This is a genomic window from Methylibium sp. T29 (assembly GCF_000576205.1).
Lineage (GTDB): Bacteria > Pseudomonadota > Gammaproteobacteria > Burkholderiales > Burkholderiaceae_C > Methylibium > Methylibium petroleiphilum.
Window position 1 is genome coordinate 1 of the sequence record NZ_AZND01000005.1, and the last position, 55,415, is coordinate 55,415.

Sequence of the window (55,415 nt, forward strand, 5' to 3'; positions counted from 1 at the left end):
GGCGTCGGGACAGCGGTGCGTCGCGCCAGGCCTGGAGCGGATAGGCGAGCAGCAGCAGGGCCAGCGGCAGCAGCCACGCCCAGCCGGGCAAGCCGCTCGCGGCGCCGCTGGCCAGCAGCGACACCGGGAAGCCGGCTGCGACGATCAGGCTGCGCATGCGGGTGCCGCTCAGGCTGCCGAGAGCCAGGCCGGTGGCCGAAGCGCAGGCGATCGCCAGCCAGAGCGGTGCGGGTGTCGAGCGCAACAGCAGGAAGAGCGCCCAGGCGGCGGCCCAGCCCAGCAACGCGGGCAGGGGCCAGAGGCGTTGCAATGCCGGCCCGCGGCGGATGCCGCTCGGGGCAACCGGGTCGGGCCGCGCAGCGGTGACCGGTGGGACGGGCAGGGCGGATGACATCGAGGGCGTCCCGGAGGGGGCCGCGAACGGAGGGGCCGGTACCGAGGGCGGCTGCCGGCGGGAGGAGATCAGTGCAGTTGGAGGGCGCCCGCCGCCTTGCCCTTGCCGGCGCGCGCTGGCGGGTTGCACAGGCCGCAGGTGAAGTGCTTGCCGATCTCGTGCGGGTGCGTGACGAAATGCCCACCGCACTTGGAGCATTCGGTCATGGTCAGCATGCCGTTGTCCACGAACTTCACCAGGCGCCAGGCACGCGTGACGGACAGCAGCGCTTCCAGGCCCTGGGCTTCGGTCTGCTCGAGATAGAGACGGTAGGCCTTGATCACGGTGTCGATCTCGTCGAGCGCCGCAACCTTGTTCAGGTATTCGTGGATGTTCAGGAACAGGCTGGCATGGATGTTCGGCTGCCAGGTCATGAACCAGTCCGTGGAGAAGGGCAGCTGGCCCTTGCTCGGCGACTTGCCCGCCACTTCCTTGTACAGGCGCAGCAGGCGCTCGTAGGACAGGTCGGTCTCCGACTCCAGCACCTGCAGGCGGGCACCGAGCTGGATCAGCGTGACGGCACGTTCGATCTGCTTGGCTTCGGTGAGGATGCTCTTGTTGCGCATGATGTCGGTCTCGCAGGGGTCGTCGGTCAGGCGGCTTCCTGATGGCGGCCAGCCATCAGGATGTTGGCGTGCAGGCGGCTGACGCTGTCGTTGGCGGCGCCCTTGCCGTGGTTGGTCAGCAGGCTCCACACCATCTCGTCGTCCACGCGCATGCGGCACAGCAGCGTGTTGCCGGAGGCGATCTTCATCATCTGCGCCGGGCTCAGCAGGCCGATCAGGTCGGCCGTCTCTTCCGAGATGCCGAGGCGGAACAGGGCCTGGTCGCGGTCGGCGCGGATCAGGCTCTGCGCCAGCATCAGGTAGGACAGATTGGCTTCGCGAATCTCGATCAGGATCTGTTCGGTGTTCATCAGGGTGCTCCTCGTGCGGTTGCCGGTCGTCTTTCGCTGGTGCAGCGGGTGTTCGTTTCAGCGTGAAATGGATTGTGAAGATCGGAGATGCACAGGAACATCAGCCCAGTTCTGTGGTTCGGGTCTCGCTTATTCGACCGCCCGTGTCAGGCAACTTCCTACACGCCCCAGTAGGCAGCGCGTCGACGCGGCGGCTCAAGTGGCGGCGCGAGATGCCGATGACGGCCGTGGTGAGGAGGAAAGTGCTCTTCCCGGCCAGGCTGACAGGAAACCCGCAGCCCTCAAGTTGCCAGGACGGGCTCCGATAACCCCCACAACGGGACCAAGCGATCGGTTCCGGGGTCCGGAGTAGGCGACCGATGTTTCGTAGAGGGCACAACCATTCCGCCCCTCCCACGAGATCTGAGGATGACGTACGCCGGGCGCAGCAGGCCCTCGAAACCCGCTGTTGGAGATCGAGGGTTAGTTCACGGTGATGAGGCCCCAGGGCCGAGCCACCGAGGCAATGCCGGCGCTGCCGGAGAGTCATTTCAACCGTTCAGGAGATTCAGATCATGGCAATGTCAGTCAACACCAACATCGTTTCGCTCAATGCGCAACGCAACCTCGGCACCTCTCAGTCGTCGCTGGCAACGTCCATGCAGCGCCTGTCTTCCGGCCTGCGTGTCAACAGCGCGAAGGACGACGCCGCCGGTCTGGCGATCGCCGAGCGCATGAACGCGTCGGTCCGTGGCCTCAATGTCGCGGCGCGCAACGCCAACGACGGCATCTCGCTGGCGCAGACCGCCGAAGGCGCGCTGGGCAAGGTCGGCGACATGCTGCAACGCATGCGTGAACTGGCCGTCCAGTCGGGCAACGCCACCAACAGCGCCGACGACCGCAAGGCCCTGCAGGCCGAAGTCACGCAACTGCGCGACGAAATCGACCGTGTGGCGAAGCAGACGACCTTCAACGGCCGCAAGCTGCTCGACGGCTCCTTCACCGCGGCGGCCTTCCAGGTCGGCGCCGGCGCCGGCGACAACATCACGGTCGGCAGCCTGACGAACGCATCGGCCAGCAACCTGTCGAAGATCACCTACGCCGAAATCTCCAGCGGTGACCTGGCGAAGGACGACACCGACATCACGACGCTGGACGCGATCGCCGACGGCGACCTGCAGATCACGATCGACGACGGCGGCGACAACGAACTGGTGGTCGAGGTGGGTGCGATCGCCCAAGCGAGCTCGGGCTTGGAGCGTCTGGGTCAGGTGGCCGAGGCGATCAACCGCAAGACCAGCGACACCGGCGTGTCGGCCTACCTGGTGGCCAATGACGACGGCACCTACAAGCTCGACATCAAGGCCTCGCGCCTGGATGCCGACGGTGCCCCGCTGTCGGTGGAGTTCACCGGCTTCGATACCACGACCACGGGTCTGGACGAAGGCGACGTGCCCGCCGCGGTGACGGATGCCATTGGCATCGACGCGCTGAGCATCGAGACCGAATCGGATGTGTGGGTGTCGATCAAGAAGATCGACAGCGCACTGGACCAGGTGAACAGTGCCCGCGGTACCCTGGGCGCGATCCAGAGCCGCTTCGAGAATGCGGTGTCGAACATCCAGATCCAGGCGGAGAACACCGCGGCCTCGCGTGGCCGGATCATGGATGCCGACTTCGCGTCGGAAACGGCCAACCTGTCGCGCTCGCAGATCCTGCAGCAGGCCGGTACCGCCATGGTGGCCCAGGCCAATCAGCTGCCGCAGCAAGTGCTGTCGCTGCTGCGCTGATCGGCCTCCCGCGGCGGCCTCCGGGCCGCCGGCCCCGGGATCCTCGGGCCCCGTCCGTCAGGACGGGGCCTTTTGCTTTCCGGGGCCGAAATGCGCCGGAAGTCGGCCTCTTTTCGATCCATCGTCACCCCCGCAGGTCACCAAGAATGGCTACACCGAACAGGTAAGCCGGCTTCGGGCCGGAGATCCTCGATTCTTCAAGGAGCATTTCCATGGCCCAGACCATCAACACGAACGTCATCTCGCTGAATGCCCAGCGGAACCTGAACACCAGTCAGTCCTCGCTGGCCACCTCGATGCAGCGGCTGTCGTCGGGTCTGCGCGTCAACAGCGCGAAGGACGATGCCGCCGGCCTGGCGATCGCCGAGCGCATGAACACCCAGGTGCGCGGCTTGAACGTCGCGGCGCGCAACGCCAACGACGGCATCTCGCTGGCCCAGACCGCCGAAGGCGCGCTGGGCAAGCTGGGCGACATGCTGCAGCGGATGCGCGAACTGGCGGTGCAATCGGCCAACGCCACCAACAGCGCCGACGACCGCAAGGCGCTGCAGGCCGAAGTGAACCAGCTGCGCGACGAGATCGACCGTGTGGCCAAGCAGACCAGCTTCAACGGCAAGAAGCTGCTCGACGGCTCCTTCACGGCGGCGACCTTCCAGGTCGGGGCCAACTCCGGTGATGCGATCACCGTCGGCAGCCTGACCAACGCCACCGCGGCGGTGCTCTCGAAGATCACCTACGCCGAGGGCGCGAGCGCCGACCTGACGCTCGACGGCACGACCATCACGGACCTGGCCGCGATCGCCGACGGCGACCTGCAGATCACGATCGACGGCGGTGGCGCGAACGAGCAGATCGTCGAGGTCGGCCCGATCGCCGAGGCCAGCACCGAAACCGAACGCCTGGGCCAGATCGCCGAGGCGATCAACCGCAAGACCACGGACACCGGCGTCTCCGCCTACTTGGTGAAGAACGACGACGGGACCTTCAAGCTCGACATCAAGGCATCCAAGCTGGATGCTACTGGCGCCGCGCTGGCGGTGGAGTTCACCGGCTTCACCACCGCGACGACGGGTCTGGACGAAGGCGACGCGATCGCCGAGGTCGCCGACGACATCGGCCTGAGCGACTTGAACATCGAGACCGATTCCGCCACCTGGGTGTCGATCAAGAAGATCGACAGTGCGCTCGACCAGATCAACGGCGCACGCGGCACGCTCGGCGCGCTGCAGAGCCGCTTCGAGAACGCGGTGTCGAACATCCAGATCCAGGCCGAGAACCTGTCGGCCGCGCGTGGCCGCATCATGGACGCCGACTTCGCGATGGAAACGGCGAACCTGTCCCGCGCCCAGATCCTGCAGCAGGCCGGCACTGCGATGGTGGCGCAGGCCAACCAGCTGCCTCAGCAGGTGCTGTCGCTGCTCAAGTAAGACGCCTTCCGGCGACCTGCTTCGGAGAGCCGCGGCTGTCCGGTGCCTGACGGCGCCGGGCCCGCGGCTTCAGTTTTCTGCGCGAGCGCCGATAGCCCCTCATCAATCCGTCCGGACTCAGCATGGCCATCTCTTCACCCGGTCTCGGCAGCGGCCTCGACGTCAGCAGCATCGTCTCGCAGCTCGTGGCGCTGGAGCGCAAGCCGCTGGAGAAGATGCAGACCGCGGCGACGTTCATGCAGACCCAGGTCTCGGCCTACGGTCAGTTGCAGAGCCTGGTGTCCGCCGTCGGCGACGCTGCGAAGGCGCTCGCCAAGCCCACCCTGTGGCAGGCGGCGTCGGCAGGCACCAGCGACGCCACCTCGGTCGCCGCCACCGCCAGCGCGGGCGCCGCCATCGGCAGCTATTCGGTCAGCGTCTCCCAGATCGCACGCGCGCAGAGCCTGGCCTCGGCGGTGTTCACCGCGCCGACCGACGTGGTCGGTGCCGGCAAGATGACGATCGAACTCGGCGGCTACAACGTCGCGAACGATCCGGCGTTCACCCCGAAGACCGGATCGACGACGCTCGAACTCGAGTTCGCGGAGGGCACGACGCTCGAGCAGGTGAAGACGCAGATCAATGCGGCGAACGCCGGGGTCTCGGCGGCGATCGTGCGCGACGCGAACGGTGCCCGCCTCACGCTGACCAGCACCACGACCGGACTGGACAGTACCCTGCGCGTCGCCGTCAGCGACGCCACCGGGGCGCTGACAGGCCTGGCCTACGACCCGGCCAGCGGTGCCAACCCGATGACGCAGACGCAGGCCGCGGTCAACGCCCTCGCATCGATCAACGGCCTGGCGATCGAGTCGCCCACGAACCGCCTGACGGGCACGCTGGACGGCGTGACGCTCGATCTCGTGAAGGTCACCACCGCACCGGTCACCGTGAACGTCACGACGAACACCGGGACGATGCGCGACGCGATCAAGAAGTTCTCCGACGCCTACAACGCGCTCAACACCTACCTGGTCACGCAGACCAAGTACGACGAGGAGAACAAGATCGGCGGCACCTTGCAGGGCGACAGCGCCGCCGTGGGGCTGCGCAATCAGTTCCGCGCCATGCTGCGCCAGGACAGCGCGGCCTCGGCCGAGCTGACCCGCCTGTCGGACATCGGCTTCAACGTGCAGCGCGATGGTTCCATCGTGCTCGACAACGCCAAGCTCGACGCGGCGCTCGCGAAGCCGGCCGAGCTGTCGAAGCTCTTCACGACCAATGACACGGCGAACCCCGCGTCGACGGGCCTGGGTGTGCGTTTCCAGAAGCTGGCCGACATGTCGACCGGTACCGACGGCGTGATCGCCAGCCGCAATGCGGGGATCAAGGCCCGCCTGGAGCGTAACAAGGACGACCAGGAGAAGGTCAACGACCGTGCCGACCGCATGCAGGTCCGGCTGACCCAGCAGTACACGGCGCTGGACACCCAGATGGCCAAGCTGACCGCCCTGTCGACCTACATGACGCAGCAGCTGACCGGCCTGTCCAACCTCTACAACAAGAAAGACTGAGGTCGTTCCCGATCCGCGCATTCGCGGGGTCGGTTGAAACGCAGGGCGATTTTCGAGTGTGTGGCGCTCAAGACCGGGCGCGCAGCGGCCGATAAACACTCAGCCCCACTCGAATGCCGGACCTTCAGTCATGTTTGCCCAGAGCAGCCCCTACTCGCCGTCGCGCCACCACGCCTCCAGCCAGGCCTACAACCTGGTCGGCGTCGAGACCGGCATCGGCGGCGCCTCGCCCCACCAGCTGGTCGCGATGCTGTTCACCGGATTGCTCGATGCCGTGGCGCGTGCGCGCGGCGCACTGCGCGACGGCCAGATCGAGCGCAAGGCGCACGAACTGAGCCGGGCGGTCCGCATCGTCGAGGAAGGACTCAAGGGCGGGCTGAGCCCGGCCGGCGGCGCCCTGACCGAGCAGCTGTCATCGCTCTACAGCTATGTCAGCACGCGCCTGATGCAGGCCAACCTGCGCAACGACGATGCCGCGCTGGCCGAATGCGTCAGCCTGATCGAGCCGCTGCGCGATGCCTGGTCGACGATCCGCGCCCAAAGCGACATGCCGGCGGTTCGCTGAGCGTCCCGACGACGATCCATCGACAAGGAAGTTTTTCGATGAGTACGCCATTGCTGAACTACTACGAGGCCATCGAACGCGCCAGCGAGCAGATGCTCGAGGCCGCGCGCGGCGGCAACTGGGACCAGGTCGTGAAGCTCGAAGGGGCCTGCGCGGTGCTGATCAATCAGCTCAAGCAGGCTGCGGCGACCCGTGAACTCGGCGCGGACGAACGCCAGCTCAAGACCCGCATCATGAAGCGCATCCTCGTCAACGACGCCGAGGTCCGTACCCTGGCCGAGCCCTGGCTCGAGGACCTCGATCAGCTCCTGGCCGGCCGGCCGAAGATGCTGCACTGATCGAAACCGAACCCGACTCCCATCAGACTGCTGCCGAGAGAATCCGAGCGATGGAAACGCTGCCGATGCCGCTGGAGGCCATGAGCGGTTCTCCACATGGCCTGGGTGAATTCAGGGTGAGCGCGCCGGCCGAGGTGTTCAGCCTGCTCAAGCAATGCGCCGACGGCAACGTGCTGTTGAGCCTCAGCTCCCCGGAGGGCGCCGCCTACACGACCACTGTGTGGGCACTGGACCCGGCGCGGGGGCTGCTGTGCCTGAGTGCCGACGGCGGCGACATCAAGCTCCAGCGCCTGCTGGAGAGCGAGGAGGTGGTCGCGGTGGGCTACCTCGACAGCGTCAAGCTCCAGTTCGACCTGCACGACCTGGTGCTGGTGCACAGCGGACGCGCCAGCGCGCTCAATGCGCGCTTCCCGCGCGAGCTCTACCGTTTCCAGCGACGCGGCAGCTACCGCGTGCGGCCGCTGCTCAACACCAGCCCGACCGCCACGCTGCGTCATCCGGCGCTGCCCGACATGCAGCTGAGCCTGCGGGTGCTCGACGTGAGCATCGGCGGCATTGCGCTGTTCCTGCCCGACGATGTGCCGCCGATCGAGCCGGGCGTGCAGATCGCGCAGGTGCAGGTCGATTTGGACGGTGACACCCGCCTGCAAAGCGGCCTGATCGTCCACCACGTGACACTGCTGCACCACGAGTCGCGCGGCGCGCGGCTGGGCTGCGAGATGCTGAACCTCGGCGGCGAAGGCGAGCGCGCGCTGCAACGCTACATCGACCAGACGCAGAAGCGGCGGCGCCTGCTCTCCTTGTGACGGTCCTGCAGGCCGCTCGGCCCGGAGGCGGGGCGGGCACCCGCCCGTGTTTTCCACAGTCGGGACAGCCTGTCCGACAGCCTCCTTGACCTTACACTCCGTGACAGTTGTCCAGGCCTCCTGCCTGGCCGAGCAGTTGCTGTCCGAGCCCGTGCCTTTGGTCACTCCCGCTGCCCTTCCTGCCCAGCCGCCACCGGTGAGCGCTGCCGACGCCGTGGTTCTGTGGCACGGCTTTCTCGACACACTGAACGATCCCCTGCTGATGCTCGACGCGCAGGCGCGCGTGCGTTTCGCCAACACGGCCGCCCTGAGGCTGTTCCCGTTCGAGCCGGGCATGCCGCTGGAAGATCTGCTGCCGGTGATCGACGGCGGTCTGGTGTCCTGGGTCCTGGATGTGCTGGAGGGCCGGGCAGACGAGCTGCTGAGCAGCTTTCCCGATGCCGCGCTCAGCCAGCTCAGCGCCCAGCGCTGGGCCCTGCGCCTGCCGCCAGCGCGGCGCGAGCGCGTGGCGGCCGCGGTGCAGACCGCGGCGGAACCGCTCGCGAGGTGCGCCGGCTGTACTGGCACTCGCCGTTTCCTGCCATCCTGGAAGACGGCCACTTCCGCATCGTCGACGTCAACCAGGCCTTCGTCGACTACACCGGCTGGTCGCGCAACCGCCTCGTCGGCATGGACACGCTGACGCTGGTGCCGATCGAGGACCACCTGCTGTGGGAATCCACCCGCGACCCGCCGGCAGGCGCTGAACTGCCGGCGCTGATGGAGCGCCGTCTGGTCGACGCGCAGGGGCGTGACCGCTGGTTCCGCGGGGCGCGGCGTCAGGTCACGGACACCGAGGGCCGTGCACTGTGCCTGACGGTGATGCAGGACTGCACCGCCGAGAGGGCGGCCCGAGAGCGGGCGGAGCGTTCACTCAGCGAGCTCGATCAGTGGTTCGAGCTCAGCCCGGTCGGCATGCTGGCCTTCGACGGCGCCGGCCTCGTGCTGCGCAGCAACGCCGTTTTCGAGGCCCTGGTCGGTCGGGTGCCGGTGCTGTTGAGCGAGGCTCCCCCGGGACTGAACGACCTGCTGGGCTGGCATGGGCCACGCAGCCTCGGTGCGCTGCAGCCGGGTGGCGAGGCCGCCGAGCGGCGCGGCTGGGTCGCGGCCTTGCCAGGGGCGCGCTCCCGCTCTCCCCGCCATCTGCGGGCGAGGGTGCGCTGCACCGATGCCGTGGCCGGTAGCGAGCCGCGCTACATCGCGGTGATCGAGGATCTCAGCGCGGAGCAGGCGCTCGATCTGGCGCAGGCCCAACTCGGGGCGCTGGTCGACGCGGCCGGCGTCGGCGTGGCGCTGCAGAGCGTCAGCCGCGATCTGGTGCTGTCCGATTCACTGCCCGAGTTCGAGCGGCTGCAGCGGGCGCTGCGCGCCGGCGAGGCGGCTCAGGCGCGCTACGCGATCCGCCATCCCGAACTGGGCATGCGCTGGCTGCTCACGCGCGTGTCGCCACGGCCGGACGGGGACGGCGACCCCTCGGTGGTCACGCTCGACGTCACGGAGCAGGAACATAGCCGCGCTCGCAGCGAGGAGCTGCTGCGGGAGCTGAGCAGCATCCTCGAGAGCTCGAGTGCCGGCATCGCCTTCCTGCGCGGCAACACGTTGGTGCGCTGCAATCGCAGCTTCGAACGCATGCTCGGCACCACCTCGGGCGCCGTGGCCGGGTGCAGCGTGCGCGAGCTGTTTGCCGGCCAGCCGCAGGCGCGGCTCGCGGTGGAAGACGCCGAGCTGGCGTTGCTCGAGTCCGGCGTCTACGAGACGGAGATCGAGATCCTGCTGCCGCAGCACGAACCGCACTGGGTGTCGCTGGCGGCGCGCCGAATCGGCCCCCCCGGCCCTGACGCCGAGGTGGTGGCGGTGCTGTCCGACATCACGCGCCTGAAGCGCCAGCAGGCGCAGTTGGAGCGTCTCGCCGACGAGCGCGAGCGCACGGAATCGGCCATGGCACAGCAGGCCGAACTCACCCGGGCCATCCTCGACTCGGTGTTCGTCGGCATCGTCACCGTGGGGCAGGGGGGCATCGAATGGATGAACCGTTCGGCGCGCCGCATGTTCGGCGGTGATCTGGCCGATTTTCAGCACTTCCCCTTGTGCTGCGTGGCGACCAGCGATCCTCAACACCCGTTCCGCCAGGTCGAAGCGCGGCTGGCGTCGCCCGACCTGCGCACCGAAGCCGCGGCCGGCAGCTTCGAGTGCCGCGTGCAGGCGCGCGACGGCCGAGCCTTCTGGGTGGTCGGTAACGTGGTTCCGACCGGCGATGCCGAGCAACCGCAGCTCACGTATGCGCTGCTCGACATCGACCGCCGCCGCCGCGCCGAGGCGCGCAGCGCGCAGGCGCAGGCCTCGCTGCAGCGGGTCATCGACCTGGCGCCGTTGGCGATTGCCCTGTTCGATGCGGCCAGCGGCGAGTTGCGGCAGGCCAATCCGCAGGTTGCCGCTGCAGCCGGCCTGCCGGGCGAGATGCTGGTCGGCCGCCGGCCGGAGGAACTGCCGTTGCCGATCGGTGGTGACGTGATCCGCGCCGACCTGCAGGCGGCGCTCGACGCCGGCCAGGGCGGTGATGTCACGCTGCGCGAGTACCGCTTCGAGCATGAAGGGCGCCCGCTGGTCTGGGAGGCACGCTACCTGCCGCTCGGGCAGCCCGGCGAGGTCCCGGACGAGGTGCTGCTGGTGGCGGTCGATGTGACGGAGCAGCGTGCCGCCCAGGCGGCACGCCTGGAGGCTGCGATCGCGCAGCGCGAGATGCTGGTGAAGGAGGTCCATCACCGCATCAAGAACAACCTGCAAGGCGTGGCCGGCCTGCTGACGCAGATCGCCCAGCGGCGCCCCGAGGTGGCGCCGGCCATCCACGAGGCCGTGGCACAGGTGCAGGCGATCGCCCAGGTCTACGGCCTGCAGGTGGGCTCGCAGGGGCCGGTGCAACTGGCCGGCCTGGTCGGCGCGATCTCGACCAACCTGCAGCGCGGCAGCGACCGGACCATCACCGTGGAATTGCCGGACGGCGAGGCGCCGCGCTGGGCCCTGCCCGAGGCCGAGGCGATCCCGATCGCGCTGACGCTCAACGAGCTGCTGGGCAATGCGCTGAAGCACGGCAACGGCGCGGTCGAATGCCGGCTCGTCAGTGCGGCCGAGGAAGCGCGCATCGAGATCCGGAACGAGGGGCAGTTGCCCGAGGGCTTCAGCCTCGACCGGGTGGCTGCGGGGGTCTACGGACTGGGACTGGTGCGGGCGCTGCTGCCGCGGCGTACCGCCACCTTCGGCCTGGCGCCGGATGCCGGCGGCGTGCTGGCTTGCGTGAGCCTGCGTCCGCCGGGCCTGGTATCGCTGGAGCCGCGGTCGACGAACATCGGTGTACTTTCATGAGCAAGACCGGCACTCGTGCGGATCAGGCGCGGTCACGGCCATCAAGGGGAATCATTCTTGAGCAGCAAGGGCAAGATCCTCGTCGTCGATGACGACAGGCTGGTGCTGGCGACGCTGACGCACGGCTTGTCCGCGGCCGGCTATGCCGTGGTCGACGCCGACAACGGCGACGACGCCATCCTCGAGGCGCGCACGCGCCGGCCGGACCTGGCCCTGCTCGACATCCGCATGGAGGGCAAGAGCGGATTCGACGTGGCCGCCTACCTGCGAGAGCACGGCAGCGTGCCCTTCATGTTCCTGTCGGCCTTCTCCGACGCGGCCACGGTGGCGCAGGTGCGGGCCCTGGGCGCACTGGATCACCTGATCAAGCCGGTCGACATGCGGCAGATCCTGCCGGCGGTCGAGGCGGCGTTCAAGCGCATCCGCGGCGGGGTCGAACCGGTCGCCGAAGTCGGCGCGCCGCGTCCGCGCGATCCGCTGTCCGATCCGGTGGCCATCGCGGTCGGCGTGGTGATGCACCGGCACTCGCTGCCGCGTGCCGTGGCGCTGGAGCGGCTGCGCCGGCTGGCGACGCATCACGGGCGGTCGCTGGAGGCCGAGTGCGAGCAGCTCCTGGCCGCGGTCGAGCTGTTGTCGGCGCCTGCGGCGCCGTGAACCGAGTGGCCGTCTTGGCGTCGATCGTTTCAGGTGGACAGGGTGAAGTAGAAGCGGGCTCCGCGGTCGACCTCGGCTTCCGCCCAGATCTCGCCGCCATGGCGTTGCACGATGCGCCGCACCGACGCCAGGCCGACCCCGGTGCCGGCGAAATCGCTGCTGCTGTGCAGTCGCTGGAACACGCCGAACAGCCGATCGATGAAGCGCATGTCGAAACCGGCGCCGTTGTCGGCCACGCAAAACGCACTGTGCTCGCCTTCGACCACGCGGCCCAGTTCGATCCGGGCAACGTGGCGATGGGCGCTGTATTTCCAGGCGTTGCCCAGCAGATTTTCGAGCACCACGCGCAACAGGGTCGGATCGCCGGTGACCAGCAGGCCGGGCGCGATGCGGACATCGACGCGGCGTTCGGGCGCCTGGCGCTGCAGATCGTCGATCACGTAGCTCGCGAGTTGCGACAGGTCGACCGTCTGGCGCGCCAGAGGCAGCGCGCCGAGTCTCGACAGCGCCAGCAGCGCGTCGATCATGCCGTTCATGCGGGCTGCGGCCCCGAGTACGCGGTCAAGGTGGTCGTTGCCGACGCGATCGAGCAGGCGACCGTAGTCCTCCTTGACGATCTTCGTGAAGCCCTCGACCACCCGGATCGGTGCGCGCAGATCGTGCGACACCAGCGTGCCGAACGACGCCGCATCCTCGTCCGCACCCGCCGGCGACGGGCGTGGGGGCGTCAGGAGCGTCGCGCTCCCCTCGTGGCCAGCGAAGCGGCCCGAGGCGTCGAGGCACACGCATGCCTTCAATCGCCAGCGTTGCAGCGGCCCGCCGCCAGGCGCCGCGAGCCCGACCTCGATGGCCTGGAAATCGGCTTCCGACTCGAGAGCCTGGCGCAGGCCGGGCATCGACGTCTCGTCGAACAGCTGCCAGAACGCCTGACTGTCGCGGCCGGCGTGCAGCGCATGGTCGGCAGGCAGCGCCGTCGCGCGCAGCGCGGTCAGGCGGTGCTGTGCGTCGGTGCGCCACAGCGGGCCCTCGATCAGGCCGAGCAGGCGTCGCACGCGGGCGCGCTCGTCGCGCAGTGCAGCGGCGTCTCGCCGCTGGCGCTGTTGCCACGCCAGGAGACCGAGCAGGACGCCCAGTGCCAGCAGCGCGCCGACCAGCAACAGCCCGAAGGCATGCCAGGGCAGACCCTCGGCAGCGTCGAAGGCAGCTCGCGCGTCGACCGGCAGCAGCAACGCGCCGAGTCCGATGCCCGAGGCTTCCGCGATCCGGGACGGTGCACGCCTGAGGTCGTTGTCAATCGAAATCATGTGATCGATTGTAGAAGTCGCATCCGTGAACGATTGCCGCAGCGGGGCCTCGGCGTCGCGACGGCTCGCCAGCACCCGACAGGAGGGACGGCGGCGGCTTTGCGCGCGGCACCGGGCCACGCCACACTTGCCGACATGCGCACCTGCTCGATCCGCGCCGTCGGCCAACCCGGACGCGAGACGTCCACATCGACACGGCGGGTTCCCGGGTCGGGGGTGGCTCGATGAGCAACGAGCACGTCGACTCGCAGTTCGAGCGTGCCGCGGCCGAGGCGCGCGCCGCGGTCGATCGCCGGGTGCTGCGGCCGCTGCGCGATCTGGCGGTGGCGCGCAAGCTCGCGTTGATCGTGTTCCTGCTGGTCGGCGTGGTCGTCGGCCTCGTCTACCTCAGCAAGCTCAGCTCCGACATCCTGTCCGGCGTGCGCGCTACGTGGCCGGGGACGGGCTGTGGGCCAAAGGCAACCGCGACGCGGTGTTCTACCTGGTGCGCTATGCACAGACCCACGAGGAAGCTGATTACCGCCAGTACGCGGCGGCGTTGTCCGTGACGCTGGGGGACCGGCAGGCCCGACTGGAACTGGAGAAGCCCGATTTCGACTACGACGTGGCGTATGCGGGCTTCCTGGCAGGGCGCAACCACCCCGACGACATCGACAGCCTGATCTGGTTGTTCCGGACCTTCCGCAATCTGAGCTACATGGACCGGGTGATCCAGCTCTGGACCCGCGGCGACGAGGAAATGGCGCTGCTGCGCAGCTACGGCGACACCATCCGCACGCAAGTGCTGAACGGCAGCCTGAGCCCGGCGCACGCTGCCCTCCTGGTCGGCGAGATCGAGGTGCTCAATCGCCGCCTCGTGCCGATCGAGGACGCCTTCTCCACCGTGCTGGGGGAGGCCAGCCGCTGGATCGCCCAGCTGTTGTTCGCTCTGATGCTGGTGACGGCCTGCGGTTTGCTCACGTTCGGGCTGGTGGTCGCCGGCTATCTGACGCGCCGCATCAACCGTCAGATCGACGGGCTGCGCGACGGGGCGTTGCGCATGGCGGACGACGACTTCGAGCAACCGGTGGAGATCGTCTCCGACGACGAACTGGGCCGGCTCGCCGCCACTTTCAACAGCATGCAGGCCCGGCTGCGGGAGCATCGCAGTGCCATCGAAGCCAGCGCCGCCGAGTTGCAGCAGGCCACGGCTGCGGCCCAGGCGCTGGCGCTGCAGGCCGAGACGGCGAGCCAGGCGAAGAGCCAGTTCATGGCGACGATGAGCCACGAGATCCGCACGCCGATGAACGGCGTGCTCGGCATGACCGAACTCCTGCTGGGCACCGCGCTCGATTCGCGGCAGCGACGCTTTGCCCAGGCGGTGTACCGCTCCGGCGAAAGCCTGCTCGAGATCATCAACGACATCCTCGATTTCTCGAAGATCGAGCCGGCAAGCTGGAACTGGCGCCGGCCGACTTCACGCCGCGAGCCCTGGTCGAGGACGTGTTGGAACTGTTGGCGCCTCGGGCGCAGGAGCGCGGGCTGGAGTTGAGCTTCCGGGAGGAGCCCGGCCTGCCGCCGGCACTGCATGGCGATGCGCTGCGGCTGCGCCAGGTGCTCACGAACCTGGTCGCCAACGCGATCAAGTTCACCGAGCATGGCGAGGTGGTCGTCGAGATGCGCCGGGTCGAGCCGACCGCGGCAGAGACGGCCCTGGCCACCGGGGACCGGCTGTGGGTCGAGCTGTGCGTGCGGGATACCGGGATCGGCATTCCCCCCGAGGCCTTGTCACGGCTCTTCATTGCCTTCAGCCAGGCCAGCAGCGGCATGGCGCGACGCTACGGCGGCACCGGTCTGGGGCTGGCGATCTCGCGCCAGCTGGTCGAACTGATGTCCGGATCGATCACGGTCCGCAGCCAGCCGGGGGTGGGCTCGCGGTTCTGCGTTCGGCTGCCCTGATGCCGGCCTCCAGCGACGTCGATGTCGACATGCTCGAACTTCATGACATGCCTGCCCTGCGCGTGCTCGTCGTCGATGACAACGAGACCAACCGGACGGTGCTCGAAAACTTGCTCGGGGCCTGGGGCATGGAGGTCGTGGTGGCGAACGACGGCGTGCATGCGCTGGAGCGGCTGCATGCGGAGCGCGATGCCGCACGCAGCTTCGACATTGCGCTGATCGACATGCAGATGCCGCGGCTCGATGGCCTGCAACTGGCCGACCGGATCTCGGCCGAGCCGGACTTCGCGGACGTGAAGCTGATCATGCTGTCGTCCGTGAGCTCGCCCGACGACGCCAAGCGGGCGCAGGCCGTGGGCTTCAAGCGCTTCGTCAACAAGCCGGTGCGGAAGGCCGAACTGCGCCAGGCGATCCTCGGCGTGTCGGGTGTTGCCGGTGCCGGCGGCGGTTCGTCGCGCAAGATCGGCGCCCATATCCTGGTGGTCGAGGACAATCCCGTGAACCAGGAAGTGATCGGCAGATGCTGCGCCACTTCGGTTGCCGCGTGCAGCTCGCCTCGTCGGCGCTCGAAGGGCTGCGTGCTTTGTGTGCCGAGCGCTTCGACCTGATCATGATGGACATCCAGATGCCGGGCATGGACGGTGTCGAGGCGCTCGGCTGGTTCCGCCGAGGGCCTGGCGAGCGCTTCGCCTTCCGCACTCCACCCACCACGCCGGTGGTCGCGGTGACCGCCAACGCATTGGGGGGTGACCGCGAGCGATTCCTCGGCCTCGGATTCGATGAATACCTTTCCAAACCCTTCCGGCAAAGCCAGTTGCACACCATGCTGTCACAACGCCTGAACATTCCCGACACCGGGGCGGGAGAGCTGACGCCGGCTCCGGCCGAGCCAGCGTTGGCTGGAGCTCCGGCGAGCCCCCCTGCGGCGACGGCCGGAGCTCTGGATGCCCAGGCTCTGCAGCGGCTGCGCGACCTCGATCCCACCGGGGCGAACCGGCTGCTGGAGCGCGTCGTGCAGGCGTTCGAGACGTCCACGGGGCGTTTGCTGCCGCAGCTCGACGAAGCGCATGCAGCGGGCGACCTCGACGGCGTGAAGCATGTCGCCCATACGCTGAAATCCTCGTCGGCCAGCATCGGGGCGCTCAAGTTGTCGGCCCTGTGTGCCGACATCGAGGGCATGATTCGCAACAACGAGGTGCAGGCCCTGGGGTCGCGCGTCGCGGCGCTGCGCGCCGAGATCGCGTCGGTTCGTGGCAGCCTGCACGCTCTGCTGCTGCCTGCCGCCTGACCTGGATCCACGACCCACGCGCTGTCGATCAAGAATTCACCCATGGACCTGCGCGCCGATCCCTCTGTCGACGATCCTCTGGAGAGCCCTCGTGTTCTCCTGGTCGACGACGACGAGGTCAACCTGCTGCTGACATCGATCGCGTTGCGCGAGCGAGGCTTCGCCGTCACCGAAGCCACCAGCGGCGAGCGCGCGGTGCAGTTGCTGACCGACTGGTCGCCCGATGTCATCGTGCTCGATGCGCTGATGCCCGGCATGGACGGCTTCACCACCTGCCGGGAGCTGCGCGCCTTGCCCGGCTTCGAGTCGATGCCGGTGCTGATGCTGACCGGATTGGATGACGATGCGTCGATCACTCGTGCCTACGAGGCCGGCGCCACCGACTTTTTCGTCAAATCGACGCAGTGGAGCCTGCTGGCCGGACGGCTGCGTTATCTGCTGCGCTCGTCCCGCACCCGACTGGAGCTCGAGCGCAGCAAATCGAAGCTGGCACGCGCGCAGGATCTCGCACGCATGGGAAGCTTCGACTGGCGGCGCGATCGCTCGGGGCTGCTGTTCTCGGTCGAGGGTTTGCGCGTCTTCGGTCTGGGCCCGGGGGATCACCTCGGCATGAGATCGCTCATCCGCATGGTCCCCGCCGAGCATCGGCAGGGCTGTCTGTCGCTGTTGCGGGATACGCTGGCCCGCAGCACCGTGCTGGCCACCGATTTCCCGGTACAACTGATCGACGGGCGCCAGCGCGTGGTCCACGTCGAGGCCGAACCCGAGTTCAACGAACACGGCAACCTGACCGGCTACACCGGCATCGTTCAGGACGTGACCGACCGACGGGTGGCCGAGGACAAGATCCGTCACCTGGCGAACTTCGACGCACTGACGGGCCTGCCGAACCGGCGCCAGTTGATCTGGCGCGCCGAACGTGCGATGGAACAGGCCAAGCGGCTGAACCATCAGGTGGGGCTGCTGCTGATCGACCTGGATCGCTTCAAGGTCATTAATGACACGCTCGGGCACGGGGCGGGGGACGAACTGCTGATGGAGGTGTCGCGGCGACTGCGGTCCTGCGTGCGGCACTCCGACCAGGTGGTCGAGACGGGGATCGACTCGGTGGGTCTGCGCGCGCATCGCTCGCTGGAGGCGGTCGGTCGTCTCGGCGGTGACGAGTTCGTGGCGTTGCTGCCCGAGGTCGATGCCGACCAGGATGCCGAGCGCGTTGCGCTGCGCATCCTCGAAGTGATGCGCGAGCCCATCTTCGTGGGCGGCCAGGAATGCTTCGTGACGGCGAGCGTCGGCATCGCGCTGTTCCCTCGGGACGGCGCTTCGGTGGCCGACGTGCTGCGCAACGCCGATGTGGCGATGTACTCCGCCAAGGCAGCCGGACGCAACGCGGCATCGCTCTACCGGCCGCATCTGGCCGGCAAGGGCCGCGAGAAGCTCGAGCTCGAGAGTGCGCTGCACAAGGCCATCGAGCGCGAGGAACTGGTGCTGCACTACCAGCCGAAGATCGACGTGCGCACCGCGCGCATGGTCGGTGCCGAGGCGCTGATGCGCTGGAAGCGCAATGGCGTGTTGGTGCCGCCCGGCGATTTCATCCCGCTGGCCGAGGAGACCGGCCTCATCGTGCCGATGAGCGAGTGGGCCATCCGCGAGGCCACCCGGCAGGCGCGCCTGTGGCAGCAGCACCATGGCATCGAAACCTCGATCGCGGTGAACCTGCCGAGCCGGCTGTTCGAGCGCACCGACCTGGTGACCCACATCCAGCAGGCCGCGGCGGCGCACGGCGTCACGCATTCCTGCATCGAGCTCGAGATCACTGAAACCGGCCTGATGAAGGATCTGCAGAACGTGATCCCGGCCTTGCATCGACTCAACGAGATCGGCGTCGAGATCTCCATCGACGACTTCGGCACCGGCTATTCCTCGCTCGCGTACCTGACGACGCTGCCGATCAGCGAGCTGAAAATCGACCGCAGCTTCGTGCGTGACCTCGGCGTTACCTTGCAGAGTTCGGCCGTGGTGACGGCGATCATTGCGCTGGCGCGCTCGCTCGGCATCCGCGTGATTGCGGAGGGCGTGGAGAACCTGCGCCAGATGGAGGTGCTGCACCGCCTGGGCTGCAGCACGATGCAGGGCTTCCTGTTCAGCAAGGCCTTGCCGCCTGAAGAACTGGAACAATGGCTGGCGCAGACCGTATTGCCTCGCAAGGCCCCGTGGATCGGGCAGGTGGAAGACAGCGATGCCACGGCGGAGGCGGTGCCGCGGGCCGATGTGCGCGCCCTGCCGGGCAGTCTGCCTCCGGGCGCCTGAGCACGCGCGATGGGCGTGGCCTCGAACCCGGAAGCGTCCGCTGCACGTGCCGCGGAACCCGCGGCTGCGGAGTTGGCCAAGGCGGCGCTGCGCCGCCTTGCGCTGGAGCGCAAGCAACCGACGCCCGAGAACTTTGCGTGGGCCTACCGGACGGAGCGCGGTGACGCTCCGGGGCCCGCGGCGGGGGTCGCTGCTGCCGTGCCGGACAGCGCCGAAGGCGACGGCGAAGCGTGGGCCGCTCTGTTCCAGAGCGCTGCGGGGCGTGGAGCGTGGCGGCCGCAACTGGACCGCCGCGCGACGCAAGGACAGTCTGCAGCGGGTGCTCGGGGGCAGCCGCAGCGACGCCAAGCGGCTGCAGCAAAGGCTCAAGCAGCTCATCGCCAGCTGGGACAGTGATGCGCTCGACGAGGCACCGAGCGATCTGGCACCTTTCGACGCGGCAGCACCCGTGGGCGACGTCGCGCCGATGGTCGTTGCAGAGGCTTCGCCGGCGCCCGTCTCGATGGCCTGGTCGCGCGTTGCCGCCGAACTCGGTGCGACCGTTCAGGCGGCGTTGCCGTCGAGTGAGGCGCGCAGCCGCGAGGTGGCCGAGCGGCTTGCGCAGTTGCAGGCGCGCATTGCTGCCGACGGCCCCGATGGTGTTGTCGAAGACGTGGCGCAGGCTTGCACCGAGGCGCAACGGGTGTTGCAGCATCGCCAGCACCTGACGAACCAACTGGGAGGGCTGTGCCAGGAACTCACCGAAGGTTTGGCCGACCTGTCCGAGGACGATTCCTGGGTCAAAGGGCAGTGCGAGGTGATGCGCAGTCAGCTGTTCGAGAGCGACGGTGGCCTGACGGCACGGGGCGTGCGATCGGTCAGCCAACTGCTGCTCGGTACGCGCGAGCGCCAGCAGGAACTGCGCGCAGCCCGCAAGGCGGCCCGTGATGCCTTGAAGGACTCGATCCACGAGATGCTCGACGAGATTGCCTCGCTGGGGGCACAGACCGGGCGCTTCTCGTCTCAATTGGACGGGTACGCCGACGAGATCGACCGTGCCGAGTCTCTTGAGAGCCTGGCCGGGACGGTGCGACAGATGGTGGCTGAAAGCCGGGCAGTGCACGAAGGGGTCAGCCAGGCGCAGGCCAGACTGGCTCTGGAGCACAGCCGATCGGCCGAGATGCAGGCGCGGGTGGTCGAATTGGAGGACGAGATCCGTCGGCTGTCGGACGAAGTGTCCACGGACCCCTTGACGCAGATCGCCAACCGCCGCGGCCTGCAGCAGGCCTTCGAGACGGAGCAGGCCAAGAACCAGCGGGCTGCACAGGGTGAGGGCGCGACGCTCGCCGTGGCGCTGATCGACATCGACAATTTCAAGAAGCTCAACGATCGGCTGGGCCATGCGAGCGGCGATGCGGCGCTGCAGTTCCTGACGCACCGCGTCGCGCAGGCGCTGCGCCCCGGCGACACACTGGCGCGCTACGGTGGCGAGGAGTTCGTGGTGCTGCTGCCGGGCACGCCGCTCGACGAGGCGCAGCGCGTGCTCACCCGCGTGCAGCGTACGCTCAGCGCGGAGCTGTTCATGAGCGATGAGCAGGGGCAGGTGTTCGTGACCTTCTCGGCCGGCGTCAGCCTCTACCGGCCCGGCGAACGGCTCGAGCAATCGCTGGAGCGCGCCGACGAGGCGCTGTACGAGGCCAAGCACAGCGGCAAGAACCGCACCTGCGCCGCCTGATCTACTGCCCGCGGCGCTCGTTGCGCGGCCGAGCGGGGCCCGCGAAGGACCCCCTAGTTCGTTCGGACGCCCTGTCCTGCCGAGGCGGACAATCCAGCGCTGTGGTCGTGCCGATCGTGGCCCCGGCGCGGCCCAGCCTTCGTCGAGACTCTCCTGGCGTGCCGACCCTGCAGACGTTCCGTGATCCGAGAATGAGTGGCTTCGAACAACGCGCGCACGAGTTGCTGACCACGCTCCTGGCGGGGCGGCACTTGCCTCCGGACATGCGTCTGGCGATCGAGCAGGCCATCGTGATGCAGATGCGCGATGGGTTCACGCCGGCTATGGAGTCTGAATTGCGCCACTTCATCGACCGTTGTGCTGAACCGGTGCCTCCTGGGTCAGGCGACCTGCCCGTTGGGCCTCGGTTCGAAGAAGATGATCGATCGACGAGCGTCGATGTCCATTGGACGACGCTCCGATAGCTCTCCAGGAGCGGCATCGTTGCGGCCGGCGAAGATGGCCTATAACCTTTAACTAAAAATGGGAATTACCACGCCCCCAGCATAGATGTAACCTTATGTACGCGATTTCGCAGGACGGGGTTCGCCATGGCAACTTTCGATTTCGGAGCCAAGTCTCGGCATTTCACTCTGCATCCACCCAAAACCCGGACAGATCGGAGCGCTGTTGAACTCCGCGCTGTTCAGCAGGACGACACCCAGACCGACGATCACTGGTTGCATTCGTCGTTTGATCTGCGTCGCGGGCTGGACGTGAGCGAGGAAGAAATCGATACCCTGCCCGGAGAACTGCAGGACGCGTTCACTAGGCGCTGAGAGGTGCATTGGCGGAAGCGGTGGGATTCGAACCCACGGAAGGGTCACCCCTTCGGCAGTTTTCAAGACTGCTGCCTTCAACCGCTCGGCCACGCTTCCAACGGACTGAATTCTAAGTTCGGCGGCGGCTCGGTCGTCGCGTCTGATCAGCCAGGCCGCTGCGCCGTTTCGCAGTCGATCTGGGTCATCTCCCGCCGCCCTCCGTCGATACGCACCGCGGTGAGCGCGCCGCCCCAGACGCAGCCGGTGTCGATGGCCAGCAGGTCAGGGCGATTCAAGAGGCCGAGCGTCGACCAATGGCCGAAGGCGATTGGTTGTCCCTGCGTCTGGCGGTCGGGTGCCTCGAACCAGGGGTAGAGCCCGTCCGGCGCTTTGTCCGCGGCCTCCTTCACCTTGAAGTCCAGCGTGCCACGAGCATCGACGAAGCGCACGCGCGTGAGCACGTTGATCGCGAAGCGCCATCGGTCGGCGCCGTCGAGACCGGTCTTCCATCGAGACGGCTCGTTGCCGTACATCACCTGCAGGAAGTCCCCCATCGCGGACCGCCGAGTTCCGCCTCCACTTCGGCGGCCAGTTGCAGCGTCAGCGCCCGGTCCCACTGCGGCGCCACGCCGGCATGCACCATCAGCCAGCCCTCCGCGTGCACCGCGAGCGGTCGACTGCGGACCCAATCGATCAGCGCGTCGCGGTCCGCGGACTCGAGGATCGGCGTCAGCGTGTCGCTGCGGTGGGGGCGGCGCACGCCTCGGGCCACGGCCAGCAGGTGCAGGTCGTGGTTGCCGAGCAGGCAGGTGGCCGAGTCGCCCAGTGCGATCAGTCGCCGCAGCACGTCGAGCGACCGCGGCCCGCGGTTCACCAGATCGCCGAGCGCGTACAGCCGATCGCGCGAGGGCGAGAAGCCGATCTTGGCGAGCAGTTGGTCGAGGGCGTCGCAACAGCCCTGGAGGTCGCCGACGAGATAGATCATGGGTCGATTCTGCTACGCTCGTATTTCACCGACTCGTGACGTCGCCCGGCGCGGCGCACTGAATGGACGTCTTTCTCCTGGTTTGCCTGATCCTTCTCAACGGCCTGTTCGCGATGTCGGAGATGTCGCTGGCCGCGAGCCGCAAGGCGCGTCTGCAGGTGATGGTGGAAACCGGAGACGCCGGCGCCAAGGCGGCGATGGAGTTGCATGACAACCCGACGAGCTTCCTGTCGACGGTGCAGATCGGCATCACCTCGATCGGCATCCTGAACGGCATCGTGGGCGAGGCCGCCTTCTCGCAGCCGTTGGCCGCGTGGCTCAAGGAAGGCTTCGACATTGCGCCGCGGGCTGCCGATATCGGCTCGCTCGCCCTGGTGGTGGTGATCATCACCTTCCTGACGATCATCTTCGGCGAACTGGTGCCCAAGCGGGTCGGCCAGCTCTATCCCGAAGCCGTCGCGCGCCTGGTCTCTCGGCCGATGCGCGGCCTGTCCTTCGTCGCCAGGCCCTTCGTCAAGCTGCTGGCCGGCAGCACGGGCGCGATCCTCGGCCTGCTCGGCATCCGCGACACGCAGAGCCGGGGCGTGACGGAGGAGGAGATTGCGGCCAGCCTCGAGGAGGGCTTCGACGCCGGAGTCATCGAGGCCCAGGAACACCAGATGGTGCGCAATGTCTTCCGGCTCGACGAGCGGCAGATCGGCTCGATGATGATCCCGCGCGGCGAGATCGCCTGGCTCGACAGCACGACGCCCATCGCCGACGCGCTGGCGGTGATCGCGGCTCACGAACACTCCCGCTACCCGGTGTGCCGGGGCGGACTGGACGAGGTGCTCGGCGTCGTCGGGACGCAGCACCTGCTGCAGCAGGTCACCAGCGGCAAGCCGCTATCGTTGACCGAAGGCCTGCAGCCGCCGGTGTTCGTGCCCGAGACGCTCACCGGCATGGAACTGCTCGAGCAGTTCCGCGGATCGACCACGCAGATGGTGTTCGTCGTCGACGAGTACGGCGAAGTCCAAGGCGTGATCACGCTGCGCGACGTGCTGGAGGCCATCACCGGTGAGTTCACCACGCCCACCGCCGACGACGCCTGGGCGGTGCAGCGCGACGATGGCTCGTGGTTGATCGACGGCTTGATCCCGGTCCCCGAACTCAAGGACCGGCTCGGCCTGAAGGAACTGCCCGACGAGGACCGTGGCCGCTACAACACCCTCGCCGGCATGACGATGCTGCTGCTCGGGCGCCTGCCGCAGACCGCCGACGTGGTCGAGTGGGCCGGTTGGCGCTTCGAGGTGGTCGATCTCGACGGCAAGCGGGTCGACAAGGTGCTGGTCAATCGACTGGGCGGCGCCGATGCCGCGTCGCTGACCGGCTCCGAATCCTGACCTCGGCGCCGAGGTTGGCGCGACGAAGACCTTGACATCGAGCAGGTCGGCGCGTTCCTGCAAGACTGCGCGCATTCGCTCACCGAGCGTCACTCTTCAGGAAAGCTCAACGTGGATCTTCAACTGACAGGTAAGCAGGCTCTCGTGTCCGGCAGCACGGCCGGCATCGGCTATTCGATCGCCGAGGCGCTGGCGCGCGAGGGTGCGCGCGTGATCGTCAACGGCCGTACCGAGGTGGCCGTCGAACGTGCCGTCGCGCAACTGTGCGCGGCATCGGGGCCGAACGCCGCCGAAGGCTTTGCCGGCGACCTCAGCACCGCGGTGGCGGCCGAGGCGCTCGTGCGCCGCTTCCCGGATGTCGATATTCTCGTCAACAACCTCGGCATCTTCGAGCCCAAGCCCTTCGAGGAGATCCCCGACGCGGACTGGCAGCGCTTCTTCGACGTCAACGTACTCAGCGGCGTGCGTCTGGCGCGGCTCTACCTGCCGGCGATGCGGCAACGCAATTGGGGGCGGGTGATCTTCATCTCGAGCGAGAGCGCGCTGCAGATCCCGTCAGAGATGATCCACTACGGCATGACCAAGACCGCGCAACTGGCGGTGTCGCGAGGCCTTGCGGAGGCCGTGGCCGGGACGGGCATCACGGTCAATAGCGTACTGCCCGGGCCCACGCGTTCGCGCGGTGTCGTCGACTTCGTCGATGCGCTGGCCCAGGCCGAAGGCAAGTCGGCCGAGGTCGTCGAGCAGGAGTTCTTCCTCAAGATGCGGCCCACTTCCCTGATTCGCCGCTTCGCCACGACCGAGGAGGTGGCCTCGCTGGTGGCCTATGTCGCCAGCCCCCTCGCGTCAGCCACCACCGGTGCGGCGCTGCGGGTGGACGGCGGCGTGCTCCGCTCGGCCGTCTGAGCCTGCGGATCAGGCTGCCGCCGCGCGCCACAATGAAGGCATGAGCAAGGCCTTCACGAAGGAAAGCGACGCGCCTGACGAGGACGACGAGCTCGAGCTGCCCGCCTTGCCGGCCGGCAGCAAGAACTACATCACGCCGGCGGGCTTCGCCCGCTTGCGGGCCGAGTTGATGCAACTGCTCGACGACGAACGTCCCAAGGTGGTCGAGACCGTGTCCTGGGCCGCGAAGAACGGCGACCGCTCCGAGAACGGCGACTACCTCTACGGGAAGAAGCGGCTGCGCGAGATCGACCGCCGCATCCGCTTCCTGACGAAGCGACTCGAGATCGCCGAGGTGGCCGACCCCAGCGTGCATCGAGGCAGCGACCAGGTGTTCTTCGGCGCGACCGTCACCTACGCGGCCCCCGACGGCGTCGAGCGCACGATCACGATCAAGGGCATCGACGAGGCCGACAACCTGCAGGCCGAGGTGAGCTGGATCTCGCCGGTGGCGCGGGCACTGTTGAAGGCGCGTGTGGGCGACGAGGTCACGCTGCTCACGCCGCAGGGGCCGCAGACGATCGAGGTGATCGAGGTGCGCTACCCACCCCGACCGGCTTGACCGCCGGCGTCAGCCCACGATCTTGCGCGCGCGGAGCGCGGCGATCGCCACGTCGTCGTGACCCAGTTCGTGCAGCACGGCATCGCTGTGCTCGCCGAGCCGGGGCGCGCGGCGGCGCACCGCACCCGGCGTAGCGACAGCGCGGCACGATGCCGGGCACCGCGATCGTGCCTCCCGCCAGTGCGGGGATGCGCTCGATGTTGCCGCGCGCTTGGTAGTGCGCGTCGGTCGCCAGGTCGGCGATCGTGTAGAGGCGACTCGCCGGCACGTCGGCGGCCGCCATGGCGGCCAGCACGTCGTCGAGTGTTCGCTGCGCGGTCCACGCGCCGATCGCGGCGTCCAGTTCAGCGGCTCGCGCGGCGCGGCCATCGTTGCGCGCCAGCGCCGGGTCGTCGGCCAGATCGGGCCGGTCGATCGCGGCCATCAGCCGGCGGAAGATGCTGTCGCCGTTGCCGGCCACCAGCACGAAGCGACCGTCGCCGCAGGGGTAGGCATTCGACGGTGCGATACCGGGCAGCGCGCCGCCGGCCGGCTGCCGCACCTCGCCGAACGCGTCGTACTCGGGCAGCAGGCTCTCGGTCAGGTTGAACATGGCCTCGTAGAGCGCCAGGTCGATCATCTGTCCGGTGCCGCCGAGCGCATCGCGACCGTACAGCGCCAGCAGCACGCCCATCGCGCCGTGCAGCCCGGCCACGGTGTCGCCGAGCGACACGCCGGCCCGCACCGGTGCACGGCCCGGTTCGGCATTCAGGTGGCGCAGGCCGGCAAAAGCCTCGCCCACCGCCGCGAAGCCTGGCTCGCCCGCCCGGGGCCCGGTCTGGCCGAAGCCAGACAGGCGCAGCATGATCAGCCGCGGATTCAGCGCATGCAGTGCTTCCCAGCCCAGGCCCCAGGCCTCGAGCGTGCCCGGTCGGAAGTTCTCGATCAGCACGTCCGCGTCGGCCAGCAGCTCGCGCACCAGTGCCTGGCCTTCGGGCTGGCGCAGGTCGATCGCCACCGACTCCTTGTTGCGAGACTGCGCATCCCACCACACCGAGTTGCCCTCGCGCAGCTTGCGCCACTTGCGCAGCGGATCGCCGCCGCCCGGCGGCTCGATCTTGACGACCCGTGCGCCGAAATCGGCCAGCGTCTTGGCCGCGAAGGGGCCGGCGATCAGTTGGCCGAGTTCGACCACCTTGATGCCTTCGAGGATCTGCATCGTTTGCTCCCGTTCGTGCGACGCGCGCATTCTGCCCACCCGCGCGGGCGCTGGCCGCGTTCTCAGGCTTGACGCGCGCCACGCGCAATACCGACGGCGAACGCTTCAACGCCCGCAGGGTGTCGGCCAGGTGCAGCCGGTCACGTACCGCAAGCAGCAGGCGCAGTTCGGTCGTCTCGGTGGCGCGCTCATCGCCCATGTCGATGTGCACGATGTCGGCCTCGGCGCCGCTCACCGCCGTGGCGATCTGCGCCAGCACACCCTTGCCGTTGTGGACCAGCACCGTCACCGCTGTCTCGAAGCTGCGTTGCGGAGCCTCGGACCACTCCACCGTGATCCACGGTTCGCTGTCCCGCCCGAACAGCCGCTTGGCAGTGCTGCACTCGCCGGTGTGCACCATCAGGCCCTCGCCACGCCCCAGGTAGCCGACGATCGAGTCACCGGGTACCGGCCGACAGCATTCGGCCAACTGCACGGTCGCACCTTCGCTGCCATCGATGACCACGGTGCCTTGAGAGGGTGCTCCATCATCGGCACCGTAGCGGCCCATCGTCAGGGTCAGCGCATCGGGCCGCGCGCCACGCTCGGCCAGCAGCGCGGCCATGCGCTTGGCGACGATGGTCGGGATCTTCTTGCCCAGGCCGATCTCGGTCAGCAGCTCGTCGCGTTTCTTGGTGCCGCTCCAGCGCAGCAGGGCCTGCCACAGCGCACCGTCGGCGCCGGCCGAGGTCTCGTCGCCGGCAGGCAGGGACAGGCCTTCGGCTCGGATCGCCTGCGCCAGCAGCTTCTGCCCGAGTTGCAGGGACTCCTCTGCCTCCATGTTCTTCAGGTAGTGCCGGATGCGCGAGCGCGCGCGGCCAGTGCGCACGAAGTTCAACCAGGCCGGGTTGGGGCGGGCGCCCGGTGCGGTGACGATCTCGATCGCGTCGCCGCTGCGCAGCGCGGTGCGCAGCGGCGCGGGCTCGCCGTTGATCTTGGCGGCGATGCAGTGGTCACCGACATCGCTGTGGATCGCATAGGCGAAGTCCACCGGGGTGGCGCCCTTCGGCAGCGCGAGGATCTTGCTCTTCGGGGTGAAGACGTAGACCGAGTCGGGGAACAGGTCGATCTTGACATGCTCCAGGAACTCGGCCGAGTCGCGTGTCTCGTCCTGGATGTCGAGCAGCGACTGCAGCCACATCGCGCCGATGTTCTGGGCGTCGGCGCTGCCTCGGGTCTTGTACATCCAGTGCGCCGCGATGCCCTTCTCGGCCACCATGTGCATCGGCGCCGTGCGGATCTGGAACTCGACTGAAGTACCGAGCGGGCTGACCAGCGTGGTGTGCAGCGATTGGTAACCGTTGGCCTTGGGGATCGCGATGTAGTCCTTGAAGCGGCCCGGCACCGGCTTGTAGAGCTGGTGCAGCACACCCAGCGCCAGGTAGCACTCGGGCAGCGTGTTGACGACGATGCGAAATCCGAAGATGTCGCTGACCTGGGCGAAGCTCAGGCGCTTCTCGTCCATCTTGTTGTAGATGGAGAAGATGGTTTTCTCGCGGCCCGACACCTGCACCGCGAGCTTGGCCTCCTTGAAGGCCTTCACCACATCGCGCTGAACGCGCTCGACGATGTCGCGCCGGTTGCCCCGGGCGCGCAGCACCGCCTTGCTGAGCGCGGCATGGCGCCACGGGCGCAGCTGCTGGAACGAGAGTTCCTGCAGCTGCCGATAGGTCTCGTTCAGGCCCAGCCGATGGGCGATCGGTGCGTAGATCTCGATCGTCTCGCGCGCGATGCGTTCGCGCTTGACCGGCAGCATCGCATCGATCGTGCGCATGTTGTGCAGCCGGTCGGCCAGCTTCACCAGGATCACGCGCACATCGCGCGCCATCGCCAGCAGCATCTTGCGGAAGCTCTCCGCCTGCGACTCTTCTCGGGTGCTGAACTGCAGCTTGTCGAGCTTGGTGAGGCCGTCGACCAGATCGGCCGTCGGCGCGCCGAAGCGCTCGATCAGCTCAGCCTTGCCGATGCCGCAGTCTTCCATCGCGTCGTGCATCAGCGCGGCCATGATGGCCTGTGCGTCGAGCTTCCAATCGGCACACAGGCCGGCGACCGCGATCGGGTGCGTGATGTAGGGTTCGCCGCTGGCGCGGAACTGGCCGAGGTGGGCCTCGTCGGCAAACTTGTAGGCCTCGCGCACGCGCTTGATGTCGGCCGCGTCGAGGTAGGACAGCTTGTGCGTCAGCGCGGCAAAAGATGCTGCCTCGGCATCGCTGGTGGCCGCGTCCTGCTCGGCCACGGCACTGCCGCCGAGCATGAACGACGGCAACGCCTGACTCAGCTTTTTGCGGACGGCAAGTACGGCACGAGAGGGCATGGGCTCATGGTAGCGCGCTCGCCGAGCCGGACTGCAGCGAACGCGGAACGACCCTGCCGAACGACGGGCGCCGGCCGGGTCAGCGCGGGTTCGGTTCGCGTGCGTGCTTCGTCGCCAGCACGTTGAGCGGGATCTTCAGATAACTGACACCATCGCTTTCCGCTGGCGGGAGCTGCCCGGCGCGTACGTTGACCTGCAGCGAGGGCAGGATCAGCGCGGGCACCTCGAGTTGCGCGTCGCGTGCGGTGCGCATGGCCACGAACTCGGTCTCGCCAATGCCATCGTGGACGTGGATGTTGCGGGCTCGTTGATCGGCGACCGTCGTCTCCCAGCGCGGCGGGCGGTTCGGCGGCGGATAGTCGTGGCAGACGTACATCACGGTGTCTGGCGGCAGATCGAGCAGGCGGCGCATGGAGCGGTAGAGCTGGTGTGCGTCACCCCCGGGAAAGTCGGCTCGGGCGCTGCCCACGTCGGGCATGAACAGCGTGTCGCCCACGAACACCTGGCCATCGACGAGGTAGGCCATGTCGGCCGGGGTATGGCCCGGAACGAGCAAGGCAGTGGCTTCCACCTCACCGATCCGGAACGTCTCGCCGTCGCGGAACAGGTGGTCGAACTGGCTGCCGTCGGGCAGGAAGCTGCGCTCGAGGTTGTAGATCTTCTTGAAGACAGCCTGCACTGCTCGGATGTTCTCGCCGATGGCGATGCGCCCGCCGACGCGCCCCTGCAGATAGCGGGCCGCGGACAGGTGGTCCGCGTGGGCATGGGTCTCGAGGATCCAGTCCACCTGCAACTGCTGTTCAGCCAGGCAGGCCAGCACCACATCGGCCGAGCCGGTGCTGGTGCGGCCTGCCTTGAACTCGAAATCCAGCAGGGGGTCGATCACCGCGGCGCGTCGCGTCGCCGTGTCCCACACGACGTAGGTGACCGTGCCGGTCAGGGGATCGTAGAAGGCGCGGGTCGCGGTTCGCTTGCTCATGGGCGGGCCTTGTTTCAGGGGTTCAGATGCTCTGTTGATTTATAGTATATTTATTTATATATTGATATCAAGTCCAATTCTGGAGCGCTTCGTGAAGTCCACCTCCACTGCCATCGACCCCGGCGCGCTGCGCGGTGCCGCTGCGCGCGCCGTCGGGGCTCTCAAGCTGCTGGCGAACGAGGATCGGCTGCTGCTGTTGTGCCAGCTGTCGCAGGGCGAGCGCTGCGTCAGCGAGTTGGAGGAGCAACTCGCCATCCGCCAGCCGACGCTGTCGCAACAGCTCGGCGTCCTGCGCGCCGAGGGCGTGGTCAGCACGCGGCGACAAGGCAAGCACATCTTCTACAGCGTCGCGGATCCCGCGATGCTCGAGATCCTGGCGGTGCTCTACCGCCTCTACTGTCCCGAGGAATGAGCCGTGAACATCGACTGGAATGCCTACACCCCGTGGTCCGCGCTCGCCGGCGGCCTGCTGATCGGACTGGCCGCGGCGGCCTTCGTGCTGCTGAACGGCAGGATCGCCGGCATCAGCGGCATCGTCGGGGGCCTGCTGCGACCCGTCTGGGGCGATGCGGCTTGGCGCGTCGCCTTCGTGGCCGGCCTGATCGGCGCACCGTTCGTCTACCTGCTGTTCGCCGCGCTGCCAAAGGCGCAGATCGACGCGGGTTTCGGCACGCTCGTCGTGGCCGGCGTGCTGGTCGGGGCCGGCAGCCGCTACGGCTCGGGATGCACGAGCGGCCACGGCATCTGCGGTCTGTCGCGGCTGTCGCCGCGCTCGCTCGTCGCCACGGCGACGTTCATGGCCGCGGGTTTTGCCACCGTGTTCGCGGTCCGCCACGTGTTCGGTTTCTGAGGAGCGTCGCCATGCTGATCTTCACGTCCCTGCTGGCCGGCCTGCTGTTCGGCCTGGGCCTCATCGTCGCCGGCATGACCAATCCGGCCAAGGTGATCGGTTTCCTGAACCTCGCCGGCCCGTGGGATCCGTCGCTGGCCTTCGTGATGGCCGGAGCGATCGCCGTGGGAACGGTGGCGTTCCTCGTCGCGCGCCGCCGCACCGTGTCCCTGCTGGGGGCTGCGATGCAATTGCCCGCGGCCCGCGACATCGATCGCCGGCTGGTGCTGGGCAGCCTGGTGTTCGGCGTGGGCTGGGGCCTGGCCGGGTTCTGCCCCGGTCCCGGACTGGTCGCCTTGGGCATGGGCGAGTTCAAGGCGCTGGTGTTCGTGGCGGCGATGCTCGTCGGCATGGGCGCGTTCGAGCTGTTGGAGCGGCGCCGGCGCATCACCGCAACCGGCGTCGCCTGAGGCGGGGCCGCCAAAATGACGACGGCCCGCCGAGGCGGGCCGTTCGCGAGCGGGCGTGAGGCTTTAGACCGGCACCTTGCGCAGCATCTCCAGGCCCACATGGCCTTCGGCGATCTCGCGCAGCGCGGTCACGCCGGGCTTGTTCTTGCTCTCGACCTTGGGCGCATGGCCCTGGCTTAGCATGCGAGCCCGGTAGGTGGCTGCCAGCACGAGCTGGAAGCGGTTCGGGATCTTGGTCAGGCAGTCTTCGACGGTGATGCGGGCCATGGACGGTGCTCCGGGGAGGGGTGTGACGAGAATCAGTCCAGGTGCAGAGCCCGGAACACGGCCGCCTTGCTGCGGCGCAGACGAGAGTATTTTAGCCGCTGCGCGTGGACGATGGCTTTCAGGTCGAACAAGGCCGTCTCGAACACCGCGTTGATGACCACGTAGTCGAAATGCTTTGCCTGGGCCACCTCGAGGCGGGCGTTGGCCATCCGGGTCTCGATGACCGGCGGCGGGTCCTCGCCGCGGCGCTGCAGGCGCTGGAGCAGTTCGTCCCAGCTCGGCGGCAGGATGAAGATCAGCACGGCGTTCGGGAACAGCCGCTTGATCTGCAGCGCGCCCTGCCAATCGATCTCTAGCACGACGTCCTCGCCATCCTGCAATCGCTGTTCGATCGCGATGCGCGACGTTCCGTACAGGTTGCCGTGCACCTCCGCCCATTCGAAGAACGCGCCCTCCATGACCATGTCGCGAAAGGTCGGCTCCTCGACGAAATGGTATTCGCGTCCCTCGACCTCCTGCCCGCGCGGCGGCCGGGTGGTGTGCGAAATAGAGACCGCGAGGTGCGAGTCCAGTTCGAGCAGCGCCTTGACCAGGCTCGATTTGCCGGCTCCGCTGGGGGCCGCAACGACGAAGAGGTTGCCAGGGGTGTCCATCGGGTGTCAGGGCCTCATTCGATGTTCTGCACCTGAATGTCGAGTACGAATCTAAGCCGTTGATGCGTATGGAACTTTCGTGTCTTGGCGGACAAAACCCCCACGAAGCACCCCACATCCAACGTGCGCTTCAGTGGCACGTCGTGGCACTTTCGAGGCCTGACCTTTCCACTGAAGCGGCAGGCAAAAGTCTAGCAGCAGCGAGCGCACACAAGGTGTTGGCGAGAGCGTCGCTTGACGTGAAGATGCTCGCCTAGTGGTTCCAGTTGAAGGCGCTGACTTCACACGGGCAAAACGAAGACTTGGTACCTGGTGAGAAACGACGGCCAGTCGACATGGTCGCGCAGCGCGATGTCGTCGACGAGCAAGAGCTTCTCGGCTGCACGGTCGAACAGTGCGGCGCACGCGGCCGGGTGATTGTTACGCGACGGGTAGAGCACGCCGTCGAATCGAGGCGCGCCATCCGGCTCGGCGAGCTCGTGTACCAGCGCAGCGATGCGCTGCGTGTGAACGTAGCGACGGCTGGCCAGCTGGGACAGGTTCAATCCGAACTGCGATGCCATCACGCCGGGCGCAGTGAGATCGGCCAGCGACAGCGGCTCGAGGACGCCGATCGCCCTGACTGTGCGCGCGTACACCTCGGTTCGGGTGATTGCGCGCTTGGAGCGCTGGCCCCAACGGTGCTGGCGGAAGACCGACTCCATGAGCGCGGTCGCCAGGTCGAAGCCGACATAGAGCGTGCCGTACTGGAGGCCCAGGTCGTCGTAACGATTGCCTCCCGAACGTCCGAAGTGAAGGGCTGTGCCGCGATACGCGGCACGACTCACGTGCTGGAGCAGTTCCCCCGCGAGGATGATTCGGGCCGGAACATCAGGCGTCGGCACCGCCGCGCTCCGCCCGCTGCACGCCGAGTGAAGCAAGCACGACGCGCGCGGTCGCGTCGACGTTGCCTCGATTCGCGCTCGCCGCCGGAGATTGGCCGCCCAGCGCTTCGCAGGGCTCCGTCAAGGCGCGGTAGACCGTCCAGGCGTCGACATCTTCCGCAGCCTGGAGCACGGTGCGCGTCAGCTGCAGGCCTGGTGCCTCCAGTTGCCAGTCGGGAATGCGCTGACCGCGACGACCGACGTCCAGAGCAAGCAATCTGCGGGCAGCGATGTCCTTGTAGATCTGCTGGCGGGACTTGTGGGCTAGGCGCACGAAGTCGGCAAGCGGCAGGTTGTGCGGCTGCTCGAACTCGCGCAGCAGTTCAGCGCGGCCTCGCTGGACGTCGGCGGCCGTCGGCGCCCAGGAGGCGGCTGCGCGCAGCGCCGCGGCCTTCCGGCCCAGTGCTTCGGTCAGGGGTGTCGCCTCGTCGGCGATGTTCGTGGCAGCCGCCACCTTCTCTCGAACAAGGCGGTCAAGCTCGAAGAGGAATGCGCCACGGTCGCGAACCGTGACCGCCTTGTCGAAGCGGCGAACTTCCGTCGGGGTGACAAGTGGTTGGTTCAAAACTGATGCCGCTTGTGCCTTGCGCATGGCGAACTCCATGTACGCACTGAGATGCGGCAGATTAGTCTCGTTTGTCTCGTATGTCAACTTTGACAACATCGACTTGGCGAGTGTTGCAGGGCGGCCGACGCTTTTCGGTGGCGCTTGCGCCGCGCCGCCGCCCGCCGCTCCAGGCAGATTGCCTTTTCTGCGCCTGTCGCTACGCTTGGAACCCAGTGGATAGCGAGATGCGCAAGTTGGTCTTCTTCGCCTGTATCGCCATCGGGGGGGTGGCGGGGCTGCTCGTTGCCGCGCAAGACGCCTGGAGCGTCCGGGCGGTGATGATCAGCATCGGATGCGTCGCCGGCGCGGCCATCGGAGGCGCAATCGGGCGGGTTGCCAGGGGGGCAGGAGTGCGTCGGCCCGAGGCGCTCGATGCTTCGTTCGGCATGGGCAGCGGGCCAGAAGATCGGGATCGGAACTACTGGCGGGACGGGGGCCACCCTCCGTTCATGCGTCCCACTCGTTCCGAGCCCGATCGCCATATGCTTGATCCAGACCGCGTCGATTGACTAGCGATTCTTTTTGAGCAGGTCGCCCGCGGCCTTGCGCGCTTCGTCAAGGGTCGAGCCCGCATCGGCGGCGACTTGCCGGCCCGTCTGCAGGAGGAGGGACTTCTCGGTCGAAAGCGTCCCATCAGCGGATCGAGATGTGCCGTCCTTTGCATCGAAACCCGCGCGAGCGTCGTCTGCTCGAACACGCAACTGAGCGCCACTACGTCGGACGTCGTCGCGGAGATCGTTCTGCTCGGACGTTGTGGCGCCCGACGGAAGTTCGCTTCGAGGAAGCACCCCTGGAATCCGCGGGGCCGCATCGAGCTTGGGATTGAGCTTCGTCGCCGCGCTGTCCTCTTGAAACTCACCGTGCAGGCGAGCGAACGACTCCGGAACCGCGACACCGTTCGAGAAGACCCGCGTCGGCGGTAACCCCTGTCGCGCAAGTTCGGAGTCCATCAGCGAAAGCGCGGCTGCGCTGTTGCCGCCGTACCGTTCGGCGTACCGCATGAACATCTCGAGGTTGTATGGGTCCTGCGCGATGTCGATCGACAACACTTCGCCACGCTCGCGCGCGGATGAGAGACGTTCTGCGAGAGCACTCCGCTCGCCATAGGAAGCTTCGGCACGCTCTGATCTCGAGGATATGCTCGCCAGCCTCGAGGCAAGCTCGCGGGACTCTCGCGAGTCAGCTGCGAACAATGCAACGGTTGATGCGTCTCGCGAAACGCGATCGCCAAACTGCTTGAACTCTGCGATCTGCTCGTTGCTCATCGCTCCGAGAACCTTGCGCTGATCCGCCGACAGGCCTGTCTGATAGCTCTTGCCGGCGTTCCCCTGGACCGACGCTCCGGCAACAGGCGTGCTCAGGCCAAGGTGCGCCGAGGCGCCGAAGGCGATGCTGGCCACCTGCGCCTGAGTCAAGCCCGTGCTGTCAGCCACAGTCTTCGTGATCTGGTCCAGCCGCGTCAGCGTCTCGCCCAGTTGCTCGAAGCTGCTCGTCGACGTGCCCGACGAACTGCGCGACGACTTGAGCTTTGCCAGCCCCTTGGTGAAGGCCTCGGTCAGGACGGTGGACCGCTCGTTGCTCGCGGCCACCATCTCGCCCCGCGCTGCGTCTGCCTGACGGCTCGCTTCGGTCACGTCCTGTTCACTGACCCGCATCGACACCACGCGCGAGGCGAAGCCCTGGTTGCGCAGCAGGCTCGCGGCCGTGCGACCGGTGAGTGCGCTCGATGTGAAGGTGTTGCCGCTGAGATCGCTCTGCCAGGAACTCATGAAAGCCGACGTACGGTTCGGTGCCAGCTGCAACTGATCCATCGCGACGTTGCCCATAGCCACGTTGCCGACGGCGGCTCCTGCCGTGCTGCCGGCCAGCATGCCCTGCAGCCCGGACAAGCCGCCAACGAGCGCGGTGCCGAAGTTCTCCATGCGCTTGAGTGCGGCCCAGGCGATGAAGGGAATGCTGATGGCCAGGTAGCCGACCACCGCCTCGCCGGAGATCGCCCGCGAGTAGATCGTCGATGCGGTCTGCAGCGCGAGGGCCTTGGTGCCGGTGCCCAGGTCCGACGCGGCGGCCAGGTCGTAGGCGGCGTACACCGAGGCCATGTAGTTGAGCACCGCGTACAGCGGCGGCCATAGCTGGATCCAGATCAGGATAGCTGCATAGCCTTTGAAGGCGATCATCGACTCGCGCCCGCTGGTCAGCAGGAGCAGCAGCACGAAGAGCGGGAACAGGGCGTAGGTGAGGGCTTCGACGACATTGCGGAACACCGGCAGCGACTGTTCTGCCACCTTGCCGTAGTTCATCCAGGTCGCGTTCTGCTGGGCCACCGCCTGCGCCCGGCCGACCGCGAGCACCATCGCCGCAGGGTCGTTCACCTTCTGGCCGATGATGTTGCTGGTGTCGCTGATCGCATTGAGCACGGCGTTCTGCCGGATCAGGTCGGTTGCCGTCGCGGCCGCCGTTGCGATGCTGTTGCGGATGTAGGCCTGCTGGATCTGGCCGGCGATCGCGGCAGTCGCGGCCGCGCTGGGCAGCGTGGGGTTCAGCTGGAAGGCCAGCCGGCCCTCGATGCGCGAAACCTGCGCCGGCAGGCGGCCGTTCAGGTTGCCGTAGACGTTGGGGCAGGTGTCGACGGTCACCGCGCCGCCGGCGCCGGTCACCGTACTGAAGCGGGCTGGGTTCGGTGTGGCCATGAGCGCCCACACGTCGTCGGAGGTGGAGAAAGCGGCCGGATCGACGGTGCCGTCGATCAGGTCGTACATCGTGCAGTTGTGGATGAAGTTGATCAGGTCGGTGCGGAAGGTGGGGTCCTGGAACACCACGTTTCCGGTCTCGCGGATCAGGCGGTTGCCGAACATCAGGCCGTTGCGCTCGTAGCTCAGTTCCGCCGGCATCGCGCCTGCGCCGGGGATGACCTGGAACGCGGTCTCGAAGAGGCCGGTCAGCGTGTGACCGATGGTGCTGGTGATGCTGCCGAGCATCGCCACGCCAAACGGGACGTTGGCGACAACCTTCACCGCCGAGCCGCCGGTCTTGTCCACGATGCCCACCGTCACGCGGGGCACGATCAGCACCGAGAACACCAGCAACACTGTGGCCAGCCACTTCCAGCCCTGCAGCTTGTCGGGGGCGAAGGCATACGCGAGCAGAGCGGCGATGAAACCGCAGAAGGCGACCGCCGCGACAGCGGCCGCGTAGTCGCTCGACGCATGGATGGCTGCGGCGGCATTGAAGATGCCGAACAGGCTGTCCGCGTTCTGGTAGGCGAAGATCTCCCACATGGCCGCCTCGATGAATCGGAGCGGCTATCGCGCCACGTAGGCCGCGCGCTGCCCCAGCATGTCCATCACGTGCTGCGGCATGCTGGAGCGCAGTTGCCGCTCGAGTTGCTCCAGGTGACTGGAGACGGCGCGGAAGGAGCCGACCTTCTGGTATAGCAGGTTCTTCTCCTGCGACAGCTGCAGCAGCATGGCCTGGGCACGCTGGCGCACCTGGTTGGCAAGCTCGCGCTGGCTTTGCTGCAGCGTGTAGTCCTTGTCTAGCGCGGCCATGCCCAGCCGCAGGTTCCGTTCGAGGAAGACGTAGGCGTAGTCGGCCGCGATCACGTCGCGGTACTGGCCGATCAGGCTGTCGGCCAAGCCCGAGCCAGGGATGGTCGCGCCGATCGACAACATCCGGTAGACGGGCTCGGTGGTCTGGTTGACGAAGCCGACCTCGGCCGAGTTGTTCGGGATCGCCGTGCGCGTGGCGATCTTGTCGGCGATCGACCGCATCATGGTCTCGACGCGGGCCGTGAAGGGCGTGTGCGTGTAGCCCGTGTTCAGCGTGACGACATCGCAGTTCGTGTAGTCGTTGCAGCGCAGCAGGTGCTGGGTGACGTTCGTGCCGGTCGCCGCCGCCTGGCCGTAGAGCAACTGGCTGATCGAGGTGATCGTCGGTGGCACAGGCTCCGGGTCGCGGTTCGCGCTCTCCGGATGGAAGATGACCGTGCCGACGATGCTCATGATCAACTCGCGCTCGGCGTCGTCCAGCGCCGTGCCGGTGCGCTGCAGAGCCTTCCAGGTGAGGTTGCCGACGAAGGGCGCCTTGTTTCGGACGTTGGGATCTGCGGAACTGCGCGCCGAGGCCAGGATGCTCGGCCGGTCGCTGGCGCATCGGCGCCGGGCCGCGTCGCGGTCGCTTTCCAGGCCCATCTCGATGGCCAGGTCGGCGCAGGCCTCCTGCGAGCTGTAGCCCGTGGCCTCGGCCGCCGTGCTGACGATGGCCTTCGCGGTTTCGCACGAGTTGATGCGCGCGTTGTTGATCCAGGTCTCCAGGCCCTTCGCCCACTTCGTCAGGCCACCCAGCAGCGGCGAGACCGACTCCAGCGCGAGTTGAAAGGCGATGCCGGGCAGCGCGGCCGTGATGTTGCGCAGCATGTTCTTGAACTCCTCGGCGGAGATGTGCGAGAACGACCCGCCGAAGACGTCGATGCCGCCGCAGCCGGCCTTGCCGCTGGGGAACTGGATCGCGGCAAGCTGGTAGACCTTGTTCGGCGAGCGCATGAACAGGCTGCCGCCGGTGTAGGTGTTGAAGGTCTGCCCGCGAAATGCGCCCGGCGCGGTGTAGTTCCCGATCGTGCCGAGGTTGTTGAACATCGTGTTCACCTCGGCGTTGAGGTCGCCGGCTCGTGCCGCCCCGGCATGCCACGTGATGGCCAGGGTGACGAGTGCAGCGCAGGTGCGTTGGGACGGGCGGTTGGGCATGCCGATTCTCCTGGGGACGGGATCAGGGCACTCCGAGCTGTCGCACGGCGCTGGGCACCATGGCCTCGAAGGCGGGTGCTGCAGCGGCGGAGATGCGCTCGAGCAGTTGCGACTCGGACAGCACACCGAAGCCGATGGGCACGATGCGGCCGGTGAAGGCTGCGCCAGGTAGACGGCGGGCACCTGGGCCACGCGCAGCGCGGTGGCCGCGCCGTTGTCGCGGCGCGCGGACGCGAAGCCCGGCAGCGTGCCGCCGTCGAGGCTGACGGCTTCGACGCGGATACCGTGACGACCTTGAAACGCTTCCAGCGTCGGCGCGAAGGCGTGGCAGTAGGGGCAGTCGCCGCGAAAGAAGAACAGCAGCACATGGTCGCGACCCAACTGGGTGATCGAACGCGAGCGTTCGCCCAGTTGCTGGGCCTCGAAGACTTCCAGCGCCTTGGCGTTGACCGGGCGTCCCTGCAGGGACGGATCGAGCTCGGGCGTGGTCCAGGCGACCCGCTGCGCCACGTCGGCAAAGGCCGAAGCCTGGGCGACGACCTTGGCCTCGAGCTCCATGTAGCGCCGCACGTTGGCCTCTGTGGGCCGCATGACGGCGATGCCGCGCAGATCCTCGACCCGCTTGCGCAGGCGCTCGAGTTCCACCAGTTCTGGCGGCCGGGGCTCACGGCGGGGATCGCGGGCTGCAGCGGGCGGCCCCGCTGGCTTGGGCGGCACGGATTGAGGTGGGTCGGGCTCGGGCGTCGGGTCCTCGTAGAAGTGCCAGCCGCGCCATGTGTCGCCCCAGAAGCGGGGTGAATCGTTCTCGGCCCCGCTTGCTGCCGATGAAGCACATGCGCCGGCAAGCACGAGCAACATCAGGCGGTGGGTGCCTTGCATCGCGCACCTCAGGACAGCGAGCGCGGCGGCAGTCCGTCGCGGCAGTAGTTGATGCCGAAGTCGATGGTCCGTCGGCGCGGCCCTGACTCTCCGGGAAGCTGCACACCGTCCTGCCAGAAGCTCACCTTCAGACGACGGCAGCCCGGTTGCGCATAGCGGCGCTCCGTGATCACGTCGATGTAGACCGGCGACGTGGCCTTGAAACGCGCCGTGACGGCGTCCGCCATCGGTCCCGACAGCACGCCGTGCGCACGCCCGTCCGGTGCATCGATGGCCGCAAGCAGCAGCGGACGCGCATCGGGCACCGGGAGGCGTTCCTGGGCCGTGGCCATGGACGAGAAGAGGGCCATTGCAAGCCCCAGCGGCAATGCCCGACGGACGTGATGGCGGCTCATTGGCACCTCCCCTGACCGTAGTAGCAGGTCGGGATGCGCCCGCCACTCTGGCCCTGAAGAGTGGCCACGTTGGGCAGGGTCGGCACCAGCGAGGCATAGAACTCGCTCAGGTCCATCGCCGCGAAGTCCAACGACTGCAACTGCGCAACGGTGAAGCCCGAGCAATCTGGGTTCTGCGCACTGCCCCAGCCCTTGCCGACCTGCGTTCGCCCCTGCTCGTTGACGATGCGGGCCAGCATGCTGTTGAAGCAGCACTTGCGCGTGGTGTGCGTGATGCACGAGACGCAGGAGCCGAGGACACGGATGCAGGACGAGCAGTAGGTGCCAACGGAATGACACAGGCCGGCGCCCTCCTTCATCGCAAGCTTGCCTTCCTCCTCGTCGCAGGACATCGCCGCCATCACGACGTAGATCACGACCGCGATGGCAAGGCTCCACGGATCGAAGGCAACCACCAGGCTGTCGCCGGCATAGAGCACCGCCGAGCCGGCGGGCAGCGCCGCGCCATTGACCGCCACGGTGACGCCGTAGGTGGTGAAGGTGCCGCTGAAACCGCCCCCGAGCAGCAAGGCCTGCATGCCCTGGTAGATGAACTGCCGGTTCTCTGCGTTCATCAGCACGTCGTACACCAGCCGCGAGCCCGTGCCGAACGGGCTCTGGTTGGTCATGCCGGCGCCGGCGCTGTCGGCATAGCAGCAGTTGTTCAGCAGCCGGTCGCGGCAGCGGTTCTCCTCGCCCTTGAAGACCTGCATGCGGTCGGTGTCGAGGTAGACGCCGGCTTCCCGCGCGGCCTCGAGCATCGACATGCTGCGCGCGAAGTCGGGATCGTTCGCGTGGCTGATGTCGTAGCAGTTGCCCTGCAGGCAGAAGACGTTCGACGGGCAGTTGCTGGCGCTGGTCACCGTCTGTGCCGGCACCGGGCAGCTGTAGCTGTCCTCGTGCACCTCGCAGGCGCCGGTGACGGGGTTGCTGCGTCGGCAGACCGAGCCCGAGGGCGAGCAGCCGGCGGCGACCAGCGGCCCGCACTGGCTGCCCGGCGCGGTGCCGGTGCAGTTCATCGTGCTCTCGTACTGCCAGCAGTCGCGGGTCACCGATGCCCCGTCAATCACCTTCGTCGCCGGACCTTCGGTGCATACGGCCGCGGTCTGCACGGTACAACGACTGCCGTCGGCGACGGCGGGGCATTGGTCGTCCCAGCGGTCGGTCTCGGTGAGGGTGGTGCGGGGTCGGGTGTACGACAGTCGCATCGTCGGGATCGGCCCGTAGGCCGGGTTCGGGTCCCAGCCGACGACGCTGCGGTCGCTGTCGAGGTTCCAGTAGTAGCCGGGCAGGCTGGCCGTCACGTCGTAACCGACCAGCGCTGTGGCGCCATTGGCCGGCGCATAGCAGCGCGTGCCGTCGAGCGCCGTCGTCGTGCAGCCGCTGTCACCCTGGCAGACGGTGTCCTGGATCAGATCGCCGCTTTGCGTACCAGCCGGGCAGGCCGCATAGCGCCTCAGGAAGGGCTCGACGCTGGTGCAGCTGTAGCCGGAGTCACCGCCGCCGGTGCAGACCTCGGCCCGCTCGGCTGCGATCATGGCCGTCAGTGCGCAGGCGTCGCCAGTGCAGGCCTTGTCGGCAACCCAGACGCCGGTGCGGATCTCCGTGCCGGTGCTCCAGGAGTAGCTGGTGCCCAGCACCGCGACCATCTGCGGGAACAGCACCGGTGTCGTCATGTCGACGTCGAAGAAGGCCAGCGGCGATGCGTCCTGCGTGACGCGGAAGTGCTGCGCCGTCTCCGGGCGGTCTGGCAGGCACTGCGCGTCCACGCCGGTGCGGCCTACGCCGGCGTGGGCGAACCAGTCGCCGGGGGTGCAGTTGGTGCTGCGCTCAATGCCGACTGTCAGACTGCGCATGCAGCGGTAGCTGCCCACGCCTTCGTAGCGCAGGCAACTGCGGGTCTGCGTGCCGGCCGGCAGCGCGGTCGTCGTGGTCGTGCATCCGCTGTAGTACGACGCCAGGTTCTCGAGCACGCTGGATGGCGCACGGGCGATGCCATGCGCTGTGGACACCGAGGGGTCGCCGGGTCCGATCGCCGGACGGGGCAGGTTCGCCGACCCCATCGCACCGCGCTGGGCCTGGCACACCGGGTCGTTCGGCAACGTGGCGCACAGCGACAGCCGTGCGCTGCCCTGCGACGACAGGTTGGGCTGGCGGTAGTACGCAGACTCGGGTGGGGCGGCGGTGTAGCCCGGTACGGCGCTGGTGGCGCTCGGCGCAGTGACGGTGGCGCGGGCTGCCGGGTTGGCGGCCCGGCCTGCTGCGACGCCTTCCTCGTGCGGGCCGGCTGGCGCGGTGACCGGGGTCACGGCCACGCAGAACGCGGTGAAGGAGGCAATCAGCTTGCGCATGGCATCACTCCCGGCGGCCGAGTCGGGCCAGGAAACGGCCGGCGTCCTTCGCGAAGGCCGGCGCCGAGCGCTGGAACTGCGCCAGCGCGTAGTCGAGGCTGACATCGCCGGCTGCCATGACATGGTCGTCGGCTCGCGCACACTGCTCGCCGCTGCAGGCGGCGTCTTGCCCGCCTGCGCGGGCGAGAACGAACGACGGCACGCGCTGGATCGCGTACCGATCGAATGCCCGTGGGTCAATCTGCACCGACACTGCCCGCGTGCCGATCAGTTGCTGGATGCGCGCCGCGGTGCGAGGCAGCGACCCCGCTGACAGTCCGCGCAGCAGCAACTGCGCGCGAGCACGTGCCGCCTGGTCCACCAGCCGCGCCAGCGCGCCCTCCGGCATGGACAGGCTGATGAAAACGATTAGGCGTGGCTCGTCGGCGCCTGGCAGTGCAGGTGTCCCCGTCGCGGTTGCGAATCCCCGGGCCAGCGCCTCCAGGTCCACTGGAGTCTGCGTGGCCGGTACGGGCAGGGCATCCACCCGTGGCATCACTTTGGCGGGAGGAAGGCCGACGAGGGCTTGCGCGCGCACCGCCGCGGCAGCGAACAAGAGCCCGGCCGCGGCCACGCGTGCGGCGAGGCGAAGGAATTCAGTAGCCCACACAGCAGTTCCTCTTGCGGAACAACATGAAGGCGAAGTCCTCGCCGCGCACCGGGTACTCCTTGCCGGCGCCCCAGACGATGGTGCTGCGGCCGAAGGGCTGGCAGCAGCGCCCGCGGTCCTTGGCGGTGTTCGCCACCGGGTAGGTCAGCTGGGTCTTGTAGGCGGTCTTGTCCATCGCCGGCAGGAAGTAGGGGCCGCAGAGCCCGGCCCTGCCATGCCAGCCCCAGGCCAGCAGTTCGCGGTGCATCTTGGCGGTCAGGCGCTGGGCGATCAGCGCCGCCGTGCGCACGCCGCCCAGGTGGTAGGGCACGTGGCCGTCGAGCGGGTAGAGGCCGCCCTGGCAGCCCGCACACCAGAACAACTCGGGCATGCCGAATCCGGCCGTCGCTGCGACGCAGTCCGCCGCGCACGCCGCCACCGCCACCGGATTAGCGAACAGCACTGCCTCGGGGTTGAGGATGAGTGTCAGTTCATCGTCGTTCCACAGCGGATCGACTTCGGTGAGGTAGGCAAGGTCGAACGAACCACGTTCCAGGCATGGAAAATCCGTCACGACCTCGAGCCAGTACAGCACCGGGTTCATGTAGAAGTGCGCTTGGTAGAAGCTGCCGCCGTCACCGTCGCCCTCGGGCCGCGTGAAGCGCGCGGCAGTCGGCGCATCGATGCCGGGGTCCAGATCGACGCCACCGAGCGACGCCAGGCAGAAGGGCTTGCGCACTGCCTCGACATGGCGTGCCGGCTCCCAGAAGCCGATCGACAGGCCCACGGTCGGGTTCACGCCGCAACTGCAGACGGGGCTGGACGGATTGGCGATGTCTTCCTGCCCGTCGAGATTCGCCAGCGTGGTACCGCCCAGCGTGATCGGCAGGATGCAGCTCCAGCAGATGTCGGTGATGGGGTTCGGGAACCGACCGGTGCAGGTCAGGCTGTCGCCGGCCAGCGCGGCGCCGGTCGCGAGCGTGGTGGCCATTGCCGCGGCCCAGGCGCGCAGGATTCGGCCGAGGTTCATGGCAGCACCAGTTCGTCGATGCGCAGGCGCAGTCCGTCCTGCGAGACCAGGGCCGGCACCTGGCGGATGCCGAAGCGGCGCGTGAGGGTGCCGGACTGGTCGTAGTACACGGGCACGCGCCAGGCCTTCATCAGGTCGAGGTAGGAGCCTCCCGTCAGGATCGGCTTGATGCGGCCCGCGTAGCGACCGCTCAGCTCGCGGGCGTGTTTCACCTGCCGCGGGTCGCGAGCGTCGAAGAACAGCAGATGCCGCGAAAGCGACACGACCTCGAGCGGGTTCTTGCGTGTGCCCGCGGCGAACATCAGGCGGCCCTGCGGATCGGTTATGTTGCGGTCGAGCGTGAAGCTCGGGTCGACGTAGAAGGTGCGCGGGCGCTCGGTCGTCCGCAGGCCCTCGACCGCCAGCGGCTGGCGCACGGTCTCGATACCGCGGCTCCGCGCCGCTTCCGCGAGCCGCTGCAGCTCGCCGCTGCGCTCCTTCTCGCGCAGCCGCTGCTCGATGAAGGCCAGCAGATGCGGCTCGGCAATCTCGTAGGTCGGCCCGAGGGTGCCGAGGTCGACTGCGCCGGCCTTGCCGCACACGGCCAGCAAGGCCGCGACCAACAACGGCGTGGCAGCCCCGCTCATCGCGCACCCCGCGTGCAGTCGATCTGGGAGGCGAGGCTGGCGAGCGCTGCGGCGTCGCGCAGATGGCTCGCCCGGATCATGCCCATCAGCACCGGGTTGCCGTCTCCCACCGCCATCGCCACGCGCAGCTCCGCGGTCGTCAACGAACGGCCGCAGCGCTGCAACCAGGCCTGCCGGTACGCACGGGCACCGTCGTGGGCGGCCGGCGCAATGCGCGCCAGCAGCGCCAGGTAGTCCTCGATGGGCATCTCGCCTGTGCCGGGAGCACCCGGCTGCGCGGGTGAGGTCTGCGCGCGTACAGAACTGAGTCCAGCTGCTGCGAGAGCGAATAGGGCCAACAGGGTGGCGGCAAGGTGTCGAGCGTGTTGCATCGCCGTGCCTCGTCAGAACAGCGGGATAACGGTGCCGAGCACCTGATCCGCGCGCACGAGGCCGCTGGCCCGGTAGCGCGAGTCGAAGGAGTCGGGGCTGGTGCCCTGCACGTAGTAGTGGCCGGCGGGAATCACGGCGGCCAGGATCGGCTCGAGTGCCTGCCGGTCGTGGGTGTGGGTCTTGGCCTGACCGACGATCTCGCCGTTGATAGCGACAGCGCGTCCTTCGACCGTGATCCGGTCCCCGGGCAGGCCGCGCACGATCTTGAAGAAGGGCTGGCCGCGCAGACCCGGATACCGCGCCTGCGCTTCGCCGTCGAAGGCGAACACCACGTAGTCGCCGCGCTTGAGCGCATTCGGCCCGTACTGCAGCAGCGCCACCCGGCAGGGAAGGCTCGGTGTCCAGTTGAAGAGCACCGGCAGGCGCGGCGTGGGGTCGATGAACAGCCGCGTGTAGGCGAAACCCCAGATCGCGAAGACCGGCAGGTACAGGTACCAGCGCTGGCGCAGGTGCGCGCCGAAGTGGCGTGCGCTTGCGCGGAGGCGATCGCTGCGGCGGGTCATGGGGTCTCCACCTTGCGACGCAGATGCGCCGTCAGATCCACGGTCCGCGGTGCGGGCGCCGCGACGGCGGTCTTCAGGACCACAAGGCAGCCGCAGTCGCGCGGCAGTTCCTCGAGCGCCAGCGGCAGGCGCTGCGCAAAGCTGCGCGCCATGCGCATTGCCTGCTCGCGCTCGCCCTCGCTTGCGGCGCGCGTGAGGATCAGCGTGAACTCGGCTTCCTTCTGCCGGTAGACCTCGGCGATGTCGACCACGCCGATCAGCTGCGCCGGTCGGACCACGACGCGGTCGTAAGCGGCCAGCGTGCCGAGCACGATCGCGCAGGCCATGCCCGCGTTCAGCAGGAGCGACTTGAGGCCGGGGCTCACGACACATGCCCCCGGCGCCGCAGCAGTTCCGCGATCGCCTCGTCGATCGACAGGCCCTGTGCGCGCAGTTCGTCGATCGGTGCGTTGTCCTCGAGCTTGTTCGAGAACAGAAGATGGGTCGCCGGATCGAGGATGTTGCGCGCCACGCCTTCGCCAACCGGGGACGAGATGTAGACCTCCGAGAACACACCGGGCTCGGTCCGCAGCGAATTGAGCAGCCGCTTCTTCGGCTCGTCCATCGACAGCCGGCCCTGGCGGTCCAGCATCTCGATCGACTCCGGTTTCTGGCGCAGCAGGAACACCCAGTCCGAGCAGTTGAAGGCTGCTTCCATCTGTGCCGAGCCGTAGTAGTCGTCGGCGCTCTGCGTCGCGGTGCCAAGCGAGCCGCCGTACTTGCGGGCGCGCCGCGCGGCCTCCTCGACGACGGCGGCCTTGACCGGATCGTCGGCGCCGATGTCGCCCAACTGCTGCTTCAGCTCGTCGATGAAGAGCACCTTGCGCCGGTTGCGCGTCAGGTACATCTCGCCGGTGATCTGGTGCAGCAGCAGGATGTTGACCACCGCATGCAGGTCGGGCCGGCGCTTGAGTTCCTCGTTTTCGATGACGACGAAGTCGTTCTCGAAGTCGATGCTGTTGTGGCCCTCGAAAAAACGCTCGTATTGGCCGCCCCGCGCGTAGGGGTTCAGCATGATCGCCAGGTCCTTGATGCGCGGGTCTTCGCGCACGTCCAGTTCCTCGATCGTGCCGGCCTTGAAGGCGTCGCGCAGTGCGGTGACGGTCAGATCGTTGCCGTGCGCGCGGAAGAGCTTGAGCACCATCGCCGAGATGGCCTTGTACTGGACCTCGTCCAGCGGCCGCGACATCGAGGCCATCTTCGAGATGGCCGGCACCAGCATGTCGATGTCTTCGTTGATGTCGACGATGTGGGTGAAGGGGTTCAGGCAGATGGCGACATCGGGCTTGAACTCGATGTAGGTGCCCTTGGCCTTGCGGCACAGCTTCTCGAACGAGCGGCCCAGGTCCAGCATCCAGACCTTGGCGTCGATGGCGCGGTAGGACCAGGCCATCTCGTTCATCAGCACCGACTTGCCCGAGCCCGGCGCGCCGATGATCGCGAAGTTGTAGTTGCCGAGGTCGTTGTCGAAGATGTCCAGCGTCATCAACTGTCCGCGCCGGCCGCCGAAGACCAGCGCCGGGGTGCGCGTGCCGCGCCACTCGGCGATCAGCGGCGCGAGGTGAATGGCATTGGCCATCGTCTTGCGCGACACGCGGCGCATCTTGGCCAGGTCTCGGTGGAAGCGCTCGGAGAGCGTCATCGGCAAGCTGGCCAGCAGCGCCTGCCGGTGCATGTAGACATCGGCGTTGAGCTGGAATCCACGGCCGCGCCAGATCGCGTTGGCGGTTTCCTGCGCGGCGACCGACTTGCCGGGTGGCGAGAAGATCGCCAGCTGGTGGTACAGGCTCACCAGGTTGCTGCCGACGTCGATTGCGTTGGCCGCAGCGGTCCAGTCCTGCAGCTTCTTGCCCACGTCGGGCATCACCTCGGCCATCTTGCTGCGTGCGTTCTGCGTCGCGCGCACATGGTTGGCTGTGACCACCGACTTGGTGACGTTCGGGTCGAGCACGTGCACGCCCATCGTGAGCAGGAAGGGTGCGCTGTACTGCAGCGCCGGCTGCATCAGGTCGCCGATCAGTGAGCCCATCTGCCAGAGCGCGAAGCGTTCGGGGAAGGACTTGATCGAGTAGAAGCGCGCTTCGAGCCGGTGCTCGCCGCCTTCCTTCCACAAGGTCAGGCCACCGGGCTGCGGATCCTGGATGGTGTCGAAGTCGACGATCTGGTCGCGGATCTCGCGGCCGTCGTCGTAGTGCAGGTTCGGTGCATCCGCCTGCGAGATGCGGTCCGGATTGGTGAACAGCGCGCACCAGTTGATCAGGTCGGCGGCGTCGCAGACGCGGTTCGGCAACGAGGCCGAGCGCAGCGTCGAAGCCATCGACTCGCGCAGCGCCACCAGTTCGTCGCGGCGGTTCAGCTGGTCGGCATCGCCAGGCAATGCCACGCTCATCATCAGCCGGAAGTCGCGGATCGTGTAGTGGAAGCCCGACGTCAGCGAACGCTGGGCGCCGCCGAGCAGATGGCCGACACGCTGGCGCGCCAGACGGTGGAAGAGGTTGTCGTTGCGTGCGGGCCGGCCCCAGTGCTTGGCCTTCTCGGCCTGGTCGGTGTCCTCGACGCGCAGGTTCGCGTAGCGGCACAGTTGCTCGCGGATGTGCGGCGAGGCGAAAAGGTGGAACTGAACCCCGGTGCCTGGCGGGCAGGTCGCGTAGAGCGACACCAGTACCTCGGCCATGCGCTCGTCGGCGCCGGACTGCGGCATCAGCTCCAGCAGGAAGCCCAGCCCGTCGCGGTTGACGAACAGCTTCTCGTCGGCCAGGTAGGCCGAGTAGGGCAGCCAGGCGGCGAACTGTTCGGCGGGCGAGTCGGCTTCGGCGCCGAACGGCAGCCAGTCGGTGAGGCCGGCGCGTTCGACATGGGGGAGGCGGGCGTTCATCGCGGGCTCAGTCGGGGCTGTCGCCAGTGGTGGGTGCGGCGGGCCGCGCGGGCAGGCCTTGGATCAATTGCTCAAGGCTTGGCGGACGCTGCACACCCGCGGCGGGGCCGCGTGGCGCGGCGTCGGCGGCCCCCCGTCCGGCGGCGCACGCACGGGTGCGTAGGCTTCGCGGATCGCTCGCTGGGCGTGGTCGACGAGCCAACGGCCGCCATCGACCTGCACGTACACATAGCCCTGGTCGTAGAGATCGCGGTCGACGTCCTCCCAGGGCTTGAACCACAGCCGCAGGATGCGCGGTGCGGAGCGCAACGGGAGCACCTGCGCGGCGTCCGCCGATGCGTGACGCACGGCAGGCGCGCTTGCCGCTGAAGACGGTGGTGCCGATACCGGCGCTGTAGTCGGCGTCGCGCGAGTGCGTTGCGCCGGCAGGTTGTTCGCCACTGCGTTGGCATAGGTCCCGGACACGGACTGGCAGGTCACGCCGTCCGGGGCCTTGCAGGCGTAGCTGGAGTTGCCGCTCAGGCCGGACAGGCTCATGCAGCCCGCGAGCGACACCACGCCGCCGAGCAGGGCCACCAGGCGACTCGTGTGCTGGGCAATCATGGCCTGGCCTCTGCCGAGGTGCGCGCCAGACGGCCCTCGATCACCGGCCGGGTGACGAAGCCTTCGGTGCGCGTGCCGTCGGCCCAGAAGAGGGTCGGCGTTCCGTTGACTCCCAACTGGCGGGCGAGTGCGAGGTTGCGGTCGACCGGGTGCTCGCAGGAGGACGCCGATGCCGCAGTCGGCGCAATGCCGTCGTGCATCGCCTGCCGCCATGCCTGTGCACGGTCGGGCGCGCACCAGATCGCGACGGGTCGCGCCATGCCCTGGAAGGGCAGCAGGAAGGTGTGGATCGTGACGTCGTCGAGGCCATCGAGTTCGGGCTCGAGCCGACGGCAGAAGCTGCAACCGGGGTCGCTGAAGACTGCGAGCTGGCGGCGGCCGTTGCCGCGCACCGTCGTAATCGCATCCGCGACGGGCAGCGAGTCGAAGGCGATGGTCGCCGTGGAAGTGGCCTCGGCCGTCACCGGTTCGGCGCGCGCAGCGGTGAGCAGGCGCGGCCCGGTCAGGTCGGTCATCGTGCGCGTGTCGAAGAGGCGACCGAAGATGAAGTAGCGCGGGTCGCGTGCGGCGACGAAGGCCACGTTGCCGTTCATCCAGACTTCGTAGACGCCGGGCACGGGTGAACGAGCGACCTCGGTGAAGCGCGTGCCGGGGTGGGCCTTGCGCAGTGCACCGAGCAGTCGGGCTTCGTCGGTGGTCGGTCCGGCCGCCACCGCCAAGGCCAGCGGCGACAGCAGCGCAATGCACAGCGTGGCGAGTGCCGCGGGCCGTATCAGCGGCCTGCGGCGGGGCGGGTCAGTAGGAGCCATCGTCGTCGGCCTCCGGGCTGCGGGTGGTTGAAGGCGGGTTCGCTCCGGCACGCTGCTCGGAGCCCGACGGCGGCAGCTCGATGCGCACGCCCTTGGTGATGACGACGTCAATCTCGCGGCCGGCATCGACCTCGATCACCGGAAAGGTGTTCTCGGCGAGCTTGATGTAGTACTGCGCCAGCCGGTCGAGCGCGCGCCCGACGCCGGTGCCCAGGCCGGCGCGGTAGGCGTCGGCGCCCGAGGCGGTGGCGATCGTGCCCAGCGCCGAGGTGCTGTAGCTGGTAGACGAGGTGGCCAGGCCCTGGCCGATGCCGCTGACCACACCGGCCAGCAGCGCGTTGGCCAGCATCTGCCCCTGCTTGGTGACCAGGCGGCCACGCATGCCGACCTTGCCGTCTTCGCCGTACACGCTGCCCTGGATCCGGACCTCCAGCGCCGCGCCGTCGGCACGCACGCAGGAAAGGTTCTCGGTGCGCAGGTAGGCGCGTTCGGAACTGATGTCGCCGTAGCCCGCAGCGATCACGAAGCAGTCGCGGTATTCGCCGCGGAAGCGGTTCGGCAGCACCGAGTTGTCCGAAAGCCGGATCAGCACGGGGTGCGGATTGGATTGCGATTGGCCTCCGGTGGGCGCGTCCAGGCCGCCGAGCAGCGTGCCGCGCGTGAAGCTCACCGGCAGGAAGGTCGACAGCGTTCGGGAGTCAGCAGTCGCGGGCGCAGGAGCGCTGGGGGCAGCGCGGTCGGCCACCGCAATGCGCATCAGGGCCGGCGCGGCCGGTGTCTGAAGCGGCAACGCCGAGGAGAGGGGTGCCGGCGGGACGCCGGGCGGCATTGCCGGTACCGCTGCAGCCGGCGCGCGTGGCGCAGGTGGCGGCGGAGGGAGGGCCGAAGGCGGCGGCAGCGACGGTGCCGCAGCAGCCGGACTCGGAACTGGCGCCGGCACGGGCGCCTGCACCGCCTGCGTCGTCGCAGTGAGCCGCTGCTCGAGTTCCGCGAAGCGCTGCATCGTGCGCGCCTCGAAGGCCTGGCGGTCCTTGTTCAGCCGGCCCTGCTCTTCGCGCTCGCTCTCGTACTGTGCGAGCTTGCTGCCGGCGGTACCGACCCACTGATCCACCGGGTTGACCTGCTGGCCTGGTGGCATCACGCCGATGTTGGTGACCGGCCCGGGCGTGGCGCCACGGTCCTTGGCCGCCTGGCCCGAAGGTGCGCTTTCGGCGAAGGCAAAGACGAGCCACAAAAGGCCGACGCCGCCCAGCAGGATCGCGCCGAGCATGGCGTACTGACGCTGCCGGGGCGTCAGGCGCTCGACAAGCGAGCGCATCGGGGCGGGCAGGTTCATCGTTCGCCTCCGCGGCGGATGACGTAAACGCTGGTGCTCTCGCCAGGGCGCAGCTGGTGGTGCTCGACCGCGACGCCCAGCACCTGGCCGCCCGCCTTGCTGTCGGGGCGGTCGAACTCTTGTTCCGCGAGCACCATCACGGTGGCGCTGATGTTCTGCAGCAGGTACTTCTCGCCGCTCAGGCCGCGGCCTTCGTAGCGGCGCATCAGCGCGAAGCGCGCCTCGGCCCACAGTTGCACCGGCTGGTTGAGTTCGTCCACGCGCACGTCCGGTGGCACGCGATCCGACGCCATCGCCACCAGCAGCGCCTTCATGGCGCGCACGTGGTGCGCCGACGTACTCGACGGGCCGGACGCGGAGCGGCCGTCGGCCGCGGCGGGAGGGGCGCTGCGGTCGCGGATCAGGATGGTGTCTGCCGGCGTGTCGGCCCGGCGCAGGATCAGCGTGTAGGTGGCGTGCGCCGACGAGATGAACAGGTTCACCGGTTTGCCCGCGGCGGCGCTGCCATCGCCGGCGGGGGCGACCGGCCGCACGTAGATCTCACCCTTGTCGCGGTCGCACTCGACGACGACCTCGCCGGCGGGGTTGCCCGCCGGTGAGAGTGGCGCCACCGGCGAGCCGGGTGAGCCGGGCGCGCCAGCGGCCATGCCGCCGCAAGCGCTCGAGTGGATGTTGCCGAAGACATCGGTGATCGGCGCACCCTCGATGCGGATGCGCGTCGGCTCCTTGACCGAGAGGATTGCTTCCACCGCAACGCCGTCGCGCGCGTCGACGATCTGCAACGCGTGGCTTGCCGGCGTGCAGAACAGCGCGATCAGCGCAGCCGCGACGTGTCTCCGCGTGCCTACGAGGCTACGAGGCCGCATGGGGAAGCTCCTTGAAGGTCTTGAGATGCACGCGGCCGCCGGCGTAGCTGAACTCGACCAGGTAGGCCTTCAGGTCGTTCGCGGTCTCGACGCCGTTGACCAGCGTGCGCAGCCGGCCGCGCACCACCACCGACTGGCCTTCCTCGCTGGGCACCAGCTGCTGTGGTGCGAACGCGGTGCTGGCGTTGATGCGCTTGAGCCGCGCCGCCTCGAGCTCCTGCCGGGTCTTCAGGCCGCCGTGCTGCTCGGGCTCGACGTAACCCAGCAGGATGTCCTTCTTCCAGTCGATGGAAGCGGGTGTCACGTCGAGCACCAGCCAGGCGACGAAGCTGCCCATCTGTTCGAGGTACTCGCCGCTGGCCTTGTCGCGCGTCACCCAGAACGACTTGTTGATCGACGGCGGCACGACCACCGTGCGCACGGCGCCCAGCAGGGTCAGCACCACCGCCAGCGCCAGCACATGGCCGGCCGCCAGCAGGCCGACGGCCGCGCCGAGCGTGCGGTTGCGGCGGCGCAGTTCCTTGAGGTCGCCGCTGAGCCGTTCGAAGTCCATGGTGGGCGCGCTCCGGCTGTCAGCCGACCATGCGGCGGATGTGCGAAGGCGGCGTCGCGCGCATCGCGGTCAGCGGGCTGGTCGGCAGGTGCCAGTAGAGCCAGTGGATCGCGAAGGCCGGGTGCTTGTCGGCCTTGATGCGGGCGATCCAGCGCGAGGTGAACAGCCCGGCGGCGAAGCACAGCGCGAACGAGAGCTTCGAGCCCGACATGTAGCCCATGAACAGGCCCAGCAGGGCAGGCGCGGCGACGTCGATGTCCCAGAAGCCGATCTTCCACTGGTCGTCGAGGCGCCGCGGGATGTAGGTGTCGGCGTGCATGGAGCCTCCGGGCGGTGCGTGCAGCGGGGCCGCGGTGGCTCAGACAACCGCGCCCATGATCGCGCCGGCGATCACCAGGCCGACGGCGGCGAAGATCGCCAGGCCGACGTAGAACAGCACCGGCCCGAAGTTGCGCAGCGCCGCCAGCGAGATCAGCGCCACGACGAAGCCCACGAAGCCGACCAGCGCCTTGATGCCGGGGCCGAGGCTCGCGATGGCGGTGAGCGCGGAAGTCAGCGGGCCGGTGATGCCGGTGAAGGCGACCAGGTCCAGCGCATGGCCGGGGAAGGCGATGCCCAGGCCGAGTGCGATCAGGCACAGCAGGGTGGCAACGGTCCACGGTCGGCGTGCAGCGCGGCGGGTCAGCGGGGGAGCGGCAAGGGTGGTGGTGGTCATGGAAACCTCATCGGTTGGGCGTGGAAAGAGGAACGCGGGTTGGCGGATGACGTGGTGGCTTGGGCGTGCGAGCGCCGACCGGCGGTGCCCGGCAACTGGACCAGCGCCATGCGCGCCCGACTGCGCTGACGCAGCGCACCCTCGGGATCACAACGCGCCTCCGTCACGCTCGAAGATGACCTCTACACGCCGGTTGGCTGCGCGGCCCGACGCGCTGTCGTTGCCGGCGGCGTAGCAGCACGCACCCTGCGACTGCAAGCGCACTTCGGCGCCGGCCAGCACGCGTGAGTGGCGCGCCGTGAGGTAGCGCTGCACAGCCTCGGCGCGGGCCTGCGCCAGGAACTCGTTCGCTGCAGCGGGTCCGATGCTGTCGGTGCGGCCGGCGATCAGCACACGCCGGACCGGCAGCGGCTGCGCGGCCGCGAGGTCGAGTGCGTCGCGGCCGGCGGCGTAGAGGTCGGAGCGACCGAAGCCGAAGTGCACGACGACCTTCAGCGGTGGCGCGTCTTCGATCACCCCGGACGCCGAAGCTTGCGGCGACCTGTGCGAGACCGTCGGCGTCAGCGCGAATGCATCTTGCGCGAGGGGCGCGCGCGAAGGCGACGGTTCCACGGCGACGGGGGTCGAAGCAGGCGCAGGCAGCGACTTTGCGCTGGGCCGTGGGCAGTCTGGCGGCTGGCAGAGCGCGAAGCGGGCGTCGCCCCCAAAGCCGGACTGCGCGATGCGTGCTGCGCCCATGCCAGGCGCCGCAGGTGCCGGTGACACCGACGGATTGGGCCCAGCCAGTTCCATCGAGCCGCAGGCCACCAAGCCGAACGCAATCCACGCCAGCAGCGAGCGGGTGGAGGAGCGCTTCATGGCCAGACTCCTGTGGCGGCCGGCAGCTTGCGGAAGACCTGCCACGCGTAGCGCGACCGGGCTTCGACGCACCGTGCGCCCTTCAGCTGCGAGCACGCGGCGTTGTAGGCACCGACCCCATTCCATGTGGCGCCATGTCGCGAGAACGTGTCCGCGAGCAGCCAGGCGCCGACCTGGATGTTGGTGCAGGGGTCGAACAGGTGCACTTCGGCGATGCCGTGGCGGGCCAGCCGCGGAAGGTGCGAGCTGTTGATCTGCATGAGGCCGATGTCGTAAGAGCCGGTGCGCGCGACGTGAGACCGGTTGACCGCACGCGGATTGAGGTTCGACTCGACGCGGGCGATCGCATAGAGCAGTTCGGCGGCGACGCCGTAGCGCTGTGCCGCCTGTTCCCAGCAGGCCCTCGCCGGCAGGGCTACGAGCGCCACGAGCCCGAGCGCAGCCCACTGCACGACACGCGCCAAAGCCGACCGCGAGGCGGACGAGGCGCAAGTCAGCGGGGTGGGCAGAGTGGCGGACATCACAGCTCCGAAGGCAGGTCGGCACGCTCGCTGGCCAGCGGGCCGCGAGGCAAGGCTGGCGATGCCAGCGAGGGTCGGGTTCGGGTGGGCCGGCGTCGGGGCCGGCAGGGTGCTCAGCGGGTCGGCGCGCACGCGAGCGAGGGCCGCATCACCCGGGTCTTGGCAGTCGCCATCGGGACGAGCGATCGGCCATGTTCAGCCGGGCCTGGCGCAGCACGCGCGTGTCGGCGTCGTCGATCTGGCGGGCGAGGGCGACACAGGCGGTGGTCAGTTGGTCGAGCTGGAATTTGGGGTTTGGGTGCCGGTTGGCCGGCGAGCGCTGCACGGCCTGCAGCAGTTCGTACTGCGGACGCCACATCGACTCGCGGCGGCGCGGCGTGTTCGGCGCGCGCAACACGAGCTGGGTGCCGAGGAAGCCGAAGATGCGCCCGGGCGCGTCGTCCGCCTCGAAGACCAGCGACACGCAGGCGCTGATCAGGTCCGGGAAGCGGAAGGTGGGCGAGACGTTGTCGTCACTGCGCAGCAGGCCGTACAGCCACTCGTGCTTGTCGAGGAAGAGCCGCGTCTCGACGGTGTCTGCGTGCTCGCCGGTCGAACTGCCGTGGGTACCGGCATCGGGGGCGTTGTGCGAAGCGGAGATCATGGGCGCATCCCTGGGTCATCGACTGCGGGCGGTGCTCTTTGGAGCGGGTGACCGTAAGGTTAGGCAAGGTGCGGCGCCGCGGCCGGCGGGAATGCGGCCAATGAGAGGGGGGTTTCGAGGCCAGCGGCCACAGCATCCCCGGCGAGCGCAAGGCCGCCGGCTAAACTCCGGTCCGCTCCTGCATCCCCCATGTCCTCGCCCCCGCACCTCTACACGTTCGGCTACGAAGGCCTCGACATCGACGCCTTCGTCGCACGCCTACAGTCGGCCGGCATCAGGACCATCGTGGACGTGCGCGAGCTGCCGCTCTCCCGCAAGCGCGGCTTCTCGAAGACCGCCTTTGCGGCGGCGTTGGCCGAGGCCGACATCGCCTACCTGCACGCGCCGACGCTGGGCTGCCCGAAGGAGGTGCGTGACCAGTACAAGCGCGATGGTTCGTGGTCTCGCTACACGAGCGGGTTCATGAAGCACTTGGCGGCGCAGAAGGCCTCGGTCGGCGAGCTGGCGAAGATTGCCAGGGCGACCCGCAGCTGCCTGGTCTGCTTCGAGGCGGACTTCAACTTCTGCCATCGCACCTTCGTGGCGCGTGCCGCCCATGCGGCCGGTGC

The 55,415-nt window shown here is 68.3% G+C and carries 55 protein-coding genes, 1 tRNA gene and 4 pseudogenes (1 of these 60 running past the window's edge); 26 read left to right on the plus strand and 34 right to left on the minus strand.

Annotated elements, in window-relative coordinates; all coding sequences use genetic code 11:
* The 3 genes and pseudogenes from x551_RS01635 to flhD form a co-directional block, all read right to left on the minus strand.
* Positions 1-394 (minus strand): annotated as a pseudogene (locus tag x551_RS01635) (class I SAM-dependent methyltransferase); the annotation flags it as partial.
* Positions 395-462: 68 nt separating this feature from the next.
* Positions 463-999 (minus strand): flagellar transcriptional regulator FlhC, encoded by a 537-nt coding sequence (gene flhC / locus x551_RS01640; RefSeq protein ID WP_011830453.1) that lies wholly within the window; start codon positions 997-999, stop codon positions 463-465.
* Between the two features lie 26 nt (positions 1,000-1,025).
* Positions 1,026-1,349 (minus strand): flagellar transcriptional regulator FlhD, encoded by a 324-nt coding sequence (flhD, locus tag x551_RS01645; protein ID WP_011830452.1) that lies wholly within the window; start codon positions 1,347-1,349, stop codon positions 1,026-1,028.
* Between the two features lie 554 nt (positions 1,350-1,903).
* On the opposite strand from flhD, the gene x551_RS01650 reads away from it, so the two are divergent.
* The 9 genes from x551_RS01650 to x551_RS01690 all read left to right on the plus strand — a co-directional run bounded on the left by x551_RS01650 (position 1,904) and on the right by x551_RS01690 (position 11,860).
* On the plus strand, positions 1,904-3,118 hold the full coding sequence (locus x551_RS01650) for a flagellin (RefSeq protein WP_011830450.1): 1,215 nt from the start codon (positions 1,904-1,906) through the stop codon (positions 3,116-3,118).
* Between the two features lie 212 nt (positions 3,119-3,330).
* The gene (locus x551_RS01655) at positions 3,331-4,545 is read left to right on the plus strand and encodes a flagellin (protein ID WP_036229164.1); all 1,215 of its coding nucleotides are present in this window, start codon (positions 3,331-3,333) and stop codon (positions 4,543-4,545) included.
* Positions 4,546-4,667: 122 nt separating this feature from the next.
* Positions 4,668-6,098 carry a flagellar filament capping protein FliD gene (gene fliD / locus x551_RS01660; protein WP_036229166.1) on the plus strand — a complete coding sequence of 477 codons (1,431 nt, stop codon included), beginning with the start codon at positions 4,668-4,670 and terminating at the stop codon, positions 6,096-6,098.
* A gap of 130 nt (positions 6,099-6,228) precedes the next feature.
* On the plus strand, positions 6,229-6,663 hold the full coding sequence (fliS, locus tag x551_RS01665; protein WP_036229167.1) for a flagellar export chaperone FliS: 435 nt from the start codon (positions 6,229-6,231) through the stop codon (positions 6,661-6,663).
* A 38-nt stretch (positions 6,664-6,701) separates the two neighbouring features.
* Positions 6,702-7,001 carry a flagellar protein FliT gene (locus x551_RS01670; protein WP_011830446.1) on the plus strand — a complete coding sequence of 100 codons (300 nt, stop codon included), beginning with the start codon at positions 6,702-6,704 and terminating at the stop codon, positions 6,999-7,001.
* Between the two features lie 50 nt (positions 7,002-7,051).
* Positions 7,052-7,807, plus strand: coding sequence for a flagellar brake protein (locus tag x551_RS01675; protein ID WP_231497462.1), 756 nt, complete (start codon positions 7,052-7,054; stop codon positions 7,805-7,807).
* 196 nt (positions 7,808-8,003) lie between these two features.
* Complete coding sequence (locus x551_RS26755) at positions 8,004-8,489, plus strand: PAS domain-containing protein (protein WP_036247362.1); 486 nt, start codon at positions 8,004-8,006, stop codon at positions 8,487-8,489.
* Complete coding sequence (locus x551_RS25705) at positions 8,393-11,206, plus strand: PAS domain S-box protein (protein ID WP_253950273.1); 2,814 nt, start codon at positions 8,393-8,395, stop codon at positions 11,204-11,206. Before x551_RS26755 ends, x551_RS25705 begins: the two co-directional genes overlap by 97 nt.
* Before the next feature lie 57 nt (positions 11,207-11,263).
* The gene (locus tag x551_RS01690) at positions 11,264-11,860 is read left to right on the plus strand and encodes a response regulator (RefSeq protein ID WP_036247365.1); all 597 of its coding nucleotides are present in this window, start codon (positions 11,264-11,266) and stop codon (positions 11,858-11,860) included.
* 29 nt (positions 11,861-11,889) lie between these two features.
* Here x551_RS01690 and x551_RS23175 read toward each other — a convergent pair whose 3' ends face one another.
* Entirely contained in the window at positions 11,890-13,164 is a 1,275-nt protein-coding gene (locus x551_RS23175) for an ATP-binding protein (protein WP_051511787.1), read from the minus strand.
* 224 nt (positions 13,165-13,388) lie between these two features.
* Here x551_RS23175 and x551_RS01700 point away from each other — a divergent pair, with 224 nt between their 5' ends.
* The 9 genes from x551_RS01700 to x551_RS24940 all read left to right on the plus strand — a co-directional run bounded on the left by x551_RS01700 (position 13,389) and on the right by x551_RS24940 (position 21,229).
* Positions 13,389-13,712: a hypothetical protein gene (locus x551_RS01700; protein WP_036247367.1), complete on the plus strand. Its 324-nt coding sequence runs from the start codon at positions 13,389-13,391 to the stop codon at positions 13,710-13,712.
* On the plus strand, positions 13,637-14,695 hold the full coding sequence (locus x551_RS23180; RefSeq protein ID WP_152543368.1) for a histidine kinase dimerization/phospho-acceptor domain-containing protein: 1,059 nt from the start codon (positions 13,637-13,639) through the stop codon (positions 14,693-14,695). The genes x551_RS01700 and x551_RS23180 overlap by 76 nt, the downstream gene beginning before the upstream one ends.
* Complete coding sequence (locus x551_RS23185; protein WP_051511792.1) at positions 14,650-15,102, plus strand: ATP-binding protein; 453 nt, start codon at positions 14,650-14,652, stop codon at positions 15,100-15,102. Before x551_RS23180 ends, x551_RS23185 begins: the two co-directional genes overlap by 46 nt.
* Entirely contained in the window at positions 15,102-15,710 is a 609-nt protein-coding gene (locus x551_RS23190) for a response regulator (RefSeq protein ID WP_051511793.1), read from the plus strand. Before x551_RS23185 ends, x551_RS23190 begins: the two co-directional genes overlap by 1 nt.
* Entirely contained in the window at positions 15,623-16,390 is a 768-nt protein-coding gene (locus tag x551_RS23195) for a response regulator (RefSeq protein ID WP_081771174.1), read from the plus strand. The genes x551_RS23190 and x551_RS23195 overlap by 88 nt, the downstream gene beginning before the upstream one ends.
* Before the next feature lie 42 nt (positions 16,391-16,432).
* On the plus strand, positions 16,433-18,697 hold the full coding sequence (locus tag x551_RS01710; RefSeq protein WP_051511797.1) for an EAL domain-containing protein: 2,265 nt from the start codon (positions 16,433-16,435) through the stop codon (positions 18,695-18,697).
* Positions 18,698-18,959: 262 nt separating this feature from the next.
* Positions 18,960-20,411 carry a GGDEF domain-containing protein gene (locus x551_RS01715; RefSeq protein ID WP_051511798.1) on the plus strand — a complete coding sequence of 484 codons (1,452 nt, stop codon included), beginning with the start codon at positions 18,960-18,962 and terminating at the stop codon, positions 20,409-20,411.
* A 158-nt stretch (positions 20,412-20,569) separates the two neighbouring features.
* Entirely contained in the window at positions 20,570-20,875 is a 306-nt protein-coding gene (locus x551_RS01720) for a hypothetical protein (RefSeq protein WP_036229173.1), read from the plus strand.
* A 126-nt stretch (positions 20,876-21,001) separates the two neighbouring features.
* On the plus strand, positions 21,002-21,229 hold the full coding sequence (locus tag x551_RS24940; RefSeq protein ID WP_152543370.1) for a hypothetical protein: 228 nt from the start codon (positions 21,002-21,004) through the stop codon (positions 21,227-21,229).
* Between the two features lie 9 nt (positions 21,230-21,238).
* On the opposite strand, the gene x551_RS01725 is transcribed toward x551_RS24940, so the two are convergent.
* A tRNA-Ser gene (locus tag x551_RS01725) sits at positions 21,239-21,328 on the minus strand.
* Between the two features lie 47 nt (positions 21,329-21,375).
* A pseudogene (locus x551_RS01730) lies at positions 21,376-22,196 on the minus strand (symmetrical bis(5'-nucleosyl)-tetraphosphatase).
* A gap of 62 nt (positions 22,197-22,258) precedes the next feature.
* Here x551_RS01730 and x551_RS01735 point away from each other — a divergent pair.
* From x551_RS01735 to greB, 3 genes are all read left to right on the plus strand, one after another.
* Positions 22,259-23,578 (plus strand): hemolysin family protein, encoded by a 1,320-nt coding sequence (locus x551_RS01735; protein WP_011830436.1) that lies wholly within the window; start codon positions 22,259-22,261, stop codon positions 23,576-23,578.
* A 111-nt stretch (positions 23,579-23,689) separates the two neighbouring features.
* Positions 23,690-24,484: an SDR family oxidoreductase gene (locus x551_RS01740; RefSeq protein WP_011830435.1), complete on the plus strand. Its 795-nt coding sequence runs from the start codon at positions 23,690-23,692 to the stop codon at positions 24,482-24,484.
* A gap of 40 nt (positions 24,485-24,524) precedes the next feature.
* Entirely contained in the window at positions 24,525-25,085 is a 561-nt protein-coding gene (greB, locus tag x551_RS01745; protein WP_036229178.1) for a transcription elongation factor GreB, read from the plus strand.
* 9 nt (positions 25,086-25,094) lie between these two features.
* On the opposite strand, the pseudogene x551_RS01750 reads toward greB, so the two are convergent.
* The 3 genes and pseudogenes from x551_RS01750 to x551_RS01760 form a co-directional block, all read right to left on the minus strand.
* A pseudogene (locus tag x551_RS01750) lies at positions 25,095-26,313 on the minus strand (CaiB/BaiF CoA-transferase family protein).
* 34 nt (positions 26,314-26,347) lie between these two features.
* Positions 26,348-28,576: pseudogene (locus x551_RS01755) on the minus strand (bifunctional (p)ppGpp synthetase/guanosine-3',5'-bis(diphosphate) 3'-pyrophosphohydrolase); the annotation flags it as partial.
* 139 nt (positions 28,577-28,715) lie between these two features.
* Positions 28,716-29,615, minus strand: a complete 900-nt coding sequence (locus x551_RS01760; RefSeq protein WP_036229183.1) for an MBL fold metallo-hydrolase — start codon at positions 29,613-29,615, stop codon at positions 28,716-28,718.
* A gap of 91 nt (positions 29,616-29,706) precedes the next feature.
* Between x551_RS01760 and x551_RS01765 the strand changes: the two genes are divergently transcribed.
* The 3 genes from x551_RS01765 to x551_RS01775 are packed head-to-tail and all read left to right on the plus strand — an operon-like array spanning position 29,707 to position 30,914.
* The gene (locus tag x551_RS01765; protein WP_036229186.1) at positions 29,707-30,027 is read left to right on the plus strand and encodes a metalloregulator ArsR/SmtB family transcription factor; all 321 of its coding nucleotides are present in this window, start codon (positions 29,707-29,709) and stop codon (positions 30,025-30,027) included.
* A gap of 3 nt (positions 30,028-30,030) precedes the next feature.
* Complete coding sequence (locus x551_RS01770; RefSeq protein ID WP_011830302.1) at positions 30,031-30,465, plus strand: YeeE/YedE family protein; 435 nt, start codon at positions 30,031-30,033, stop codon at positions 30,463-30,465.
* Positions 30,466-30,476: 11 nt separating this feature from the next.
* On the plus strand, positions 30,477-30,914 hold the full coding sequence (locus x551_RS01775; protein WP_011830301.1) for a DUF6691 family protein: 438 nt from the start codon (positions 30,477-30,479) through the stop codon (positions 30,912-30,914).
* Positions 30,915-30,977: 63 nt separating this feature from the next.
* Here x551_RS01775 and rpoZ read toward each other — a convergent pair whose 3' ends face one another.
* The 4 genes from rpoZ to x551_RS01795 form a co-directional block, all read right to left on the minus strand.
* Positions 30,978-31,181, minus strand: coding sequence for a DNA-directed RNA polymerase subunit omega (rpoZ, locus tag x551_RS01780; RefSeq protein WP_011830300.1), 204 nt, complete (start codon positions 31,179-31,181; stop codon positions 30,978-30,980).
* A gap of 32 nt (positions 31,182-31,213) precedes the next feature.
* Positions 31,214-31,834, minus strand: a complete 621-nt coding sequence (gene gmk, locus x551_RS01785; RefSeq protein WP_036229191.1) for a guanylate kinase — start codon at positions 31,832-31,834, stop codon at positions 31,214-31,216.
* 281 nt (positions 31,835-32,115) lie between these two features.
* Complete coding sequence (locus x551_RS01790) at positions 32,116-32,718, minus strand: RES family NAD+ phosphorylase (protein ID WP_036229194.1); 603 nt, start codon at positions 32,716-32,718, stop codon at positions 32,116-32,118.
* On the minus strand, positions 32,705-33,361 hold the full coding sequence (locus tag x551_RS01795; RefSeq protein ID WP_231497468.1) for an integrase: 657 nt from the start codon (positions 33,359-33,361) through the stop codon (positions 32,705-32,707). The genes x551_RS01790 and x551_RS01795 overlap by 14 nt, the downstream gene beginning before the upstream one ends.
* A gap of 188 nt (positions 33,362-33,549) precedes the next feature.
* Between x551_RS01795 and x551_RS01800 the strand changes: the two genes are divergently transcribed.
* Positions 33,550-33,873, plus strand: a complete 324-nt coding sequence (locus tag x551_RS01800) for a hypothetical protein (protein WP_036229196.1) — start codon at positions 33,550-33,552, stop codon at positions 33,871-33,873.
* Here x551_RS01800 and x551_RS01805 read toward each other — a convergent pair whose 3' ends face one another.
* From x551_RS01805 to x551_RS01910, 21 genes are all read right to left on the minus strand, one after another.
* Positions 33,874-36,642: a conjugal transfer protein TraG N-terminal domain-containing protein gene (locus tag x551_RS01805; RefSeq protein WP_036229200.1), complete on the minus strand. Its 2,769-nt coding sequence runs from the start codon at positions 36,640-36,642 to the stop codon at positions 33,874-33,876.
* Positions 36,643-36,666: 24 nt separating this feature from the next.
* Positions 36,667-38,985: a conjugal transfer protein TraH gene (locus x551_RS26760; RefSeq protein WP_253950272.1), complete on the minus strand. Its 2,319-nt coding sequence runs from the start codon at positions 38,983-38,985 to the stop codon at positions 36,667-36,669.
* An 8-nt stretch (positions 38,986-38,993) separates the two neighbouring features.
* Positions 38,994-39,380, minus strand: coding sequence for a hypothetical protein (locus x551_RS01820; RefSeq protein WP_051495491.1), 387 nt, complete (start codon positions 39,378-39,380; stop codon positions 38,994-38,996).
* Positions 39,377-41,770: a type-F conjugative transfer system mating-pair stabilization protein TraN gene (gene traN / locus x551_RS01825; protein WP_036229213.1), complete on the minus strand. Its 2,394-nt coding sequence runs from the start codon at positions 41,768-41,770 to the stop codon at positions 39,377-39,379. The genes x551_RS01820 and traN overlap by 4 nt, the downstream gene beginning before the upstream one ends.
* Before the next feature lie 4 nt (positions 41,771-41,774).
* On the minus strand, positions 41,775-42,419 hold the full coding sequence (gene trbC / locus x551_RS23965; RefSeq protein WP_036229215.1) for a type-F conjugative transfer system pilin assembly protein TrbC: 645 nt from the start codon (positions 42,417-42,419) through the stop codon (positions 41,775-41,777).
* The gene (locus tag x551_RS01835) at positions 42,406-43,428 is read right to left on the minus strand and encodes a TraU family protein (protein ID WP_036247370.1); all 1,023 of its coding nucleotides are present in this window, start codon (positions 43,426-43,428) and stop codon (positions 42,406-42,408) included. Before x551_RS01835 ends, trbC begins: the two co-directional genes overlap by 14 nt.
* A complete protein-coding gene (gene traW, locus x551_RS01840; RefSeq protein ID WP_036229218.1) occupies positions 43,425-44,054 on the minus strand; it encodes a type-F conjugative transfer system protein TraW in 630 nt (209 codons plus the stop codon). The genes x551_RS01835 and traW overlap by 4 nt, the downstream gene beginning before the upstream one ends.
* Positions 44,051-44,302 (minus strand): hypothetical protein, encoded by a 252-nt coding sequence (locus x551_RS01845; RefSeq protein WP_231497471.1) that lies wholly within the window; start codon positions 44,300-44,302, stop codon positions 44,051-44,053. Before x551_RS01845 ends, traW begins: the two co-directional genes overlap by 4 nt.
* Positions 44,303-44,437: 135 nt before the next feature.
* The gene (traF, locus tag x551_RS01850) at positions 44,438-44,989 is read right to left on the minus strand and encodes a conjugative transfer signal peptidase TraF (protein WP_051495493.1); all 552 of its coding nucleotides are present in this window, start codon (positions 44,987-44,989) and stop codon (positions 44,438-44,440) included.
* Positions 44,986-45,354 carry a hypothetical protein gene (locus tag x551_RS01855; RefSeq protein ID WP_231497472.1) on the minus strand — a complete coding sequence of 123 codons (369 nt, stop codon included), beginning with the start codon at positions 45,352-45,354 and terminating at the stop codon, positions 44,986-44,988. Before x551_RS01855 ends, traF begins: the two co-directional genes overlap by 4 nt.
* On the minus strand, positions 45,351-47,903 hold the full coding sequence (gene traC, locus x551_RS01860; protein ID WP_036229224.1) for a type IV secretion system protein TraC: 2,553 nt from the start codon (positions 47,901-47,903) through the stop codon (positions 45,351-45,353). Before traC ends, x551_RS01855 begins: the two co-directional genes overlap by 4 nt.
* Positions 47,904-47,966: 63 nt before the next feature.
* Positions 47,967-48,506, minus strand: coding sequence for a TraV family lipoprotein (locus tag x551_RS01865; RefSeq protein WP_152543371.1), 540 nt, complete (start codon positions 48,504-48,506; stop codon positions 47,967-47,969).
* Entirely contained in the window at positions 48,503-49,315 is an 813-nt protein-coding gene (locus tag x551_RS01870; RefSeq protein ID WP_036229227.1) for a DsbC family protein, read from the minus strand. The genes x551_RS01865 and x551_RS01870 overlap by 4 nt, the downstream gene beginning before the upstream one ends.
* Positions 49,302-50,651, minus strand: coding sequence for a TraB/VirB10 family protein (locus tag x551_RS01875; RefSeq protein WP_036229229.1), 1,350 nt, complete (start codon positions 50,649-50,651; stop codon positions 49,302-49,304). Before x551_RS01875 ends, x551_RS01870 begins: the two co-directional genes overlap by 14 nt.
* Positions 50,648-51,517 (minus strand): type-F conjugative transfer system secretin TraK, encoded by an 870-nt coding sequence (locus x551_RS01880; RefSeq protein ID WP_081771176.1) that lies wholly within the window; start codon positions 51,515-51,517, stop codon positions 50,648-50,650. Before x551_RS01880 ends, x551_RS01875 begins: the two co-directional genes overlap by 4 nt.
* On the minus strand, positions 51,504-52,070 hold the full coding sequence (traE, locus tag x551_RS01885; protein WP_036229231.1) for a type IV conjugative transfer system protein TraE: 567 nt from the start codon (positions 52,068-52,070) through the stop codon (positions 51,504-51,506). Before traE ends, x551_RS01880 begins: the two co-directional genes overlap by 14 nt.
* A gap of 19 nt (positions 52,071-52,089) precedes the next feature.
* The gene (traL, locus tag x551_RS01890; protein WP_036229233.1) at positions 52,090-52,389 is read right to left on the minus strand and encodes a type IV conjugative transfer system protein TraL; all 300 of its coding nucleotides are present in this window, start codon (positions 52,387-52,389) and stop codon (positions 52,090-52,092) included.
* Positions 52,390-52,428: 39 nt separating this feature from the next.
* On the minus strand, positions 52,429-52,785 hold the full coding sequence (locus x551_RS01895) for a hypothetical protein (protein ID WP_036229235.1): 357 nt from the start codon (positions 52,783-52,785) through the stop codon (positions 52,429-52,431).
* A 147-nt stretch (positions 52,786-52,932) separates the two neighbouring features.
* The gene (locus tag x551_RS01900; RefSeq protein ID WP_051495495.1) at positions 52,933-53,643 is read right to left on the minus strand and encodes an OmpA family protein; all 711 of its coding nucleotides are present in this window, start codon (positions 53,641-53,643) and stop codon (positions 52,933-52,935) included.
* Positions 53,640-54,164 carry a lytic transglycosylase domain-containing protein gene (locus x551_RS01905; protein WP_173402790.1) on the minus strand — a complete coding sequence of 175 codons (525 nt, stop codon included), beginning with the start codon at positions 54,162-54,164 and terminating at the stop codon, positions 53,640-53,642. The genes x551_RS01900 and x551_RS01905 overlap by 4 nt, the downstream gene beginning before the upstream one ends.
* Before the next feature lie 148 nt (positions 54,165-54,312).
* Entirely contained in the window at positions 54,313-54,807 is a 495-nt protein-coding gene (locus x551_RS01910) for a hypothetical protein (RefSeq protein ID WP_036229236.1), read from the minus strand.
* Between the two features lie 189 nt (positions 54,808-54,996).
* Here x551_RS01910 and x551_RS01915 point away from each other — a divergent pair, with 189 nt between their 5' ends.
* A protein-coding gene (locus x551_RS01915) for a DUF488 domain-containing protein (RefSeq protein ID WP_036229238.1) crosses the window boundary here: on the plus strand, positions 54,997-55,415 show its 5' portion. Its footprint extends 67 nt past the window's final position; 419 of the gene's 486 nt are visible here — the first part of the coding sequence; the start codon lies at positions 54,997-54,999; its stop codon lies beyond the right edge, outside the window.

Bases quoted from the DNA above. Each gene is read 5' to 3' on its own strand.
- x551_RS23175 (WP_051511787.1), bottom strand. From the start codon at position 13,164: ATGATTTCGATTGACAACGACCTCAGGCGTGCACCGTCCCGGATCGCG.
- traN (WP_036229213.1), bottom strand. From the start codon at position 41,770: ATGCGCAAGCTGATTGCCTCCTTCACCGCGTTCTGCGTGGCCGTGACC.
- x551_RS01805 (WP_036229200.1), bottom strand. From the start codon at position 36,642: ATGTGGGAGATCTTCGCCTACCAGAACGCGGACAGCCTGTTCGGCATC.
- x551_RS01675 (WP_231497462.1), top strand. From the start codon at position 7,052: ATGGAAACGCTGCCGATGCCGCTGGAGGCCATGAGCGGTTCTCCACAT.
- x551_RS01650 (WP_011830450.1), top strand. From the start codon at position 1,904: ATGGCAATGTCAGTCAACACCAACATCGTTTCGCTCAATGCGCAACGC.
- x551_RS01895 (WP_036229235.1), bottom strand. From the start codon at position 52,785: ATGACCACCACCACCCTTGCCGCTCCCCCGCTGACCCGCCGCGCTGCA.
- flhD (WP_011830452.1), bottom strand. From the start codon at position 1,349: ATGAACACCGAACAGATCCTGATCGAGATTCGCGAAGCCAATCTGTCC.
- x551_RS01700 (WP_036247367.1), top strand. From the start codon at position 13,389: ATGAGCAACGAGCACGTCGACTCGCAGTTCGAGCGTGCCGCGGCCGAG.
- traE (WP_036229231.1), bottom strand. From the start codon at position 52,070: ATGGACTTCGAACGGCTCAGCGGCGACCTCAAGGAACTGCGCCGCCGC.
- fliS (WP_036229167.1), top strand. From the start codon at position 6,229: ATGTTTGCCCAGAGCAGCCCCTACTCGCCGTCGCGCCACCACGCCTCC.
- x551_RS01835 (WP_036247370.1), bottom strand. From the start codon at position 43,428: ATGAACCTCGGCCGAATCCTGCGCGCCTGGGCCGCGGCAATGGCCACC.
- x551_RS01820 (WP_051495491.1), bottom strand. From the start codon at position 39,380: ATGAGCCGCCATCACGTCCGTCGGGCATTGCCGCTGGGGCTTGCAATG.
- x551_RS01800 (WP_036229196.1), top strand. From the start codon at position 33,550: ATGCGCAAGTTGGTCTTCTTCGCCTGTATCGCCATCGGGGGGGTGGCG.
- x551_RS26760 (WP_253950272.1), bottom strand. From the start codon at position 38,985: ATGCAAGGCACCCACCGCCTGATGTTGCTCGTGCTTGCCGGCGCATGT.
- x551_RS01910 (WP_036229236.1), bottom strand. From the start codon at position 54,807: ATGATCTCCGCTTCGCACAACGCCCCCGATGCCGGTACCCACGGCAGT.
- x551_RS01655 (WP_036229164.1), top strand. From the start codon at position 3,331: ATGGCCCAGACCATCAACACGAACGTCATCTCGCTGAATGCCCAGCGG.
- gmk (WP_036229191.1), bottom strand. From the start codon at position 31,834: ATGGACACCCCTGGCAACCTCTTCGTCGTTGCGGCCCCCAGCGGAGCC.
- x551_RS01865 (WP_152543371.1), bottom strand. From the start codon at position 48,506: ATGATTGCCCAGCACACGAGTCGCCTGGTGGCCCTGCTCGGCGGCGTG.
- traF (WP_051495493.1), bottom strand. From the start codon at position 44,989: ATGACCCGCCGCAGCGATCGCCTCCGCGCAAGCGCACGCCACTTCGGC.
- x551_RS01905 (WP_173402790.1), bottom strand. From the start codon at position 54,164: ATGTCCGCCACTCTGCCCACCCCGCTGACTTGCGCCTCGTCCGCCTCG.
- x551_RS01900 (WP_051495495.1), bottom strand. From the start codon at position 53,643: ATGAAGCGCTCCTCCACCCGCTCGCTGCTGGCGTGGATTGCGTTCGGC.
- x551_RS23190 (WP_051511793.1), top strand. From the start codon at position 15,102: ATGCCGGCCTCCAGCGACGTCGATGTCGACATGCTCGAACTTCATGAC.
- x551_RS01875 (WP_036229229.1), bottom strand. From the start codon at position 50,651: ATGAACCTGCCCGCCCCGATGCGCTCGCTTGTCGAGCGCCTGACGCCC.
- traW (WP_036229218.1), bottom strand. From the start codon at position 44,054: ATGAGCGGGGCTGCCACGCCGTTGTTGGTCGCGGCCTTGCTGGCCGTG.
- x551_RS01845 (WP_231497471.1), bottom strand. From the start codon at position 44,302: ATGCCCATCGAGGACTACCTGGCGCTGCTGGCGCGCATTGCGCCGGCC.
- x551_RS23195 (WP_081771174.1), top strand. From the start codon at position 15,623: ATGCTGCGCCACTTCGGTTGCCGCGTGCAGCTCGCCTCGTCGGCGCTC.
- rpoZ (WP_011830300.1), bottom strand. From the start codon at position 31,181: ATGGCCCGCATCACCGTCGAAGACTGCCTGACCAAGATCCCGAACCGC.
- fliD (WP_036229166.1), top strand. From the start codon at position 4,668: ATGGCCATCTCTTCACCCGGTCTCGGCAGCGGCCTCGACGTCAGCAGC.
- x551_RS01880 (WP_081771176.1), bottom strand. From the start codon at position 51,517: ATGCGGCCTCGTAGCCTCGTAGGCACGCGGAGACACGTCGCGGCTGCG.
- x551_RS01795 (WP_231497468.1), bottom strand. From the start codon at position 33,361: ATGGAGTTCGCCATGCGCAAGGCACAAGCGGCATCAGTTTTGAACCAA.
- traC (WP_036229224.1), bottom strand. From the start codon at position 47,903: ATGAACGCCCGCCTCCCCCATGTCGAACGCGCCGGCCTCACCGACTGG.
- x551_RS01775 (WP_011830301.1), top strand. From the start codon at position 30,477: ATGCTGATCTTCACGTCCCTGCTGGCCGGCCTGCTGTTCGGCCTGGGC.
- flhC (WP_011830453.1), bottom strand. From the start codon at position 999: ATGCGCAACAAGAGCATCCTCACCGAAGCCAAGCAGATCGAACGTGCC.
- x551_RS01870 (WP_036229227.1), bottom strand. From the start codon at position 49,315: ATGGCTCCTACTGACCCGCCCCGCCGCAGGCCGCTGATACGGCCCGCG.
- x551_RS01710 (WP_051511797.1), top strand. From the start codon at position 16,433: ATGGACCTGCGCGCCGATCCCTCTGTCGACGATCCTCTGGAGAGCCCT.
- x551_RS01760 (WP_036229183.1), bottom strand. From the start codon at position 29,615: ATGAGCAAGCGAACCGCGACCCGCGCCTTCTACGATCCCCTGACCGGC.
- traL (WP_036229233.1), bottom strand. From the start codon at position 52,389: ATGCACGCCGACACCTACATCCCGCGGCGCCTCGACGACCAGTGGAAG.
- x551_RS24940 (WP_152543370.1), top strand. From the start codon at position 21,002: ATGGCAACTTTCGATTTCGGAGCCAAGTCTCGGCATTTCACTCTGCAT.
- greB (WP_036229178.1), top strand. From the start codon at position 24,525: ATGAGCAAGGCCTTCACGAAGGAAAGCGACGCGCCTGACGAGGACGAC.
- x551_RS01735 (WP_011830436.1), top strand. From the start codon at position 22,259: ATGGACGTCTTTCTCCTGGTTTGCCTGATCCTTCTCAACGGCCTGTTC.
- x551_RS01670 (WP_011830446.1), top strand. From the start codon at position 6,702: ATGAGTACGCCATTGCTGAACTACTACGAGGCCATCGAACGCGCCAGC.